At 61.4% G+C, this 56,159-nt stretch carries 50 protein-coding genes and 3 pseudogenes (2 of these 53 running past the window's edge); 29 read left to right on the forward strand and 24 right to left on the reverse strand.

Annotated features, from left to right (window positions below; all coding sequences use genetic code 11):
• From SS05631_RS25855 to SS05631_RS25865, 3 genes are all read right to left on the reverse strand, one after another.
• On the reverse strand, nucleotides 1-274 hold the 5' portion of the coding sequence (locus SS05631_RS25855; RefSeq protein WP_244412110.1) for a hypothetical protein. The gene continues 137 nt to the left of window position 1, outside the view; 274 of the gene's 411 nt are visible here — the first part of the coding sequence; its start codon is at nucleotides 272-274; its stop codon lies beyond the left edge, outside the window.
• 217 nt (nucleotides 275-491) lie between these two features.
• Entirely contained in the window at nucleotides 492-1,886 is a 1,395-nt protein-coding gene (locus SS05631_RS25860) for an ATP-binding protein (RefSeq protein WP_037415843.1), read from the reverse strand.
• A complete protein-coding gene (locus SS05631_RS25865; RefSeq protein WP_050988190.1) occupies nucleotides 1,886-2,623 on the reverse strand; it encodes a response regulator transcription factor in 738 nt (245 codons plus the stop codon). The genes SS05631_RS25860 and SS05631_RS25865 overlap by 1 nt, the downstream gene beginning before the upstream one ends.
• A gap of 495 nt (nucleotides 2,624-3,118) precedes the next feature.
• Here SS05631_RS25865 and SS05631_RS25870 point away from each other — a divergent pair, with 495 nt between their 5' ends.
• On the forward strand, nucleotides 3,119-3,982 hold the full coding sequence (locus tag SS05631_RS25870; RefSeq protein ID WP_037415996.1) for a MipA/OmpV family protein: 864 nt from the start codon (nucleotides 3,119-3,121) through the stop codon (nucleotides 3,980-3,982).
• Here the strand turns inward: SS05631_RS25870 and SS05631_RS31705 are convergent.
• Together SS05631_RS31705 and SS05631_RS25880 are read right to left on the reverse strand one after the other, a co-directional pair.
• Nucleotides 3,979-4,275 (reverse strand): hypothetical protein, encoded by a 297-nt coding sequence (locus SS05631_RS31705; protein WP_037415841.1) that lies wholly within the window; start codon nucleotides 4,273-4,275, stop codon nucleotides 3,979-3,981. The two genes, SS05631_RS25870 and SS05631_RS31705, sit on opposite strands and share 4 nt — an antisense overlap.
• A 70-nt stretch (nucleotides 4,276-4,345) precedes the next feature.
• Entirely contained in the window at nucleotides 4,346-5,653 is a 1,308-nt protein-coding gene (locus SS05631_RS25880) for a patatin-like phospholipase family protein (protein ID WP_234828220.1), read from the reverse strand.
• Nucleotides 5,654-5,917: 264 nt separating this feature from the next.
• Here SS05631_RS25880 and SS05631_RS25885 point away from each other — a divergent pair, with 264 nt between their 5' ends.
• The 9 genes from SS05631_RS25885 to SS05631_RS31470 all read left to right on the forward strand — a co-directional run bounded on the left by SS05631_RS25885 (nucleotide 5,918) and on the right by SS05631_RS31470 (nucleotide 19,179).
• On the forward strand, nucleotides 5,918-7,363 hold the full coding sequence (locus tag SS05631_RS25885) for an efflux transporter outer membrane subunit (RefSeq protein WP_037415838.1): 1,446 nt from the start codon (nucleotides 5,918-5,920) through the stop codon (nucleotides 7,361-7,363).
• Nucleotides 7,363-8,463, forward strand: a complete 1,101-nt coding sequence (locus SS05631_RS25890) for an efflux RND transporter periplasmic adaptor subunit (RefSeq protein WP_037415835.1) — start codon at nucleotides 7,363-7,365, stop codon at nucleotides 8,461-8,463. The genes SS05631_RS25885 and SS05631_RS25890 overlap by 1 nt, the downstream gene beginning before the upstream one ends.
• Nucleotides 8,460-11,579 (forward strand): efflux RND transporter permease subunit, encoded by a 3,120-nt coding sequence (locus tag SS05631_RS25895; protein ID WP_083853910.1) that lies wholly within the window; start codon nucleotides 8,460-8,462, stop codon nucleotides 11,577-11,579. The genes SS05631_RS25890 and SS05631_RS25895 overlap by 4 nt, the downstream gene beginning before the upstream one ends.
• Entirely contained in the window at nucleotides 11,576-12,205 is a 630-nt protein-coding gene (locus tag SS05631_RS25900) for an isoprenylcysteine carboxylmethyltransferase family protein (protein WP_037415830.1), read from the forward strand. The genes SS05631_RS25895 and SS05631_RS25900 overlap by 4 nt, the downstream gene beginning before the upstream one ends.
• A gap of 447 nt (nucleotides 12,206-12,652) precedes the next feature.
• The gene (locus SS05631_RS25905; RefSeq protein ID WP_050988189.1) at nucleotides 12,653-13,795 is read left to right on the forward strand and encodes an efflux RND transporter periplasmic adaptor subunit; all 1,143 of its coding nucleotides are present in this window, start codon (nucleotides 12,653-12,655) and stop codon (nucleotides 13,793-13,795) included.
• Entirely contained in the window at nucleotides 13,792-15,360 is a 1,569-nt protein-coding gene (locus tag SS05631_RS25910; RefSeq protein ID WP_050988188.1) for an FAD-dependent oxidoreductase, read from the forward strand. The genes SS05631_RS25905 and SS05631_RS25910 overlap by 4 nt, the downstream gene beginning before the upstream one ends.
• 29 nt (nucleotides 15,361-15,389) lie before the next feature.
• Nucleotides 15,390-18,500 carry an efflux RND transporter permease subunit gene (locus SS05631_RS25915; RefSeq protein ID WP_037415827.1) on the forward strand — a complete coding sequence of 1,037 codons (3,111 nt, stop codon included), beginning with the start codon at nucleotides 15,390-15,392 and terminating at the stop codon, nucleotides 18,498-18,500.
• 28 nt (nucleotides 18,501-18,528) lie between these two features.
• Complete coding sequence (locus SS05631_RS25920) at nucleotides 18,529-18,927, forward strand: hypothetical protein (RefSeq protein ID WP_037415824.1); 399 nt, start codon at nucleotides 18,529-18,531, stop codon at nucleotides 18,925-18,927.
• Between the two features lie 66 nt (nucleotides 18,928-18,993).
• On the forward strand, nucleotides 18,994-19,179 hold the full coding sequence (locus SS05631_RS31470; protein WP_050988187.1) for a hypothetical protein: 186 nt from the start codon (nucleotides 18,994-18,996) through the stop codon (nucleotides 19,177-19,179).
• A 192-nt stretch (nucleotides 19,180-19,371) separates the two neighbouring features.
• Here the strand turns inward: SS05631_RS31470 and SS05631_RS25930 are convergent, their stop codons facing one another.
• The gene (locus SS05631_RS25930) at nucleotides 19,372-20,871 is read right to left on the reverse strand and encodes a winged helix-turn-helix domain-containing protein (RefSeq protein WP_037415821.1); all 1,500 of its coding nucleotides are present in this window, start codon (nucleotides 20,869-20,871) and stop codon (nucleotides 19,372-19,374) included.
• Between the two features lie 163 nt (nucleotides 20,872-21,034).
• Between SS05631_RS25930 and SS05631_RS32105 the strand changes: the two are divergent.
• Nucleotides 21,035-21,154, forward strand: a pseudogene (locus SS05631_RS32105) (tyrosine recombinase xerD); the annotation flags it as partial.
• A 747-nt stretch (nucleotides 21,155-21,901) separates the two neighbouring features.
• On the opposite strand, the gene SS05631_RS25945 reads toward SS05631_RS32105, so the two are convergent.
• On the reverse strand, nucleotides 21,902-23,437 hold the full coding sequence (locus tag SS05631_RS25945; protein WP_037415979.1) for a winged helix-turn-helix domain-containing protein: 1,536 nt from the start codon (nucleotides 23,435-23,437) through the stop codon (nucleotides 21,902-21,904).
• A 320-nt stretch (nucleotides 23,438-23,757) separates the two neighbouring features.
• Here SS05631_RS25945 and SS05631_RS25950 point away from each other — a divergent pair, with 320 nt between their 5' ends.
• Nucleotides 23,758-24,249 carry a GNAT family N-acetyltransferase gene (locus SS05631_RS25950; RefSeq protein ID WP_037415814.1) on the forward strand — a complete coding sequence of 164 codons (492 nt, stop codon included), beginning with the start codon at nucleotides 23,758-23,760 and terminating at the stop codon, nucleotides 24,247-24,249.
• A 313-nt stretch (nucleotides 24,250-24,562) separates the two neighbouring features.
• On the opposite strand, the gene aac(6') is transcribed toward SS05631_RS25950, so the two are convergent.
• The 3 genes and pseudogenes from aac(6') to SS05631_RS32110 all read right to left on the reverse strand — a co-directional run bounded on the left by aac(6') (nucleotide 24,563) and on the right by SS05631_RS32110 (nucleotide 26,328).
• Nucleotides 24,563-25,015, reverse strand: a complete 453-nt coding sequence (gene aac(6'), locus SS05631_RS25955) for an aminoglycoside 6'-N-acetyltransferase (protein ID WP_037415811.1) — start codon at nucleotides 25,013-25,015, stop codon at nucleotides 24,563-24,565.
• 110 nt (nucleotides 25,016-25,125) lie between these two features.
• Nucleotides 25,126-25,800: pseudogene (locus tag SS05631_RS25960) on the reverse strand (ATP-dependent DNA ligase); the annotation flags it as partial.
• Nucleotides 25,801-25,980: 180 nt separating this feature from the next.
• Nucleotides 25,981-26,328 (reverse strand): hypothetical protein, encoded by a 348-nt coding sequence (locus tag SS05631_RS32110; RefSeq protein ID WP_244412108.1) that lies wholly within the window; start codon nucleotides 26,326-26,328, stop codon nucleotides 25,981-25,983.
• Between the two features lie 412 nt (nucleotides 26,329-26,740).
• On the opposite strand from SS05631_RS32110, the pseudogene SS05631_RS32115 reads away from it, so the two are divergent.
• The 6 genes and pseudogenes from SS05631_RS32115 to SS05631_RS26000 all read left to right on the forward strand — a co-directional run.
• A pseudogene (locus tag SS05631_RS32115) lies at nucleotides 26,741-26,984 on the forward strand (hypothetical protein); the annotation flags it as partial.
• A gap of 322 nt (nucleotides 26,985-27,306) precedes the next feature.
• Nucleotides 27,307-27,873 carry a hypothetical protein gene (locus SS05631_RS32685; protein ID WP_037421107.1) on the forward strand — a complete coding sequence of 189 codons (567 nt, stop codon included), beginning with the start codon at nucleotides 27,307-27,309 and terminating at the stop codon, nucleotides 27,871-27,873.
• 62 nt (nucleotides 27,874-27,935) lie between these two features.
• Complete coding sequence (locus SS05631_RS31480) at nucleotides 27,936-28,304, forward strand: hypothetical protein (protein WP_083854124.1); 369 nt, start codon at nucleotides 27,936-27,938, stop codon at nucleotides 28,302-28,304.
• Nucleotides 28,305-28,315: 11 nt separating this feature from the next.
• Nucleotides 28,316-28,762, forward strand: coding sequence for a hypothetical protein (locus SS05631_RS25990; protein ID WP_037421111.1), 447 nt, complete (start codon nucleotides 28,316-28,318; stop codon nucleotides 28,760-28,762).
• A 922-nt stretch (nucleotides 28,763-29,684) separates the two neighbouring features.
• Nucleotides 29,685-29,849: a hypothetical protein gene (locus SS05631_RS32120; RefSeq protein WP_244412201.1), complete on the forward strand. Its 165-nt coding sequence runs from the start codon at nucleotides 29,685-29,687 to the stop codon at nucleotides 29,847-29,849.
• A 570-nt stretch (nucleotides 29,850-30,419) separates the two neighbouring features.
• Nucleotides 30,420-31,472, forward strand: a complete 1,053-nt coding sequence (locus tag SS05631_RS26000) for a GH25 family lysozyme (protein ID WP_037421114.1) — start codon at nucleotides 30,420-30,422, stop codon at nucleotides 31,470-31,472.
• A 22-nt stretch (nucleotides 31,473-31,494) separates the two neighbouring features.
• On the opposite strand, the gene SS05631_RS26005 is transcribed toward SS05631_RS26000, so the two are convergent.
• The 3 genes from SS05631_RS26005 to SS05631_RS26015 form a co-directional block, all read right to left on the reverse strand.
• Nucleotides 31,495-32,391 (reverse strand): SMP-30/gluconolactonase/LRE family protein, encoded by an 897-nt coding sequence (locus SS05631_RS26005; protein WP_037421117.1) that lies wholly within the window; start codon nucleotides 32,389-32,391, stop codon nucleotides 31,495-31,497.
• 337 nt (nucleotides 32,392-32,728) lie between these two features.
• Nucleotides 32,729-33,760 carry an L-idonate 5-dehydrogenase gene (locus SS05631_RS26010; protein ID WP_037421120.1) on the reverse strand — a complete coding sequence of 344 codons (1,032 nt, stop codon included), beginning with the start codon at nucleotides 33,758-33,760 and terminating at the stop codon, nucleotides 32,729-32,731.
• Between the two features lie 10 nt (nucleotides 33,761-33,770).
• Nucleotides 33,771-34,718 (reverse strand): 2-hydroxyacid dehydrogenase, encoded by a 948-nt coding sequence (locus SS05631_RS26015; RefSeq protein ID WP_037421123.1) that lies wholly within the window; start codon nucleotides 34,716-34,718, stop codon nucleotides 33,771-33,773.
• 87 nt (nucleotides 34,719-34,805) lie between these two features.
• On the opposite strand from SS05631_RS26015, the gene SS05631_RS26020 reads away from it, so the two are divergent.
• From SS05631_RS26020 to SS05631_RS26035, 4 genes are read left to right on the forward strand one after another with little or no spacing between them, the layout of a single operon-like run.
• On the forward strand, nucleotides 34,806-35,561 hold the full coding sequence (locus tag SS05631_RS26020) for an SDR family oxidoreductase (RefSeq protein ID WP_037421126.1): 756 nt from the start codon (nucleotides 34,806-34,808) through the stop codon (nucleotides 35,559-35,561).
• Complete coding sequence (locus SS05631_RS26025; protein ID WP_083854126.1) at nucleotides 35,530-36,066, forward strand: gluconokinase; 537 nt, start codon at nucleotides 35,530-35,532, stop codon at nucleotides 36,064-36,066. The genes SS05631_RS26020 and SS05631_RS26025 overlap by 32 nt, the downstream gene beginning before the upstream one ends.
• On the forward strand, nucleotides 36,063-36,950 hold the full coding sequence (locus SS05631_RS26030) for an NAD(P)-dependent oxidoreductase (protein ID WP_037421132.1): 888 nt from the start codon (nucleotides 36,063-36,065) through the stop codon (nucleotides 36,948-36,950). Before SS05631_RS26025 ends, SS05631_RS26030 begins: the two co-directional genes overlap by 4 nt.
• Complete coding sequence (locus tag SS05631_RS26035; protein WP_037421134.1) at nucleotides 36,947-37,279, forward strand: hypothetical protein; 333 nt, start codon at nucleotides 36,947-36,949, stop codon at nucleotides 37,277-37,279. The genes SS05631_RS26030 and SS05631_RS26035 overlap by 4 nt, the downstream gene beginning before the upstream one ends.
• Before the next feature lie 152 nt (nucleotides 37,280-37,431).
• Here the strand turns inward: SS05631_RS26035 and SS05631_RS26040 are convergent, their stop codons facing one another.
• Both SS05631_RS26040 and SS05631_RS26045 read right to left on the reverse strand, forming a co-directional pair.
• Nucleotides 37,432-38,433 (reverse strand): NADP-dependent oxidoreductase, encoded by a 1,002-nt coding sequence (locus SS05631_RS26040; protein ID WP_037421137.1) that lies wholly within the window; start codon nucleotides 38,431-38,433, stop codon nucleotides 37,432-37,434.
• A 52-nt stretch (nucleotides 38,434-38,485) separates the two neighbouring features.
• Nucleotides 38,486-39,298, reverse strand: coding sequence for an oxidoreductase (locus SS05631_RS26045; RefSeq protein ID WP_037421140.1), 813 nt, complete (start codon nucleotides 39,296-39,298; stop codon nucleotides 38,486-38,488).
• Between the two features lie 89 nt (nucleotides 39,299-39,387).
• Between SS05631_RS26045 and SS05631_RS26050 the strand changes: the two genes are divergently transcribed.
• Entirely contained in the window at nucleotides 39,388-39,819 is a 432-nt protein-coding gene (locus tag SS05631_RS26050) for a helix-turn-helix domain-containing protein (RefSeq protein WP_095678099.1), read from the forward strand.
• 233 nt (nucleotides 39,820-40,052) lie between these two features.
• The gene (locus SS05631_RS26055; protein WP_037421187.1) at nucleotides 40,053-41,069 is read left to right on the forward strand and encodes a LacI family DNA-binding transcriptional regulator; all 1,017 of its coding nucleotides are present in this window, start codon (nucleotides 40,053-40,055) and stop codon (nucleotides 41,067-41,069) included.
• 119 nt (nucleotides 41,070-41,188) lie between these two features.
• On the opposite strand, the gene SS05631_RS26060 is transcribed toward SS05631_RS26055, so the two are convergent.
• Nucleotides 41,189-41,833, reverse strand: a complete 645-nt coding sequence (locus SS05631_RS26060) for a helix-turn-helix domain-containing protein (RefSeq protein ID WP_037421146.1) — start codon at nucleotides 41,831-41,833, stop codon at nucleotides 41,189-41,191.
• Between the two features lie 141 nt (nucleotides 41,834-41,974).
• Nucleotides 41,975-42,253 carry a hypothetical protein gene (locus SS05631_RS26065; RefSeq protein ID WP_050988282.1) on the reverse strand — a complete coding sequence of 93 codons (279 nt, stop codon included), beginning with the start codon at nucleotides 42,251-42,253 and terminating at the stop codon, nucleotides 41,975-41,977.
• Nucleotides 42,254-42,400: 147 nt separating this feature from the next.
• Here SS05631_RS26065 and SS05631_RS26070 point away from each other — a divergent pair, with 147 nt between their 5' ends.
• Nucleotides 42,401-44,158: an integral membrane protein gene (locus SS05631_RS26070; RefSeq protein WP_037421149.1), complete on the forward strand. Its 1,758-nt coding sequence runs from the start codon at nucleotides 42,401-42,403 to the stop codon at nucleotides 44,156-44,158.
• Here SS05631_RS26070 and SS05631_RS26075 read toward each other — a convergent pair.
• The gene (locus SS05631_RS26075) at nucleotides 44,141-45,286 is read right to left on the reverse strand and encodes an AI-2E family transporter (protein WP_037421152.1); all 1,146 of its coding nucleotides are present in this window, start codon (nucleotides 45,284-45,286) and stop codon (nucleotides 44,141-44,143) included. The genes SS05631_RS26070 and SS05631_RS26075 overlap by 18 nt on opposite strands.
• Before the next feature lie 336 nt (nucleotides 45,287-45,622).
• Here SS05631_RS26075 and SS05631_RS26080 point away from each other — a divergent pair, with 336 nt between their 5' ends.
• The 4 genes from SS05631_RS26080 to ppk2 all read left to right on the forward strand — a co-directional run bounded on the left by SS05631_RS26080 (nucleotide 45,623) and on the right by ppk2 (nucleotide 49,996).
• Nucleotides 45,623-46,120, forward strand: a complete 498-nt coding sequence (locus SS05631_RS26080; RefSeq protein WP_037421155.1) for a hypothetical protein — start codon at nucleotides 45,623-45,625, stop codon at nucleotides 46,118-46,120.
• Nucleotides 46,121-46,123: 3 nt separating this feature from the next.
• The gene (locus tag SS05631_RS26085) at nucleotides 46,124-47,353 is read left to right on the forward strand and encodes an HlyD family secretion protein (protein ID WP_037421158.1); all 1,230 of its coding nucleotides are present in this window, start codon (nucleotides 46,124-46,126) and stop codon (nucleotides 47,351-47,353) included.
• Nucleotides 47,354-47,369: 16 nt separating this feature from the next.
• Complete coding sequence (locus tag SS05631_RS26090) at nucleotides 47,370-49,070, forward strand: SulP family inorganic anion transporter (RefSeq protein ID WP_037421161.1); 1,701 nt, start codon at nucleotides 47,370-47,372, stop codon at nucleotides 49,068-49,070.
• 71 nt (nucleotides 49,071-49,141) lie between these two features.
• Entirely contained in the window at nucleotides 49,142-49,996 is an 855-nt protein-coding gene (gene ppk2 / locus SS05631_RS26095) for a polyphosphate kinase 2 (protein WP_037421164.1), read from the forward strand.
• Between the two features lie 96 nt (nucleotides 49,997-50,092).
• Here the strand turns inward: ppk2 and SS05631_RS26100 are convergent, their stop codons facing one another.
• The 6 genes from SS05631_RS26100 to arcD form a co-directional block, all read right to left on the reverse strand.
• Nucleotides 50,093-50,563 carry a hypothetical protein gene (locus SS05631_RS26100; protein WP_037421167.1) on the reverse strand — a complete coding sequence of 157 codons (471 nt, stop codon included), beginning with the start codon at nucleotides 50,561-50,563 and terminating at the stop codon, nucleotides 50,093-50,095.
• Between the two features lie 128 nt (nucleotides 50,564-50,691).
• Nucleotides 50,692-52,167 (reverse strand): Na+/H+ antiporter NhaC family protein, encoded by a 1,476-nt coding sequence (locus tag SS05631_RS26105; protein WP_037421170.1) that lies wholly within the window; start codon nucleotides 52,165-52,167, stop codon nucleotides 50,692-50,694.
• A gap of 2 nt (nucleotides 52,168-52,169) precedes the next feature.
• Nucleotides 52,170-53,132, reverse strand: coding sequence for a carbamate kinase (arcC, locus tag SS05631_RS26110; protein WP_037421173.1), 963 nt, complete (start codon nucleotides 53,130-53,132; stop codon nucleotides 52,170-52,172).
• Between the two features lie 2 nt (nucleotides 53,133-53,134).
• Nucleotides 53,135-54,139 (reverse strand): ornithine carbamoyltransferase, encoded by a 1,005-nt coding sequence (locus SS05631_RS26115; protein WP_037421176.1) that lies wholly within the window; start codon nucleotides 54,137-54,139, stop codon nucleotides 53,135-53,137.
• A 37-nt stretch (nucleotides 54,140-54,176) separates the two neighbouring features.
• Nucleotides 54,177-55,406, reverse strand: a complete 1,230-nt coding sequence (gene arcA / locus SS05631_RS26120; protein WP_037421179.1) for an arginine deiminase — start codon at nucleotides 55,404-55,406, stop codon at nucleotides 54,177-54,179.
• 48 nt (nucleotides 55,407-55,454) lie between these two features.
• Nucleotides 55,455-56,159 carry the end of an arginine-ornithine antiporter gene (gene arcD / locus SS05631_RS26125; RefSeq protein WP_050988283.1) on the reverse strand. 768 nt of this gene lie beyond the right edge of the window, so the window shows 705 of its 1,473 coding nt (coding positions 769-1,473); its start codon lies beyond the right edge, outside the window; its stop codon occupies nucleotides 55,455-55,457.

Raw genomic sequence — 56,159 nt, forward strand, 5'->3', positions numbered from 1 at the left:
TTGTCAATGGCCCGTCGCCGGAAGGCGCTGCGTGGAAGAAAACCTCAAGATTGACTACAGGTATCGGACGCATGCTGCGCAGAAGATCAATCTCCGGTCGCGTCGTTACGGCCAAGGAGCAATTATCAGAACGGAGTGCTTCAAAGACTTCCGGCACCGTCGACACTGCGATCGACTCATGCCCACGCTCCGCCAGTTTCGTGGCGATCATATTGGCCGCCGCCTTGGGCAGAAACACAAGGATTTTGTTGGGACGAATGGCTTCCAAAGACATGGCGAGTTCCTCATACGGAGACGAAGAATCTAGCCTTTGCCTGTGCAAGAGTGTGTTTGGTTTTGTGTGATTTTGTTGCGGGCCTCGCCCACTCGTCCCAAAGGACGGGACCTGGCGACTTAGCGGGCTCGATGATTTGCCACCCCGAACCGCTCCGGAAGCACCCGGTCGCTCTCGCGCGCCTCGTTGACGCGATCGGGTATAGGGGCTTGTGGAATCACACAGCGCAGCCAACGTGGCCAGTCGTTCGCTTAGGCGCGGCGCCGCTCGCCGCATGCCCTTCGGTAGGAAAATCCATCTGTGCCGCGAGACCTTGCGGCGCTCTGTTCAGGAGTTCGATCGTGCCGCCATGTGCCCGCACGATGTCGTCGACGATCGAGAGCCCAAGACCGAACCCACCGCGGTCGGTCGATGTTCGCGCCGTATCGGCCTTGAAGAAAGGTTCGAGCACCCGGGTACGCAAACTGACGGGAAGGCCCGGGCCGTCATCGATGACGCATATTCTCAGGCTCCCATTTCCAAGGATCGAAAGCTCCACCGATATTTCGTGAGCGAACTTGGTGCTGTTTTCGACGAGGTTGGTGATCGCACGTGCCAGTGATCTCGGCTTGCAGCGATAGGCAAAGCGCTCCGGTCCCACATATCTCACATTGAAGCCGACGTCGGAGAAATCGGAACAAACAGTCGTCAACAGACTGGGCAGGTCGGCATTGACCGGTTTCTCGGCCGCCATCTCCTTGCTGAGATAGCTGAGCGTATCGTTGATCATGTCGCTGAGAGCTGAGATATCGTTCAGCAACGCTGCTTTCAGCTCCGGCTGCGTCGAGCGCTCCGCCCGCAGCCGCAGTCGCGTCAGTGGTGTACGGAGGTCGTGGCTTATTGCGCGCAGCATGCGCGTGCGGTCATCGATCATGCTGCGAACGCGGCTGCGCATGTCATTCAATGATTTCGCTAGGGTTCGGATTTCGGCCACTCCGCCTTCGTTGAAAGGCCTGTCGGGCCCGTCATCGGGCTTCAAGGTTTCTGCGGCCTGCGCAAATTCAAGAAGGGGAGCCGCGATCACCCGTGCCGCATAGAGCGACAGAAGAACCACGGGCAGGACAAGACCCATCAGTTGCAGGACGATGCTGACTTGCTGATCGCTGATCCATGCATCCGGAGGCGGTGGCGCAGGGAGGAACGCCAGAGCCCGGTCATCACCGACCCCGACGACCAGCACATCGTGTAGTTTTCCAGCGGAAGTCTTCGCCCGGAAAGCCGTTGCGAAGCTGGCTGGCAGATTGTTCTTCACAAGATGGCGGACATCCTCAAAGGAGATGTCCGTATCTGCCTGCTTCAAAAGCTCCGCTGCCGAGACCTGTTCGACCCGAAGCCCTGTCCCGGACGTGGCGTCTAGAATCGCCGCTCGTTGCTCTGCGGACGTGGACGCTCGAACCTGATCGACGACCGTCTCGATCTTCAAGGCCGTCGTTCTGGCATACGAAACACTCTCCAGATCGTCACGCAAGAGCAATTCGGAAATTACACCCAGCATGACGAGGCAGATGACGGGGCCGACAGCCAGGGCCGCAATCTGTCGGCGGATCGACCCAGCTTGAAAGCGTGCAAACATCAGTACGCCTCGACTTTGGGCGTGAACACGTAGCCGCCGAGCCGGACCGTCTTGATCAGGGTCGGCTCCCGAACATTGAATTCGATTTTCTGGCGAACTCGGCTGATGTGAACATCTATACTGCGTTCGACCGGACCTGCAGCACCGGCATGGGTCAGTCGGAGAAGCTGCTCACGCGTCATGACGCGACCGGGATTCTGGCAGAATGCGAGGAGAATATCGAACTCGGCCGTCGTCATCGAAACGTGCACGCCCTCCGGATTCACGAGTTGCCGCAGGATCGGATCGATCTGCCAACCGGCGAACTGCATGGCTGTCTGCTGCGGGGGGGAGATCGCTCCGTATGAGGCGCGCCGCAACAGCCCTTTTATTCGCGCCATCAATTCCCGCGGATGAAACGGCTTGGTAATGTAGTCGTCAGCTCCAAGCTCGATGCCTACAATGCGATTAATTTCATCGCCAAGTGCTGTGAGCATCACGATCGGAATGGTCGACGAGGCCCGCAGCCGCCGGCATATGCTGAACCCGTCTTCTCCCGGCAGCATGCCATCGAGCACAACCAGATCGAAGGACTGCTTCTTCAGGATTGCATCCATGTTAGCGGCTGAGCCAACCGCAGCAGCTTCGAAACCATTCTCCGTCAACATTTCGATGACCATCGCAGCGATCTCGTCGTCGTCCTCGACAAGAAGAATGCGAGGCACTGTCTCTGGCGCGATGAGATGTTGAGCTGTCATGTGGTTGCTCTTCAAGGGTGTGATCGAAAGCTGGGTTGAGGCACGATGTTTCATTGTCGCCAAAACACACCCAAAGTCACGGGTGAAGATATTTTGATATGTTAAGCTAAAGCTGGACCGTAGCGAGGCGCCACCACTCCGTCGGCCGCGCGACGATCATCGATACCGAAATCACCGGCTGGCCACACCATGACGAGTATTGGACCGAGCTTGTCTGAACGGATGGCTGGCCTTCAATTGTTCGGGTGCAGACAACTGGTCTGCACACTCACGCGGAAGCTGTGCGGACTGTTGCGAATGAGTGTCGTTCTGCACTCATTATCTGCGTTTCGCTCTGTTAGGCAGGACCCGCGGGGCCAGCGGCATCGCCACGCCAACATTTCTTAACATCAGAAAACCCAAGTTAACGACGTCGTCCGGGATAGTGCGGCCGCGAGAGGTATGACGCATTCCGCGTTGAACACTCTCTCGATCAGCCCCCAGGAGCGAGTTCGAATGTCATTGACCAAGTCCTTTTTAATCCGGCCGCGTGTCGCCATAGCTGCGGGTTTCGCGGTGTTTGCTTGCCCCCTGTTGCAGGCACGCGCTGCCGACCTTTACGAGAGCGGGGCGGCCGCCATTCCACCGTCAGGGAGCTTCGACAACGGACGCTTCGGTGGGATACGCCAGAAGCTTTCGGACTGGGACGTTATGGTCGGCGCCGGAGCCATCTATGCGCCAAAATTCGAAGGATCCGACGAGTTTGAACTCGTCCCCATTCCTATGATCTCCGCAACCTTCGGTGATCGCGTCACCGTCGATCCTGGCGGGGTGGCCGTCGACGTGTTCAAGTCCAACGGTTTCAAGTTCACGGTGAAGGGCGGCTACGACATGGGAGGGGGGCGCGATGAAGACGATTCCCCTCACCTTAAGGGCCTCGGTGACATCGACGCCGGCGCTGTCGTTGGAACGCAGATCTCGTATGAACTGGGGCCCATGGAACTTTATGCGTCTGTCGACAAAACGATTGGCGGCAGCAACGGTCTGCTCGGTGAAGTCGGAGCGAATGTCTCCCATCACCATGATCGCTTTATCCTTTCCGCGGGCGCTTCCGCGACATTCGCCGACGACAACCATATGGAGAGCTACTTTGGGGTAACGGCTGCCCAGTCCGCACGGTCAGGCTTGCGGCAATACGATGCAGGCGCGGGTCTCAAGCGCGTCGACCTCGAAGCCTCCGTGACCTACATGGCGACGGAAAACTGGCTGATCCGAGGCCAAGCAGGTGTCGGCTTCCTGACCGGCGACGCGAAGGACAGCCCGATCGTTCAGGACGATGTGCAGCCGTCAGCGATGTTGGTCGTCGGTTACAAGTTCTAGGAGACCAGCAGACAACAGCAATTCCGCTGGTCTCCCTGCATCGGGATCGGCGGAATTTCTGTGGCCGGCACAGCGCGACCCGGATCGTCGCGTTCGGCGACCAGCGTGCCTGGCGTCCCTGCCTTCGGCCTCCACAGAAAGACCGCTAGCCGTGCGGCAGTCTCCGGACGAGCACCGGAACCACGAACGAGGCTGCGAGCCGCAGTCGACAGACCGGCGACCGTGGCGTTGGCCGGCACGATGCGGGTGATGGTCGCGTGAACAACGAGATCGATATTCTCTTTCCTTTCCATAACACGGTTGAATACTTATCAGGGCAATGCGGGGAAGCGCCCCCTGCTAAGTGAGGGAAGACGGGTGCGGCTATCGCCACTGCGCCATCTGTGTGGCTGCCGGCGTGTCGGTGAACGAGGGCCTGTCTTTCCACAGGCTGTCGCTTGCCATTCTTGCGTACCCCAAGTTGTAGACCGAGCGCATGTAATTCGTATTGAATGGGTCGGTCATGTCGTAGGAAACCTGCGCATCGATCGAAGCCATCCGAAACCGAATGCCGGTCTTTTGGGCATAGGCGTAGGTAGCCAGCAGCGCGCTGCGTGTCTGTGCCTTGATGAGGAGTGAACTCGCCCTCGCCATGACGATCAACGTATTGTTTGTGGTCATGGCGAATTCCGGCATGAGGGCGTTGTTGACGAGAATGTACATGTTGAACTTAGGCCCTTTGGGCCATTCGTCCTCTTCTGCATTGGCAATCCACCCCTCCGGGATGGTCAGGATCTGGGAGGCTGCGCCTCCGTCGGAGTGCATCTCCTCAAACATTCGCCCACCGGCTTGGGCCTTGATGAGCACAGCGGGATAGAGGCCCGGGATGCTGGCCGATGCGATGATGATGTCCCGGAAGAGTTGCAACGCGTCGGGCCGGTTGCTGTCGGCGATGGCACCCATGTTCCAGATCACCGCTCTTTGGGAATCGAGGTTCGAGGTCAAAACGAGCAAGCGCCGTCCTTTGCGATGCTCCACGGCGATTCTCGCCAGTGTGTCGTGCGTCAGATACCGTTCGACCATTTTCCGAAGCGGTTCCTGGTTGAGGAGACTTGCGCCCAGCAGCCCCCTGGGCAGAAATCTCACGTCGACCAACTCCTGGGCGACGCCGCTTGTATAAAGATCGACCAGCGCCTTGTCGTAGGCCGGCCCGAGAAAGGCATAAGGTGCAATCAACGCACCCGTGCTGACGCCGCTGACCATGTCGAATTCGGGCCGTTGTCCCTTGTCCGACCAGGCCTTCAGCGCTCCGACACTGAACGCGCCCCCGGCCCCTCCGCCCGACAATACGAGGTAGTTGATTTCCTTGTGTCTCAGGATAGGAAGCCAAGCACGTCCCTGGGGCAAACTTCCACGCGAATCCGCGTAAATGCGGATATCGCCAAACCCCTCGACACTGGCTGCCGATGCGGCTTTTGGCCCGTAAGGAATACGGCCCGGCGCCATACAACCAGCAAGAAACGCCAACAGGAGGATAGCCAGCAGTCGAGGCATATCTGTAGCCTCTACCTGCAATTCCGACGAGACATCAAAGCGTCCGCCAGCCGTCCACCAGCCGCCGTGAATGCCGCTTCCGCTTCGAAGCCTGTTCGCCCGACTTGGTGACCGCAGTAGCAAACCTTCATAGTTCACAGCCAGATTTCTTCGAGATATCTCTGGCGGAACTAATCGATTCTGTCGTTGGCTTGGGTTTCCTCTTGTTAAGAGTTGTTAAGCCGCATCCGCAGGAGCAACGGCGGATAATACGATTGCACGAGTAACTATGGAGCCCGGAGTGCCTTTCTGCCCGGTACCGCCCGACATCAAACTTAATCTATCTTAATCGATCTTCGACCCCGCCTCACATTCGATCCGCTACATCCCGTGCAGGAAAGTAAGGGATTGTGAGTGCAGTAAATGAAGGCGGCCCATCGTAGAATCGTCGACATCGGCAGCATTGCGGCCTGCCTAGTCGTCTCAGGCTGCACGGTCGTAGCCGATCTCAGGAAACCCGACGTTGAGATCGCAAATGTCTGGCATGCGACTTTCCCGCATGGCGGCCGGACCAGTGATCTTGTGTCCTGGTGGTCGACCTTCAGCGATCCGTCGCTGACAACGCTCGTCGCAATGGCACAAGCCAAAAGCCCCGGCCTGGAAGCCGCAGCAGCTGAGATCGAGAGCGCCCGTGCCACGCTGGCGTCCGCACAATCGAACCTCTTTCCGGGGCTCAGCGGCTCGGCTTCGCTCGCGCGCTCGGGCGCTGGCGGCAACGGTGCCAGCGAAGCTGCGGCCTCCACGATGACGAGCGGCAGCCTCGACGCCGCCTGGGAGCTCGACCTGTTCGGCAAAGTGCGGCAGAAAAGCGAGGCAGCACGGTTGAGGGTTGACGAAAGGATCGCCGATTGGCACGGCGCGCGCGTATCGCTCGCCGCCGAGGTGGCGGACTATTATGTGCAATACCGTGCCTGTCGGCAGCTAGAGCGTACCTATACTGCCGAAGTAGCCTCGCAGCGCGAGACGATCCGGGCAACCGAGACGGCGGCGGCCTCTGGCTTCACGTCGAGCAGCGACCTTGCACTGGCCCGGGCGAGCGCTGCGGCCTCAGCCTCGACACTCACTGCGCAGCGCGCCGAGTGCGAACTTCTCATCAAGTTACTCACCCGCCTTACCAGCGGCGACGAGCCTCGTGTGCGCAATCTTCTGGCGAAAGGCTGGTCGGACATTCCGACGCCGAAGACCTTCAGCGTCGCGGCCGTGCCAGCCGATGCCCTGCGGCAACGCCCTGACATCAACGCGCTGGAACTCGAGGTCGCCGCTTCACTCGCCGAGGTCGGAGCGGCCAAAGCAGATCTCTATCCGAGCCTTAGCCTCGGCGGCTCCGTGACGATCGGCAGTTCTTCGCTGACGGGAACTTCGGCGCCCTGGTCCTTCGGCCCGGCCCTTTCAATCCCGCTCTTCAACGGCGGTTCGCGCCGCGCGGCGGTGGCAAGCGCGGTAGCCGCCTACGATCTGGCAGTGGCCGCCTACAAATCAGGCGTGCTGGATGCAGTCGCCGAAGTCGAAGCCGCGCTCGTGCGGATCAACAGCACGCGACGGCGCATCGGCGACGCGACGGTCGCGGCGCGCAACTACCGCGCCTATTTCAACGCCGTGGATTCAAACTGGAAAGCGGGCGGCGCGAGCCTTCTCGACCGTGAGACCGCCCGGCGGTCGGCGCAGTCGGCAGAACTCTCGCTCATCGAGATCCGCCGCGACTCGGTACGCTACTGGATCGCACTCTACAAAGCACTCGGCGGCGGCTGGAATACGAGCGCCGCGGCCTCCGGAACTCTCCAGAAAAAATCAAAAGGAAATCAGCTCTGATGCGAGCGAAACCCCTTGTTGTTGCCCTTTTCCTCGGTGTGAAGCTCGTTTCGGCCGCGGCGCCTGTGCTCGCGCAAAAGACCGAGGCAGCAGCGCTTACCGTCGCCGTAGCAAAGCCTGCAGAACGCCAGTGGCCTGAGACGATACCGGCCAGCGGCTGGCTGAAACCATGGCACGAGGCGGTCATCGCTGCGGAGATCGATGGCCTGCGTGTGACCGATGTCCTTGTCGATGTCGGATCGGTCGTCTCTCGAGGTCAGCCCCTCGGCCGACTTGCCGACGAATCGGTGCGCGCTGAACTGCATTACCAGGAGGCGGCGCTGGCAAGCGCCAGGGCCGACCTCGCCAAGGCGAGGGCGAATGCCGGCCGGGCACGCAAGGTGGAGGGAAGCGGCGCGCTTTCGGATGAGAAGATCAACGAATACCTGATCGCCGAGCAGACGGCGATCGCCGGTGTCGAATCCGCCGAAGCCTCGCTGGAAAGCCAAAAGATCAAGCTTGCCAAGACAACCATCCTGGCCGCGGACGATGGGCTGATCACATCCCGCTCGGCCCAGCTTGGCGCGGTCGTCTCCTCCGGCACGGAACTGTTCCGCATGATCCGCCAACAGCGCGTCGAATGGCAGCCGGAAGTGTCTGCACGCTATTTGCCGCGCATCAAGGAAGGCCTGGCCGCTACGTTCGTCGGTCCCGGTGACCGACGCGTCAAAGGGACAGTTCGGCTCGTCGGCCCGACCGTCAGCACCGATACCGGACGGGCACTCCTCTATGTGGCGCTGCCGCAGGAGGCGCGCCCTCCCATCGGCCTTTACGTCACCGGTCAGATCGAACTTGACACCACGGCGGCGCTAACCGTGCCCGAGACGGCGCTGATCCTGCGTGACGGCATCTCTTACGTCTTCACCGTGGACGCAGATAAGCGCGCTTCCCGCGTTCGTGTGGAAACCGGCCGCCGCAATGGTAGCGAAGTGGAGATCCTCTCGGGCCTCGACCGCTCGGCCGAGGTCGTGATGGCGGGCGGCGCTTTCCTTTCAGACAAGGCCTTCGTCCGCGTGGTCGGTGACGCGCTCGTTCAGCTCGAAGAGGGAGAAGCCCGATGAACTTTTCCGCCTCGTCGATCCGCAATCCGGTTCCCGCCATCCTGCTGTTCATCCTGCTGACCGTCGGCGGCCTGCTCGCCTTTGACCGGCTCGCGGTGCAGAATTTTCCCGACATGGACCTGCCGACCGTTCAGGTCAGCGCCTCGCTTGACGGTGCCGCGCCGGCCCAGCTCGAAACGGAAGTCGCGCGCAAGATCGAAGACAGGCTCGCCTCACTGAGCCTCCTCGACCACATCACGACGAAGGTCTCGGACGGGAGCGTCACCATCAATGTCTCGTTTCAGCTCGGAAAGAGCAGCGAGGAAGCATTGAGCGAGGTGCGCGATGCCGTCGACAGCGCGAGCGGCGACCTGCCTTCCGAGATGCAGGCACCGGGCGTGACCAAGGCGACGGTGCAGGGCTCCGCTCTCCTCACCTATGCTGTGCGCTCCACGCGCCTCAACGAGACGGAACTCTCCTGGTTCGTCGACAACGACATGACGAAAGCCCTGCTTTCCGTACCCGGCGTCGGCGAGGTCAGCCGGATCGGCGGCATCGACCGTGAAGTGCACATCGACCTCGACCCCCAGATGATGAGCGCGCTCCGCCTCAGCGCGGCGACAGTTTCCACACAGCTCAAGTCCGTGCAGTCGGACACATCGGGCGGCCGGGCCGAGATCGGCGGCGGCAAGCAGGGGATACGCACGCTCGGCGCGGTTTCCTCGATCGAGGAACTGAAGGCGCTCGCGATCCCGCTTCCGAGCGGCGTGTTGGTGCGGCTGGACGAGATCGGCGCAGTGACGGACAGTTTTGCCGACCGGTCGTCGATAGCCTATCTCGATGGCGAACCCGTGATCGCTGTCGAGGTCAAACGATCGAACGGCTTTTCGGACACGGGGGCTGCGGCCGCCATCGACGCGGCCATGCAGGATTTTGCTGCCTCCAATCCCGATGTCGAGATCGTCAAGGCTTACAGCACGGTCGGGCCGATTGTCGAAAATTATGCTGGCTCGATGCACATGCTCTACGAGGGCGCGATTCTCGCGGTCGTGGTGGTCTGGCTCTTCCTGCGCGACTGGCGGGCGACTTTTCTCTCGGCGGTGGCGCTGCCGCTATCGGTCATTCCGACCTTCCTTGTAATGTATCTGGCGGATTTCAGCCTCAATACGGTCACGCTGCTCGCGCTCTCGCTCGTGGTCGGCATCCTCATCGACGATGCCATCGTCGAGATCGAGAACATCGCGCGCCATCTGCAAATGGGAAAGCCGCCGAAGGAGGCTGCGCTCGAAGCTGCCGATGAAATCGGCCTTGCCGTCATCGCCACGACCTTGACGCTCGTCGCGGTCTTCCTGCCGACCGCCTTCATGAGCGGCATTCCAGGCCTGATCTTCCGCCAGTTCGGCGTGACGGCAGCCGTGGCGGTTCTCGCCTCACTGGTCGTCGCGCGCCTGCTCACGCCGATGATGGCCGCATACATCATGAAGGCGCACCCCGTCGAGGCAAAGGATGGCCGGATCATGCGTGCCTACATGACCGTCGTCAAAACCTGCCTGCATCATCGCAAGCTGACCATTCTCGGCGTTTGCTTGTTCCTCGGGCTCTCCCTCTCGATGATTCCCATGCTCAGCACCGGTTTCCTGCCTCCGTCGGACGACGCGCAGACGCAAGTCACCCTGACACTGCAACCCGGCAGTACGATCCAACAAACGGACGCGACCACACGGCGAGCGGCGGATATCGTTTCCGATCTGCCGGACGTCACACGCGTGTTCTCCGCGGTCGGTAGCGCCTCGTCAGGCGACCTTATCGCTTCCTCGGCGACAATCGACACGGCGACCGCCGCACTCGTCGTCGACCTAAAGAAGATCGGCCAACGCAGCCGCAAGCAGGCCGAGATCGAAAACGACATTCGGCAGGCGCTTGCCGTTGTTCCAGGCGCCAGGATCGAGGTGGGCACGGGCGGCAATGGCACGACGCTGGACATCACGCTCGCGAGCGACGATTCCAATGCACTCGACCGGGCGGCCACAACGCTCGAAGAGCAACTGCGTACCCTCCAGGGCATCGGCGCGGTGTCCTCCAGTGCCTCCCTCCAGGCCCCGGAAATCCAGATCGTCCCGGATCTCGACAGCGCCGCCGCCCTCGGCGTCACGGCAGAAGCGATTTCAGAGGCGGTCCGCGTGGCAACGAACGGAGATTATTCTTCCGCGCTCGCCAAGCTCAACTTGCCACAGCGCCAGCTTCCGATCCGCGTCCGATTCGATCCCAGAAACCGGACGGCACTCGACGACATCGCCAATCTGCATGTTGCCGGCGTCAGGGGCAGCGTCGATCTCGGCTCGGTCGCCGACATCCGCGTCGGCGGGAGCCCGTCGCAGATCAGCCGCATCGACCGCTTGCGAAACGTCACGCTGTCGGTCGAACTCAACGGCCGCATCCTCGGTGAGGTCTTTCGCGAGGCGCAGGCATTGCCCGCCCTGCAGAACCTTCCGGACGGTGTCAAGCTTGTCGAACAGGGGGAACTGCAGCGAAGCTCCGAACTGTTCGACAACTTCGCCGTCGCGATGGGAATCGGCGTGTTCTGCATCTATGCGGTGCTGGTGTTACTCTTCCATGACTTCTTGCAGCCGTTGACGATCCTGACAGCCCTTCCGCTGTCGCTGGGGGGTGCCTTGCTGCCTCTGGTGCTGACCGGCACGAGCTTTTCGATGCCGGTGGTGATCGGCCTACTCATGCTGATGGGCGTCGTGACGAAGAATTCGATCCTGCTCGTCGAATACGCGATTATGGGGCGGCGCGGCGGCATGTCTCGGTTCGACGCCCTCGTCGATGCCTGCCATAAGCGAGCCCGCCCAATCGTGATGACGACGATCGCCATGAGCGGCGGCATGTTTCCGGTGGCCGTGAGCCTTAGCGGGGGCGATGCGAGTTTCCGTCAACCGATGGCGATCGTCGTCATCGGCGGCCTCATGACCTCCACGGTACTCAGCCTCATCGTCATCCCCATCATCTTCACCCTCGTCGACGACTTCCTGCTGCTTCTCAAGCGGATCTTCCAAGGAAGACTAGAGGAAGGACCGTTTACCTGCTCAATTCCTCTCAAAAAATTCAAATCTTACACGGAAGTAGATCAATGACCCACTCTGCAACACGGCCGGAACGGCCATTCAGACAGAAGGTGAGAATTCTGCTGCTCTGGGCGCTCGCGACGGCCTTCGTGATCCTCAATCTCATCAGTCGCCCCGTTCGCCCAGGCTATAGCCTGCTCGAAAGTATTCTTGAGCAGGCCGGTACCTTGTTAGTCATCGTTGGGGTGATCGGCCGGATCTGGTCGATCCTCTACGTGGGCGGAAGAAAGAATGCCGAGCTCGTGACCCAAGGCCCTTACTCGATCACCCGCAACCCCCTTTACTTCTTTTCTCTGATGGCGATCTTCGGAGTTGGTCTGGTGTTCGGTTCAATTATGGTAACGGCATTTTTTACCATTCTGGCGTATTTCATTTTCTTGTATACCGCGAACCGAGAGGCGGCATATCTGTCGCGCGTCTTTGGTAAGGAATTCGACGACTACGCCCGTGGCACGCCGCTGTTTTGGCCGGACTTTTCAGGTTTCCAATGGGGCCCGGAACGGAGCTTTTCGCCCAGAGCGCTACGAGTGACCGTGCGCGACGCACTCTTCATTGTGGCGCTCGTGCCGGTTTCCGAGTTCTTCGAGTACCTCCACAGCCAAGGCTATTTGTTGGCCGCGGTCACCTTACCCTAATCAGCCGTCGGACGCCCAAAGCCTCCCCGTGTCACGTGCAGGGCGGCTTCAAGGCAGAACTTGGCGCATCATGCCCATTCAGCTCCCGTCGTCCGACTTCCGCTGTCCACCCGACTGCGACGTGACCCTGAACCGGACCGATCGACCCGTTGCGGTCGATCAACTATCTTTTGGCAATCGTCCGTTCTGCACCTTGTGGCGGACCTAAATGCGTTCAACTGCCGAAACCGCTGCCTCCACTGCCAGCGCGCTTATTGGCATTCCCGTCCCTCCTGATGCCATTCATGAAGACATCAGATTTTTTTCAGATTCCGATCGGGATTTCGGTCCTACCCTCCGGCGATAACTGATGACGCGAGGTGCGCAGAGCGCCTCAGTTTTCCAGATCGTTTGGGGTGTACCGCCGGACAGCAATGACCGGCGACAGCCTCTCTTGGGGGTTCGAATATGCCGAATAGCCGCATCAAAAGCCGCCGTTCATTGGTCCTCTCTACCCTTGCGCTTTGCCTTGCCTCGGCCGGTTTCGTTGGTTGGTCCAACGCAAACAGCAGCGACGGCAACGTCGTCACGACGGGCAATTCGGACGGGCGCGAGGTCCGGATCGTCAGGACGCTGACGGTAGAGCCCAGGGCGATGCCCGTCCGCAACAGCGCCGTCGGGGAAATCCGTCCGCAGCGCGAGAGCGATTTTGCTTTCCGGCTCTCCGGCAAGCTCGTGTCGCGAACTGTCGAAGTCGGGGCGAAAGTCAGGAAGGGCGATGTGCTCGCACGGCTCGATGATCAGGAATATCGCAATCGCCTGAGAAGCGCCAAAGCCGATCAGCAGGCGGCCGAGGCCGCCGTCGTCGAGGCGCGGGCGAGCGAGGTTCGCATCAGAAGATTGCTGGAGCACGGATATACGACGCGCGCCAATCACGATGCTGCCTTAAAGAACTTGCGTTCGACCGTCGCCAAGCTCGAGGCGATGACTGCCGCCTTCGACATGGCCAAGGATCAGCTCGCCTATACCGAACTCCGGGCCGATTTCGACGGCATCATCACCGCCGTGGGCGCTGAGGAAGGCCAGGTCGTCAATGTCGGGCAGATGGTCGCGCGTATTGCCAATCCGACCAACAAGGACGCCGTTTTCTCGATCGCCGAGGCGATGTTCGCGGCCCACCCGGCCGAGAGGGCAGGCGCTCGGATCACAATCTCGCTCCTCAGTGATCCTTCCGTTGCCGTCCTCGGTTTCGTGCGCGAGGTCGCGCCGATGGCGGATGCGGCGACGCGCACCTATCAGGTCAAAGTGGCGCTGCAAAATGCGCCCGAGGCAATGCGCTTCGGCGCCAGCGTGGCCGGCCGGGTGGAGCGGCCCGGCGATCCGGTTGTCACCATTCCCGGAAGTGCCCTGTTCGATCTGCGTGGCGAGCCCGCGGTTTGGGTTGTGGGCGCAGACGACACGGTCGCGCTGAAGCCGATAGTCGTTGCCCATTACGAGCCCGACCGTGTCGTTGTGAGCGACGGTCTGACCAAGGGAGACATTGTCGTTACGGCCGGCGTTAACCGGCTGCGGGACCGGCAGAAAGTCCGCATCGAAGGAGACGGCAAATGAACGCTCTCGATACTGAAGTCCTGATCGTCGGCGCCGGGCCGACGGGCCTGACCCTTGCCCTCTGGCTCGCTCGCCTGGGCGTCGACATCCGCGTCATCGACAAGTCGGCCGGGCCCGGCGAAACGTCGCGCGCCCTTGCCGTGCAGGCTCGGACGCTCGAATTCCACCGGCAGATCGGCGTCGTCGATGACGTGCTCGAGGCCGGCATCCGCCTCGAGCAATTGACCGCCCGCACGCCGCGGAAAGTAAGCGCCATCATCCCCTTGAGCAGGTTCGGCGAAGGCGTCAGCCGCTATTCCTATGCCTTCGCGCTGCCGCAGGACATCCATGAGCGCGTGCTTATGGCTCACCTCGAGGAGGCCGGTGTCCACATCGAACGGCAGACCGAACTTGTGGCGATCGAGGAAAAGAATGACGGCGTGACCGTCACGACTATTCGCGAGGGCGTCGAGAGGACCTTCAAGACCCGCTACATCTGCGGCTGCGACGGCGCGCGCAGCACCGTTCGCCATGCCCTCGGAATCGGCTTTCCCGGCGGCACCTACGACCAGTCCTTCTATGTCGCCGATGTCGCCGGCGAAGGAGAAGTGACGCGGAACGGCATGGACGTCTGCCTTGGCAGCTACGGCTTCGCCCTGGTCATGCCGGTGCGGCAGACTGGCAGCATCAGGTTGATCGGCGTGGTTCCGGAGGCGCATCAAAGAGACCCTGTCATCACCTTTGAAGCCATTCGTCCGGAAATCGAGTGCCACACCGGCATTGCAATCAAGGCGCTCAACTGGTTCTCGACCTATCGCGTGCACCATCGCGTCGCGGAGCGGTTCCGCGTCGGCCGTGCCTTTCTGCTCGGAGATGCTGGACATATCCATAGCCCTGCCGGCGGCCAAGGGATGAACACCGGCATTGGCGACGCCGTCAACCTCGCCTGGAAACTCGCAGCCGTGCTGCAAGGTCGCGCCGCCGCTTCACTGCTCGACACCTACGAGACCGAGCGCCTCGCCTTCGCCCGCGTGCTGATCAAGAGCACAGACCAGGCCTTCAAGCTCGTATCGGGTCGCTCCTGGCTCCTCGGGCTGTGGCGGCGCTACGCAATGGCAAAGGTGATCTCGGCGATCACCCGCACGAAGATCGGCTCCCGCGCCTTCTTCGCGCTCATCTCTCAGACCGGCATCACCTATCGAAACAGCGCCCTCAGCTCCGGCCGCTCCGGTGCTGTCCAGGGCGGCGACCGGCTGCCATGGGTGCCATTTGGACAAGGCGATAACCATGCATGTCTCACCACCCTCGACTGGCAGGTCCATGTCTATGGTGAGGTCGAGCCGGCGTTCGGCGCAGCGATTTCGCTCGCCGGCATCCCGCTTCACCGTTTCGACTGGAGCACCGCGGCATGCCGGGTCGGAATAGTCAGGAACACGGCCTATCTCGTGCGGCCGGACGGCCATATCGCGATCGTCGCGAAGCAGGACGCAACTGCCTTCGAGCGCTTCATCGAGACCTATGCAATCAAACCGAGGCACGTCGAACCGTCGACGATCGAGCGCTTGTGCTCGCTCGCTGCGATCTAGCGCCGGTGGTTTGTCGTGGGAGGAATATCATGACGAGTTGCAACCTTTCCGACTGGGCACTGCGCCACAAAAGCATCGTCGTCTACATGATGGTGGTGGCCGCGCTTGCCGGTCTCTGGGCCTATTCGACCCTGGGGCGGGAAGAAGACCCGGCCTTTACCATCAAGACGATGGTGGTGAAGACGCTGTGGCCGGGTGCCACCGCCGTCGACACCGTCAACCAAATCACCGACCGCATTGAGAAGAAGCTGGAGGAACTCCCGAACCTCGACTACGTGAAGAGCTACACCAAGCCTGGCGAATCCGTCGTCTTCGTCAACCTCAAGGACACGGTACCGGCGGCCGAGGTGCAGCCTCTCTGGTACCAAGTCCGCAAGAAGATGGACGACATAAAGTCCACGTTGCCCTCCGGCGCGATGGGTCCCAACTACAATGACGAGTTCGGCGACACTTATTCACTAATTTATGCACTGACCGCGGACGGCTTGTCGCATCGTGAGCAGAAAGACCTGGCGCTCAGCCTCAGGGCCGATTTCCTGCAGGTTCCGGACGTCGCCAAGGTCGATCTGATCGGCCAGCAGGACGAGAAGATCTATCTGGAGTTCTCGACGGAGAAGGTGGCGGCGCTCGGACTCGATGTAGGCACTATCTCGCAGGCTCTGCAGGCGCAGAATGCACTTCAGCCTAGCGGAACCGTCGACGCCGGACCCGAACGCATCGCTATCCGCGTCTCCGGCGAGTTCACCTCCGAAGAAAGCCTGAAGGCGATCAATCTCTATACCGACGGCAAGTACTTCCGTCTCGGAGACCTCGCTGAAGTCAAGCGCACCTATTCCGACCCGCCGCAGCCGCTATTCCGCTTCAACGGACAGCCGGCGATCGGCATCGCCATCTCGATGACATCAGGTGGCGACGCGCTCGCGCTCGGCGAACACCTGAAGGAAAAGGTCGAGGAATTGAGGCGCGACCTGCCGATCGGTGTCGAACTTTCGCTGACCGCCGACCAGTCGCGCATCGTCGAGGAATCTGTCGGCGAGTTCACCAGGAGCCTCGCCGAGGCGGTGGCGATCGTGCTTGCGGTTTCCTTCCTCGCCCTTGGCTGGCGACCGGGCATCGTCGTGGCGGTGGCCATTCCCCTGGTGTTGGCGATCACCTTCGTGCTGATGGGTTACTTTGGTATTTCGCTGCAGCGCATTTCGCTCGGCGCCCTGATCATCGCATTGGGTCTTCTCGTCGACGACGCGATGATCGCTGTCGAGATGATGATCTCCAAGATGGAGGAGGGGTACGATCGGGTCTCCGCTGCCACTTACGCCTATTCATCCACGGCATTTCCGATGCTGACAGGCACTCTGGTGACGATTGCCGGCTTCGTTCCGGTGGGTTTCGCCAAGAGCGGCGCCGGCGAGTACTGCTTCTCGCTCTTCGCCGTGGTGGGCATCGCGCTGATCGTCTCATGGGTTGTCGCCGTGCTCTTTACGCCGCTTACCGGCGTCGCCATCCTGCCGGAGCGCATCGCGACACATGGCGCGCACGAAAGCTCACGCATGCTCCGCTGGTTCCGTCGCGTGCTGGAGCAGTCCATGCGGGCGAAGTGGACCGTGCTCGGTGCCACTGCCGGCCTCTTCGGACTTGCAGTGGTGGCGATGAACTTCGTGCCGCAGGAATTCTTCCCAAAGTCCGACAGGCCCGAAGTCATGGTCGACCTTACCCTGCCCCGCACCGCCTCCGTCGATGCGACGCGCCAGGTTGTCGGCCGTGTGGAAGAGATCCTGAAAAAGGATCCAGACATCGAGCATTGGACGTTCTATGTCGGTCAGGGCGCGGTGCGGTTCTATCTGCCTCTCGACGCCCAACTTGCGAACGACTTCTTCGCCCAGGCCGTAGTCGTGACTAAGGGGCCCGGAGTCCGCCCGGGCGTGATCGCTCGGCTGGAGGCGGCGCTTTCGAAAGATTTCGACGACGTCATGTCTCGCGTGACGCCGCTCGAAATGGGCCCGCCCGTCGGCTGGCCGCTGAAGTTCCGCGTATCCGGGCCCGACATGGACGCGACGCGCAGCTACGCGCACGAGTTTGCCCAGGTGATCGGCGCCAACCCGCATGTTCGCAACATCAACTACGACTGGAACGAGCCGGCCAAGGTGATCAAGGTCAGGGTCGACCAGGATCGCGCGCGGGCTCTCGGCATCAGCTCGCAGCAGCTCTCGGAAGCGATCAACACGGTGCTGAGCGGATCAACGATCACGCAAATGCGCGACAGCGCCCACCTGATCGATATTGTCGCGCGAGCCGTGCCGGAGGAACGGGCGAAGCTCGACACGCTCCGCAACCTGACCGTCACCGCCTCCGGTGGGCGGCGCATCCCGCTCGCCCATGTGGCCACCCTCGCCTATGCGACGGAGCCGCCACTGATCTGGCGCCGCGGCCGCGTGCCCACGGTCACGGTCCAGGCCGACGTCACGCCCGGCAGTGACCCGACTGCCATCGTCAAGGCACTCGACTCCGATATCAAGGCCTTCGAAGGGCGGTTGCCGCACGGCTACCACATTGCGCTCGGCGGCGTCATGGAGGACAGCGCCAGGGCGCAGACCAGCATCTACGTGGTCTTCCCGATGATGCTGCTGCTGATGACTACGGTGCTGATAGTTCAGCTCAAGAGCTTCCAGCGCCTCATCCTCGTGTTCATGACGGCACCACTCGCCCTCATCGGCGTTGCCGCGGCGCTGCTTCTCTCCGGGGCTCCGATGGGGTTCGTCGCGATCCTTGGCGTAATGAGCTTGGTCGGCATGGTGATCCGCAACTCCGTGATCCTGATCGCCCAGATCGACCAGCACGTCGCCGACGGTGAGGAGCCTTGGTCGGCGGTGATCAGCGCCACGGAACACCGCCTGCGGCCCATCCTGCTGACTGCCGCCGCGGCGATTCTCGGCATGATCCCAATTGCGCCGACGGTGTTCTGGGGTCCGATGGCCTACGCGGTCATGGGCGGCTTGGTGGTGGCGACGCTGCTCACGCTGGTCTTCCTGCCGACGCTTTATGTCGCTTGGTTCCGGATCAAGGCGCCAGAGCCAAGCTCGCAAAAATTGCATGAACTGGCCATCAAGCCGCCGGCCCAGCCCATGCCGATCTCGGCCTATTGAGTGAAACGCACTTCGAAGGAACATCAACATGCTTGCCTACAGAAATTTTCTCCTGCGCTTTGACGCAGCCTTCCTGCTCATTGCTTCGACCGGCGGCATGACGGTCGACATTGCGGGCTCCTTTCTTGCAAGAGGGCCGGAAGCGCTGCTCCTGAACGGGGTGCCCGGTGCCGCAATAGGTTTCATCGAAGCCCATGGTCTTGCCTTCATACTCGGGGTGATGCTGTGGCGAGCGGGGAGCAGTTTGCACGTCGTCGGGGCAGCGGTGCACCTGCTGCTCGGCACCGCCAATCTCCTGTTCTGGCAGTTTTTCATTCTGACCGGAACGCTTGCAGCAGGCTACATGACTGCCGGCCTGCACGGCTTCTTCGTCCTCGCCCATCTCGTCGCGTTCAATGCCGTTCGCTGGGAGGTGGCCGCTCGCTGATCCGCGCTCAACCCTGCGAATTCATTTTCCGGAAGCAACCCGACCAACCCGGATAAGGAACCTTCAATGACTGGAGCAAAATTTCACGCCTCCCGCGCGTTTGGGATCGCGATCGCCCTTACGGTCGCGTTGACCGATCTGATGGGGCTCTCGCCCGCCTTTTCCTTCGTCGGCAGCGCCCAGGCCCGCATTGGGCGCCCCTTGACGCCGGTAAGCGTTGCCGGCGTCACCCGCGCACCACGCGCCGCGTGATCCGCCGCACGGCCGTCACCGTTGCGGCACTCCCCACCGGCTGCGCCCTCACATATGTCAACGGCACCCCTGTCTGGCGGTGCGGCAGCGCCTATTATCAACCCTACCGGAGAGGTTATGTGGTGGTCGTGATCGATTGATTTGGCTCACGCGGCGGTGGCGCTCGACGGACCTACCGGGACGATGCTGGCTTCAGGTGCTGCCGAGAGCCAGCAGAACCCCGTCTGTCAGATGCTCGGCATCGCCGCGATGCTCGAAGGGTATGCCGCTCCTGGTGTAGTCGAGCGGGGAGAAAGAAGGGTCGCGTTCCCTGGCGCTGGCAAGCTGACGCCTTGCGTCCTCGATCCGGCCGAGCTGGGCATAGCAGGCGGCCAGCCGCGTCGATATCCACGGCGCCGGCCGCGTCGCCATTTCGAGCGCCTCCGCTGCCGCCCGATACTCGCCGATCAGATAGAGCGCGAGCGAGCGGTCGTACTGGCACCAGTGCGGCTGCAGCGGATCGATGCGGATCGCCCGGTCGAGCCAACCAAGCGCGTCGACGTGACGTCCTCGCATTGTCAGCACATAGCCCATCTGCTCGATCGAGTCGGCGTCGTACGGATTGAGCGTCAAGCCGATCCTGAGGTGGCGCTCCGCCGCCTCGTGTTCCCGCATGTAGAGTCTCACCAGGGATTGCACGCGTCGGCAGGGGGACTGATCCGGCGCGAGCGCCACGGCGCGCTCGACGAGATCATGCGCCTCTGCCAGCACTACCGGGCTGGCGCGCCCGAACTCGGCGATGACGATCCGCGACAGCGCCAGGTAGGCAAGGCCGAGGCCGTAATTCGGGTCCTTTTCCAAGGCTGCGAGGAAAAGGGTTTCCGCCCCCTGGAAATCGCTCTGAGCCGGATCGCGTAGCAAGGCAAAGCCACGAAGCACCAGTTCATAGGCGGCAAGGCTCGTGACGGGCTTCCGAATGGCCTGCTGCAGCCCGGCATTGTCGACGCGCGCCACCAAGCGGCCGACGATCGCTTCGACGATATCGCTTTCGGCAATAAAGAGGCCGGTCCCTTCGGTCACGTAGCGTTCGCCCCAGAGCTGGGTTCCGTTGGACGCATCGGCGAGACTGACAGCGGCGGCGATGCGGTCGCCATGTCGATTGACCGAGCCCTCGACCACATAATCAGCGCCAATGCGCGCGCGGATCTGCTGCCATTCCGGAGCGACGTAGGAAGCAAAGGAAAAACTCGAATTGCGCGCCAGCACCGTGAAGGTACCGAAGCGTGCGAGACCGTATATGATGTCCTCCGCAAAACCATCGACGAGCGCGTCGTCCGTCGGATTTCCGCTGTCATTTCGAAAGCGTAGTACGGCGACGATCGGCTGGCGTGACAGGTCCGGCATCTCCTCCGTGCCGACCGCGAGCATGTAGCCGCGTTTCGACACTGTCCGGATCATGCTTTCCCCGAGCGTCTTGCGGATTTCCCTGATCGACTGGGTCAGCGAATCCTCCGTAACATAGATCCCCGGCCAGGCTGCGTCCATTAGCTCGGATTTCGGAACCACGCGTCCTGAATTTTCCGCAAGATGGGCAAGGATCGTATAGGCTTTGGGCCGCAGGAAGACAGGGTCGGCGCCCCGCCGAAGCGTGCCTTGGGCCAGGTCCAGCGTAAAGCTGCCGAACCGGAAAACTGAGACGGTTGATTCCGGCATGCGGATCCCTCAATTGGAAGACGATACTCCGAAAAGGCAACGGATGTCAGACACAAAGCGCGTTGGTTGACCAGCCACCGCCGACGTCTTCGGTCACCGCGGGAAAATCAATGAAGTCGGTGGCCCTTCGGGAGTGAGTTTCTTTACCGAGATTTGGGCCTGCGCACTGCCGCATCTGTCGACGCGGCAATATAGCAGGGTCGTCGAAAGTTGGGTGTCGAGCATCGGGCTTGATCCGAAGCGCTACGGCACGCACTCGATGAGACGGACGAAGGCGGCGCACATGGCCATCTCTGAGCAGGTCGAGCTGTAGTACTTAATGGCGGCGCTTCGAAGAGAAGCGCCGCCATCTGGCGCCCGTGGTGAGGGTGCAGCAATGAACTGAACGCCGTGCATTTGCGGGTTTTGCGGTCCTGGCTGACGATTGGGGTGTTCTCAATCTCAGACAGGAGGTTGCATGACGGAGGATAGGACCTCCCCGCTACGCGAGCGGATGATCGAAGACATACGCATCCGTGGACTGGGCGACAAAGCCCAGCAAGCCCATAATCGGGCGATCAAGAATGTCGCCGGGTTTCTCAAGCGATCACCAGATCCGGCGACACCCGATGACCTGAGCGCCTACCAACTGCACGGTGGTGCGCAGGAGCATCAGAAGAGCTCGAGAGGTGACCTCTGTCGCCACGATTTTCGGCCAAGCCTGTCACGCGTTCTGGGCCGAGACTTTTAGGGACACGCACGTGAGGAGCCGCCGAGTAGAAGTCGGCTGGGAAGGCTCACGATAGTCCTGGCGATATTCCGAAGCTTCCATCGGCCGTTGGTCGGTTCCACGACGCCTTCATTTAACGGTTCAGCTTGCTCGCGATACTGGTCGCGAGACGGGATATGGATGTTGCCTTGGTCTCGGGAAAGGATCGTCAAAGTGGTAAGCATCTGCTCCGTCCTCTGTGCGGTGTGAGAGCAGGCTCGATCAACAAGGCTCTTTCTGTCCTAAATCTCCCTTCGAAAAATTCCGAAATCTTCTAAATCGTCAGCCTTCCTCGAGGCCCGCCTTCCGCAGCCCTTCGAGCAAGGCAGCCATCCTCGTCGGGTCCTTGGCAGGCTGTCCGGCCTCGATGCGGGCGATTGTAACTGCCGGAGTAATGCGCTTGAGCGCACGCAGATAGCTATGCGCTTCCTCTATGCGGCCGAGATGGGCATTGGCAGCGATCAGCACCCATAGGGTCGGGTCAAAGTTGGGATTGCTTGCGAGTGCGCGAGCAGCCCAGGATTTAGCTTCGGCGTATTCGCCGCGGATCAGGTGCACGTCCGCGATCCCGCAAAGCGAAAAATGGGCGCCCCGATCGCCGGGACTCAAACGGTTGGCCCGATGGAAGTGGGCGAGCGCCTCATCAAGGCTCCCACAATGAAGATGCGCAAGGCCGGCCCTGACCAGGACCATCAGATTGTTTGGGTTGGCTTCTGCCGCAGATTGCAGAACCGCCACAGCCCAGTCGTAGTCCTTTGCTGTCTGGAGCAACGCGACACCGCAATGCGCCATCACCATCGCGTCTCCCGCTGCATGTTCGAGGCCGCGGCGCGCGAGCGCCGCACAATCTCCCACGTCGTCCCTGCCGAGCGGTGCCCAGCCCATCGTGTGACGATGTTCGAGGGCCCAGGCCGCATGCGCGAGCAAAAGGGCATTGTCAGGCTCCGCCTCCAGGCCTTTCATGAGGAGCGCGTACGCCTCGGCGTTGTCGGTTTCGCACTCTGTCGAGATCTTTGCCAGAGCTCGCAGATAGATGTCGTAGGTCGCGATGCTTCCCGACCGAGCCAGACGCGACCGCTCGATCTCTGCCGTCTGGATATGCGGTTCGATCAACGTCGCGACGCTTTCGGTGATCCGGTCCTGGAAATCAAAAAGGTCGCCGACCAGGCCATCGAAACTCTGCGCCCAGAGGTGTATCCCACTGCCGCCGTCGACGAGTTGCGTCGCAATCCTCAATCGATCTCCCGACCGTCTTACGCTGCCTTCGAGCAAATAGCCCACCCCGAGTTCTTTCGCGACCAAGCGCACGTCCGGGAGACTTCCATTGTATCCGAACGAGCAATGTCGGGCGACCACTGCGAAGCTCTTGAAGCGGCTCAACGCCGTAATGAGGTCGTTCACCACGCCGTCTGCGAAGTAACCCTGGTCAGGACTACCCTCGAGATTGGTGAAGGGTAGAACCGCGAGTGTTGGCCTTACCGGCATCACTGCCATGCCTCCTTCGCCCGCGGATGCGATCGCAAAGCGATAGCCAGTGCGCGGTATGGTCGCGATCCATTCCCGGCCATCAGGAGCCGTGCCGAGCACCTTGCGCAAGGCCGCGATCTGAACGGTAAGATTGCTTTCTTCGACGACCGTATTCGGCCAGCATCGCTCTATCAGGTCGGCCTTCGACAGGACCTTTCCTCGGGCCTCCAGCAGCGCCTGAAGGAGCGCAAGGCCGCGGTGACCAACAACGACGGCCTTGCCGTTCCGCTGCAGCAGAGAGCGGCCGGGATCAAGCACGAAGTCACCGAAGGCATACAGCGGCTCCACCATGCCGGGAACCATAGCCTATACACAATGCCATAGGAATGTCGTTGAAGCGACCAATACCTTATGCGGCCGAACGAGCTCGTTCGGCATCACAGACTGTAGGACATCCAAAGGCAACACGTAAAATCGACCCTTACGCCAGGGGACGAGGACGAGCCCTAGGCATCTTCCAGGTGTCGCGTTCAGCGGCCCAGATGCGCCAACAGCGGACGAACCACGAACTGACTAGGGCGCGCCGAAACGATACAATCAGGAAATATGGGTGACATGGTTTGCCTGCCGATATGATGGCGCGCAAGCGAACCGACGGATGAAGGGCCTCCATGTCTCCGCAGATCAAGACCAACGTGCGTGACGACGCCTTTGCGGTGCGGCGCACTGTCTTCATAGAAGAGCAGGGCTATGAGAATGAGTTCGACGGCATCGACGACCACCCTTCCTGCGTGCACGTGACGCTTTATATCCATGGCGAGCTGGCCGGGTGCTCACGCCTGTTTCCCGAGCTAGTTCAGCGCGCACTCGCGCCCGAGAGCCCTCAGTCGCCCCCATGCACGTTCGATGAGGGCGTGACGGCAGGGGAGACGTACCTGCTGGGCCGCGTAGCCGTGATGCCGGCGTTTCGCCGCCGGGGTTTGGCGAGTGTGATCATTGCCGTGAGCGACGAGGCCGCGCGCGAGGCCGGAGCTAAACTGGTGAAGTTGCATGCCCAGGAATACGCGCACGATCTATACGCCAAGCAGGGCTATACGCAGATCAGCGATGTCGATTACGAGGACGAGGGCCAGCCGCACCTTTGGATGGCCAAGCGGCTGTGAATGCGGACGGTTGCGTCAGCAGCAGATGAGAGACTACGTGTTCCCCAGAGGCGAGCGAGCTTTGGAGCCCATAGCTGAAATTAGGAGCTTAGGTGACCTCTCAGTCAACCGTGAGTTTATGATGGCGGTGCAGGGACATGGAGGCAGTCGGCACGTTCCGGTCATCGAACCTGTCGCAAAAGTCCGTCGCGAGATTCCAACTTTTGCAAGGGTATTCTTGCGACAGAATTTTACTGAAAAATCAGCTCCGCGATTTTGTCGCGAAATTTAGGATCTGTGCGGCGAACCATCCTTGTGGAAGGGCAACACCGGCCTAAAGTGGCTTTCGGAAGAACACGACGCGCTCTGTCTCCTCAAATCCTAAAGCGGCATGGAGCGCATGGCTGGCTGAATTCTCAAGCAGCGCGTCAGAGCCAAACTCGACACACCCAAACGGCTTTCCCCAATCGGCAACGGCATTGCAAAGCAATCGTGCGATACCCTTTCGCCTGTCAACGGGCCGAACATAAATTCCTTCGAGGAATAGAACGGGCGAGCTGCTGCATCCATTCACATAATCATGTCGCAAAGTGGCCTCAGCAAGCCCGACAGCTTCATTCTCAGCATTTCGAGCGATGAACGCGACGGCTTCTCCACTTTCTGAAAGAAACGCCCGGCTCAACTCAGCTCGATGATCTTCGAGCGAGTGATGCGGCCACAGCGCAACGCGAAGCTCCGCCCACGACTCGATATCTTTTATGGTCCCAATCTCGATAATCGTTTCCATACTGTGGTTCTCTTTGGTCGCGAAGTTCCCGATTGCAGCGACCCTTGTTTGCCTGACTTTTGCAACGTCGCAGAATAGACGGTTTTGCGACGGCCGCAATGAACGCTGTTGGCGACCAGCACAGGCTCCACAAAGACGGCCCTCTTCTTCTTCTTCAGGTTCACCGCCGGCGAATCCGTCCGGATTGCCTCGAGCAATTCGCGCAGCTTGGCCGACTCCGCGCATGTCCAGCCGGTTGCGCAGCCGCCGACATAGACAAGCCCACCCCTCCTCCTTGCCGCCAGCAGCGGCCGCCCGATCGCGCCAGGTACGGTAGACGGCTCGAACCCAACGATCACGAAGCTGTCGCTGCGCACGCACGTGATCTTCTGCCAGTCGGGCCGACGGCCGGAGTGATAGGGCTTGTCACGGCGGTTGGGGACGATCCCCTCGAGGCCGCGCTCGCGTGCGAGCCGAGGACACGCTGCAGCATGCCGAAGTCGGAGCGGCCGTGCTCGTCGAGCACGACCGCCTCGCCGTCGAGGATGGCGGTCTTCAGCCCAAGAAGCCGCGCCTCGGCTGCGATAGCTGGGAAGCGATCGGTCCAGTCATAGCCGCCCCGCGTCATGATCCGTACCTGGCCGGACTGAACGGCTAGCCTGTACCCGTCCCACTTCACCTCAAAGGTCCAGTCCGGCCCCGGAAGGTGGTCTGTCGACAAGCGTCGCCAGGTATGAATCGACGCGTCCCGGCACGGAGCCGGGCGTAGGTGGGTCAGGCGGTTTCCTCGAGAACGCTCTTACCATTCGTGCATTCACACGCAAACGCCCCCAATCGGATCGCCCCCTCGAAATTTCGTGGAGAAAAGATGAGCCCGATCGTTTACGGGGGACCAGCGAGCTCATCAGTCGAGACGGGAAGTGATTTTTGCTGTGGGTTCATCTTAACAGGCGCGGCAGGCTTGTCGATTAAGCCTTAGATACATACTAGGCTTCGGGACTAAGCCCTTCGTCGCTGTCGAGTAGCGCTTTCAGAAGCTGCCTTCTGTTCTTCATATCCAACTCTCGCATCAAATACAGAACCCTCAAGCCCTCCATCACCGCCGTGTGGCTTTTCGGGTCGACCTGGTGCACTTCGCACCAGTCGGAGACGACCTGCTCAACAAGCTCGACCTCGGTCTCCATCGTCGGTGCAACTGAGCAGGCAAACGCCGAAGCACCGGAGCTGGTGGCAGAAACAGGGAGATTTGCGCAAGCATTCAAATTGAAGTCTTGCGATTGCTGACCGAAAAAGGCGCCGCCGGAAGTCCGTGAGGACAACGCCGCTCGAACCATGCCCCCGCCGATCGGCAGTTTTCCAACTACCTATTTGCGACCACGTCTCGCAGGGCTTCCTCCCTCCTTATGCCCGACTGGAACAGGTCGATCAGCCTTTGCGCGAGTATTTCCGCTTCTTCGCTGTCGGCCCGGAGCTTTCGAAGCTCCAATTCGCAGTCGAAAACTCTCTGCAGCAGACAGAGGTCGTCCGGCCCAAGAGGAGATTCACAAGTTACTTGGCTGGCAGGATACATGACGCGACTCCCTCAACTGAGGCGAAAGCGCAACGTCCCTTCTTCAAGCTTTTAAGCGGCGCTCTTGACCGCTTGCCGCTGATGTCTGGAAGTATACACCACGATTTGTGGCGGTGCTGCCACAAAAGGAAGGACTCCGAACCAGATGTGCATTACCAACATACGGAGAACTGTTAGTGAATCAGGTACTTTTTCGCATCGCTGATTTTCTTTCTCGCCCTCCGGCTTCCATTTCGTGATCGCGGCGATGATTGCCAGCACCGAGCTGGTGCCGTTCGGCCTCACCAACGTCATCACCTATGCGCTGTCGGTCGTGGCAATCGTGATCACGAGCGTCGTCTTGATTCAAGGCTATCGCGACACTTCGCCATCCACGCCAAGCTCGACGAAATCGTCGTATCCATGCGTGAGACCCGAAACCACTCGGCGGCGTGTTCGCTCGTGCCAATACGTCTGGGTCGGCTGGCGGGCCGGGCGAGGTTCCAAGGGCGGCTTCTATCCCACCGGGATGAACGGAAAGATCAAGATCCCGACCGGGGCCGCGAGACCGTCTGCGGGCGATCGCGCCGCTAATACAGCACGCTTCCCCATCACTCCTTCAGACCAAAGACTAATGGGCGACCGGACCTCTGGCGGGGTGCCTGCAGGGTCCGAAGTCCTATGCCGGAACAGGTTGTGATCGTTCGAGTTTGAAGGGCAGGTTGCAGCCTCAAGTCTCTCAACGTGAGGAAAGGAACTCCGAATGCGGTATTTCATAAGGGCAGCCCTCGCAGCGGGCCTTCTTGCAGGCACCACTCTGGGCGCCTACGCACAGTCGAGTAGTACGGTCGGAACGGGCGGCACCAGCGCGGGCGGTGGCACCTCGAGCAGCACCGTCGGAACGGGCGGTAGCTCTGCGGGCGGCAATTGCGACCCGAACACCACCAATTGCCAATCCGGCTCCGCATCAACGCTCGGAACGGGTGGTTCTTCGGCGGGTGGCGGCACATCAAGCAGTTCTGTCGGTACGGCCGGATCCGCGGCAGGTTCAGGTAACGCCGGCTCGGCTTCCACGCTTGGTACTGGCGGTTCCTCGGCAGGTGGCGGGTCCACCAGCAGCTCGGTCGGAACTGGCGGTTCCGCCGCCGGAACGGGCGGTGCGAATTCGACGACGGGTACCGGTGGCTCAACGTCGGGCGAAACGACAGGTAGCGTAACGGGCGACGACAACAGTGCCAGGGATTCCGCCCAGGACAATGAGAGCAACAAGGATTGTCCTCCCGGTCTCGCCAAGAAGGATGGTTCGAAGGGTAAGCGGCCGTCCTGCTAACTTTAAATCTGCTGGCTTGGATAGTTTTCCGAGCCAGCGCCTTTTGTGACAGGAGGAGGCCAATGACCTCCGGTTCATCAGCAATCAACCTACTCGCAGCAATGGGCGTAATGGCCATCATCGCACTAGGTGCCGTGATGGCGGAAGAAATCAAGCTGGACGATGGTTCGACCTGCACGGTTATCGAGCAGAAATCATCAGACGGTGGCGTTTCAACTTCGGTTACTGCCGGATCGGGCAGCGTATCTTCATCCACGACGGTCGGCGGAAGCACGGCAAGTGGTGGATCAGCCAGCAGCGCCGGGTCGTCGGTGACAGCAGGATCGTCCACTGGAGAGAGCTATGCCACTGCAAGCGTTACTCGCCCGGATGGGACGACCGTAACGCGCAGGTCGGACGGGACCTGCGCAATCATCAAGCCGAAGAAGTGAGAGGCGCTGCCATGCTTGGGAGAACTCTGTTTAGAATTTGCGTCGTTGTTGGGGTCACCACAGCAATGCCGGTCCATGCTCAAGAATGCAACACGGCTGCGACCGTAGGATCTGGCGGGAGCGCTGCAGCCGGCGGAACTTCGGCAAGTACGGTCGGCACGGCCGGCACATGCAATACCGATAACGGCACCACCTCATCCATCGGCGTAGGTGGAAGCGCCGCTTCGGCGGACGGAAAGGCGAAAAGCCGGACGACGGTAAAGGAGAACCCAAACCAATTGCAAGGAAAGGCAAAGGCACAAGCCATAGACCAAGGCACATTCAGCAAGTCGCAGACCAAGACCACGGTCAAAGATGACGAATTGCAGAGCAGAACGAAGACCATGTCGCATGTGCCCGGCGAAAAGCCGACAAAGAGCAAGTCAAAAGTCATCATCCCTTTGCCAGAGGAGCAATGACAGCGAACTGATTCGCACTGCTCTTTTGCTATCATCGACCACGGAGCAACTGGAATGAGTTCTGACCAGCGGACCATGTTGTCAATCGCGCTTACTGCGGTGATCGCTATTTTCGCGGCGACTATGATCGGATTATTCTTGGCTTAATTAATCTGCAGGTGACCTGAAGCGACGGTAACCGCCAAGGCGAAGCCCACTCCGCCGCTGCGATGTCTACCACCAGAAGAATTACGGAAAAGCGAGAGCTGCGAGGAACCGCAGCCTCCGCCGTTGGCGCCGAATGGCGATCGTCAGGTTTCGTTTCTGCTGGTCCTCGAGTATTCACACAAGCAAAGCGCCCGCTGATCAGCAGCACGGGCGGCTTCATCGTGCGCCCAGCCGCCCAAGATCGCGATCAGTCCAAGTACAGCCGTCGCCAGTATCGACCGCAATTCTCGCCTCCGCTCTCTGCTTCGTGTCGCGAGCACTCCTCCTGTTGGCGCCGGATGCAAGGCGCTTGTTGACCTGGATCTGCTCCACGTGCACTGCCGCTCTCGCCTGCCTGTCTTCAGTAGGGCGGACGACCAGTCCTTCCGTTGCAGCAGCCCCGACCGAGCAACTGCCACGCAGCATCGCACAACTCCCCCTGCCCTACCTGACCTCAAAGGGACTTTAGTCTGGTGCCGGCAGCATGCTGAGGCGGTCAAAGGTCTGACGCGCCACCAATTCTTTTGCTCTAAGAGAGACCGCCGTTGAGTGGCTACACTCCTAACTCCGTTTCCCGGCGAGCTGAAGCCAGCTTCGTTGAGGCGACGTGCGCAGCGCATCCAATTCACCTTGCAGGGAGAACTGATTGCTCAGCCGTCCACTGGAGAACAGAAAACCAGACCCGATTGATCTTCAAGTTGGCCGAAGAATCCGAGCGCGGCGTCTCTTGACGGGCATGACACAGAGCGCGCTCGCGATGGCCGTTAGCGTGACATATCAACAGATACAGAAATACGAAAACGGTCCGCAGCAAGGTCGGCGCAGGTCGACTTCAGGCAATTGCCCATGCTCTCGATGCCCCGCTGTCATACTTCTTCGAAGTAGCTCTCGCAGAAGATGACAGGAGCACCCCAGATCGCCAGCCGGGTCGAGCGTTGGCCCAGTTTGTCACTAGCCCAATGGGCATTACACTCAACAGGTCCTTTCATCGAATCGGCGACGAGAGGGTGAGGATCGCGTTCCTCAACATGGTTGAACGAGTTGCTGATCGGGACGAGGTGCAAGATTTACCCGAACCCAGTGACCAACACGCACGCGGAGCAGCGAATAAGATCGGGCGATGTTGTCTATCGCAAAGGTGATCGCGATTTTCGCCGTTTGTTGCATGCTACCCTGAACGGCCGCGGGTCACCGTCTCTGCGTTGTCACGATCGTGCCCGCGCCGACTTCCGCATTGTGGCATTCAGCGGTCATTCAGTGCCATCCCAATGAATTTCGGCTCTCCACCCGAAGCGGGAGTGAACGTCATGTATCGAGCGTTGGATGTTCACTGCCGAATATAGAGGCGCGCTTTGAACCGCCCCGTTAAGTTCGGATTCAATCTTTGTTGGTAATTTCCCGTTAGCACTTCCGATCAGTCGCGACGGCACCATGCTCCCGCCGTCGACAATGTTCTGCGTACGGGTCTCCAATGCATTTGTCGGCTGCGCCAGCAATTGTCCTCACCTGCCTTGTTCTTTCGGGCTGCGCTTCCAGTTCCGGTCCGGAAACGGTCTTGTCGCCACGGCCGTCGCGGGAAGTGACGAGTTCGGTCGCTCCGCCTGCCGCGCCTGTGGTTTCGGTGCCCGGCCCGGTTCCGTCCGGCGATGTCGGCCTGGCCGAAGCGGCAAGCGAGCCGCCGGAAGAGCTCGCCTGGGCCGGCCAGGTGCCGCAGCCGGAAGCCTTCACGACGATGGAGAGCGAAGCCGGCATGCCCGTTCCGATGGAGCGGCCAATCGCAATGGTCGTTCCCGACAATCCCGCCATGGAGGAGGCGCCGCGCACCCGGTCGCGCGTCTACAGCCATCGTTTCCGCGACGCCAAGCCGATCAATTTTGGCAAGCGGTCGCCGAGGAAGATGGCCGTGCACGGCGTCGACGTGTCGCGCTGGCAGGGGAATATCGACTGGGAGAAGCTCCGGACTCAAGGCGCGAACTTCGCCTATATCAAGGCGACCGACGGCGGCGACCATCTCGACCCGATGTTCAAGAAAAACTGGCGCCGGGCCGAGCAAGCCGGGATCAAGCGCGGCGCCTACCATTTCTTCTACTGGTGCCGGACGGCCGGCGAACAGGCCGACTGGTTCATCCGCAACGTGCCGCGCGAGGCCAATGCCCTGCCGCCGGTCATCGACGTCGAATACAACGGCGAATCGAGCTGCAAGCGGCGCCTTTCACCCGAGCGGGTGCGGGAGAAGATGCAGGTCTTCATGGACAAGTTGGAGCGGCATTACGGCCAGCGCCCGGTCATCTACACCGCGCCGGATTTCTATCGCGACAATCTGAGGAACGCGTTCCCCAACCATCCCTTCTGGCTGCGCTCTGTCGCCGCCCATCCGTCGAAGGTCTATCCGGGCCGCAAGTGGCTGTTCTGGCAATATTCCGGCTCCGGCCTGTCGCACGGCGTCGACGGCCGCATCGACCTCAATGTCTTCCACGGCAGCGAGGCCGAATGGCACCGCTGGACGGCGGGGAGTTCGACCTGACGGGCGCGGGCAGCGTCCCGTATCAGGGATGCTGCACGCCTTTGCGGTTGAGCGCGATCGTATAGACGCTGGTCGTCGCCGTGATGAACAGCTGATGCTTGGCGCGGCCGCCGAAGCAGATGTTCGAGACCCGTTCCGGCACGAGGATCTTGCCCATCAGATGTCCGTCCGAGGCGATGCAATGCACGCCGTCGCCGGCCGAGGACCAGAGGTTCCCGTCGCTGTCGACGCGAATCCCGTCTGCGGCGCCGGGCGTGATCGCGTGGAACACCTCGCCGCCCGAAAGCGCGCCATCGGCGCCGACGTCGAAGGCGCGGATATGCTGCGGGTCCGAGGAGAACATGCGGCCCGTGTCGGCGACGTAGAGCCGGGTCTCGTCCGGGCTGAAGGCGAGGCCGTTCGGGCAGTTGAAATCCGTCAGGACCGCCTCGATCGAACCGGATGGGCGCACCCGGTAAACCTGGCAAGGCAGTTCCTGCTCGGCGCGGAAGCCCTCGTAGTCGGTCATGATCCCGTAATGCGGATCGGTGAACCAGATCGAACCGTCCGACGTCACCACGACATCATTGGGCGAATTCAACCGCTTGCCCTGGTAGCTGTCGGCAATGACCGTGATCGATCCGTCGAGCTCCGTCCGCGTCACGCGCCGCGTGCCGTGCTCGCAGCTGACGAGCCGCCCCTCGCGGTCGCGCGTATGGCCGTTGGCATAGTTCGAGGGGCTGCGGAACGTCGAGATGCCGACCCCCGGCAAAAAGCGGAGGATGCGGTTATTGGGGATGTCGGAGAAGAGCAGGCAGCCGGCGTCGCCGAACCAGACCGGCCCTTCGACCCAGTCGAAGCCTGTCGCGATCTGCTTGAGAGGGGCATTGCCCATGACAAAGGACTTGAAGCTGGGGTCGACCGCCTCGAAGAACGACATTCCGATTTTCCTCCCGATTTTCGCCTGCGGTTTCCTCGCAGCCGAGTGTTGCATCGATACAGAGTGCTATAGCACTTGGGTCGGCCAGCGTACGGCGCTTCACTTCAATCCTCATTCCTGTGCTTGTCACAGGTGCCAGCCAGCCAAGTCCTTGGCTGAAAGAGTCAGCCGCGCCGCAGACGCGGCGCTGCTGGATCCCTGTGACAAGCACAGGTATGAGGGCGGAGGGAATCAGCCAAGCTCCATTCCCTATGATCGTGTGCCACGACATCTGGCGGCGGCGCATCTTCCGGTTGCCCGCAGATTGCCTCGCCGTCGCGGCGACGGCAAGCGTCCGTCAGGAAAAGGCGATCTGCGCCTTCATCGCCTGGCTGCGGTCGCTCGCCAGTTCGAAGGCGCTGACTGCGTCCGCAAGCGGCACCGTGTGGGTGATCAGCGGCTTGACGTCGATCAGTCCCTTCTGCATCAGCCCGACGCCGGTCGCGAACTCCTCGTGGAAGCGGAAGGAGCCGCGCAGATCGAGCTCCTTGGCGGTGATCGCCATCATCGGCAGGCTCATGTCGCCGCCGAGCCCGAGCTGGATGATGATGCCGCGCGGGCGAAGCGCGGCGATGCCGGCGGCAAGCGCTGGTGCTGCACCGGAGCACTCATAAAGGACATCGAAACGGCCCTTGTCAGCGCCGTAGGGAGCGAGCGCATCCGGCTCGCTCTTCATGTTGATGACCCGATCGGCGCCGGCTTTCTTCGCGAGCGCCAGGGTGAAGTCGGACAGGTCGGTGGCGACGATCTCGGCCGCGCCGGCGCGGCGCGCCGCGAGGATCGCAAGCACCCCGATCGGTCCGCAGCCGGTGACGAGAACCCGCTTGCCGAGCACTTCTCCGACCCGCCGCGTCGCATGCAGCGCCACCGCCAACGGTTCGGCGAGCGCCGCCTCGCCCGGCGTCAGGCCTTCGGCTGGCACGCATTGGATTGCATCGGCGACAAGCACCTCGCGGAAGGCGCCCTGGATATGCGGGAACGGCATGGCGCTGCCGTAGAAGCGCATGTTGAGGCACTGGTTGTGAAGCCCCTCCTGGCAATAGCGGCAGGTCCGGCAGGGCCGCGACGGCGATACAGCGACGAGCTGGCCTGTCTTCAGACCGTCGACGCCAGGTCCCAGCGCTTCCACATAAGCCGAGACCTCGTGGCCGAGGATCATCGGCTCGCGCAGCCGCACGGTGCCGAAACCGCCATGATTGTAATAATGCAGGTCGCTGCCGCAGACGCCGCCGACGGCAAGGCGAAGCTGGACTTCGCCCGCGCCGGGCGCCTCGACGGCCCGCTCCTCGATGCGCAGGTCCTTTGCGCCGCGAACGACGATCGCTTTCATCGGAGGCTCCTTACAATACAGGCGTCAGCAGCGGCTGGCCGGCGAAATGTGCGGCGAGATTGTCGCGCACCAGCTTACCCATGGCCTTCCGCGTCTCGATCGTACCGGAGGCATGGTGCGGCTGAAGCAGGACGTTGTCGAGGGTTAGAAAACGGGGGTTCAGCGCCGGCTCGCCTTCGAAGACATCGAGCGCCGCCGAACCGAGCGTGCGGTTTTCCAGCGCTTCCACAAGCGCCTCCTCGTCGATGTTGGAGGCGCGGGAAATATTGACCAGCATGCCCTCGGGGCCGAGCGCGGCGATTACCTCTCGGCCGACGATATGGCGGGTCGCGGCCGAGGCGGCGAGCGTCACGAACAGGAAGTCCGAGCGGGCGGCAAGCGCCACCGGGTCGGCGACAAATTCCCATTCGGATGCGTAGGACTTCGCCTCGACGTCGGAATAGGCAATGTCCATGTCGAAGCCCTTGAGGCGCTTGGCGACCTCGTAACCGATCCGGCCGAGGCCGAGCACGCCGGCGCGCCGGCCCCAGACGCGACGCTTCAGCGGATAGAGGCCCTGTGTCGCCCAGCTGCCGTCCTTCACCCAGCTTTCCGCGCCGATCATTCCGCGCGACAGGCAGAGCATCATCGCGACGCCGAGATCGGCGACGTCGTTGGTGAGCACGTCAGGCGTGTTGGTGACGCGCACACCGCGCTCGCGGCAGGCGGCAAGGTCGACCGCATCGAAGCCGACGCCATAGACGGATATCACTTCGAGCCCCGGGCAGGCCTCGATCATCGCACGGGTTGCGCCGAGTTCGCCACGGGTGGCGATCGCCTTCACGCTCGGCCCGACCTCGGCCAGGAAGCGCGTCTTGTCGACGGCATCGAAATAGCGGTGCACGGTGAAGGCGTCGTTCAGCGGCACCTCGTCCCACTCCGGATAGGGGCCGACCTGGAGAATATGCGGCTTGTTCAATTCAGAAACTCCGTCCCTTGACATTGAATGTTATCGATAACATAAACAGATGAATTCGAGTTGTCGAGACGAAATGCGGGAGGAAAAATGGCCCTTGAAATGTTCGATCTGAAAGGCCGGCGGGCGCTTGTCACCGGCTCTTCGCAGGGCATCGGCTTTGCGCTCGCCCGCGGCCTCGCCGCTGCGGGGGCAGAAGTCGTCCTCAACGGGCGGGATGAGACAAAGCTCGCCGAAGCCACCGCCTGCATTGCCGGCGCTAAAAAACTCGCCTTCGACGCCACCGACCACGGAGCCGCGCGAAGTGCCGTCGACGGTTTCGAGGCCGAGGTCGGGCCGATCGACGTCCTCGTCAACAACGCCGGCATGCAGCACCGCACGCCGCTCGAGGATTTCCCCGCCGACGCCTTCGAGAAGCTGCTCAGGACCAATATTTCAACAGTTTTCAATGTCGGCCAGGCGGTGGCGCGGCACATGATCAAGCGAGGCGCCGGCAAGATCATCAACATCGCCAGCGTCCAGACTGCCCTTGCCCGCCCGAGCATCGCCCCCTACACCGCCACCAAGGGCGCGGTCGGCAATCTCACCAAGGGCATGGCGACCGACTGGGCGAAATACGGCCTGCAGTGCAATGCGATCGCGCCGGGCTATTTCGATACGCCGCTCAACGCCGCCCTGGTCGCCGATCCGGACTTCTCGGCCTGGCTCGAAAAGCGTACGCCCGCTGGCCGCTGGGGCAAGGTGGAGGAGCTGGTCGGCGCCTGCATCTTCCTCGCCTCGGATGCTTCCTCTTTCGTGAACGGACACGTGCTCTATGTCGACGGCGGCATCACCGCATCTCTCTGATATCCCGCAGCGCATGGTGCTGATGGGAGTCGCCGGCTGTGGCAAGTCCTCGGTCGGCGCCGCACTCGCCACGCGCCTCGGCGCCGTCTATTTCGACGGCGACGACCTGCATCCGGCGGCAAACATCGCCAAGATGAGCCAGGGCATCCCGCTTCAGGACGAGGACCGCTGGCCATGGCTGACCCGTGTCGGCGAGGCGCTTGCCGCCGGAACGGGCCCCACGATCATCGGCTGTTCGGCGCTGAAGCGCGCCTACCGGCAACATATTGAAAATACAGCCGGCGGGCCGGTCACCTTCATCCATCTCGCCGGAACGGTCGAGGTGATCGAGAGGCGGGTGAAGGAGCGGCAGGGCCATTTCATGCCAGCGGCGCTGCTCGCCAGCCAGTTCGCGGCGCTCGAGCCGCCGGGACCGGACGAAAATGCCATCAGCGTCGATATCGACCAGCCGCTCGAGGCGGTCGTCGAGGCGATCGCTGCCCAACTGGGAGGACTGCGAGAATGACGAACAGGGTTGCGTTGATCGGTGCCGGAGCCATGGGCGGCGCCATCGGGACGAGGCTCGTCGAAACCGGCAATCAGTTGACGGTCTTCGACCTCGGCCGGGCCAAAGTCCAGGAACTGGTCGACAAGGGGGCACGAGCGGCGGCGAGCGCGGCGGAAGCGGCGGCGGCATCCGATACGGTCATCCTCAGCCTCAACTCGGCGAAGATCGTCCATATCGCCGTCTTCGGCGAGACCGGCGTCGCCAAGGGCGCCAAAGCCGGAACCCTCATCATCGACATGTCCTCGATCGATCCGGAAGCCACCAAGGCGCTGGCGGCGGAAGCCGCCGAACACGGCTTGCGCTGGGTCGACAGCCCCCTTTCCGGCGGCGCGCCGAAGGCGCTCGTCGGGCAGCTGACGCTGATGGCCGGCGGCAGGGAGGAGGACGTGGCGGACGCCCATCAGGTGCTGAAGCACGTCGCCTCCAACTATACCCATATGGGGCCGTCCGGAGCCGGTCAGACCACCAAGCTGATCAACCAGGTCCTTTGCGGCCTGAATTTCCTCGCCGTCGCCGAGGCGACGCAACTGGCGCTCGACGCGGGCGTCGACGCGGCGAAGATCCCGCAGGCGCTGAAGGGCGGGAGGGCCGATAGCGCCATCCTGCAGGAATACATGCCGCGCTTCGTCGCCAGGGATTACCGGCGCACCGGCCGGATCGACAACATGGTCAAGGATCTGAACGGCGCGCAGGACCTCGCCCGCCGCACCAACACGGCCATGCCGCTCACCGCAACCTGCGCGGAAGTGCACCGGATGCTGACGGCGGCCGGCCTCGGCGGCGAGGACCAGGCTGCGCTGATGGAATATTTCAGGGGACCGAACAAGGAGACTGTCGAATGATCACCCGCTACGCGCTGTTCGAGGGAAAGGTGAAGGAGGGCGAGACCGATGCCTTCCGGGCCGCGGTGCTGGAAAACATCCTGCCGAAGTGGAAGGCCTTCCCGGGTGCGCTCGACGTGCGCGTCACCTTCGCCGAGGCGCGCGACGAAGGGGCGCCGGAGATCCCGATGATCCTGGCGATCAACTATCCGGATCTCGCAACGGTCGAGAAGGCGCTGGCGAGCCCGGCGCGGGCGGCGGCGAGAGCCGCGACCGAAGAGGTGCTGGCGCGCTTCTTCGAAGGCCGCATCCACCACCACGTCACCCAGGCGAACGAATACCGCCTTTGAGCGACCCGCGAGCGGCACCCGCCACGTGCCGCTCCGTGCTGGCCTTCCCAGTTGCAGCCTTGATCTCCGGACACACCAATCAAGGCCAGAAAATGACGACGGCCGCTGCGCATTATGCTTGAGAGGAAGGTGTGTGCGCAGCGGTCCAGACGTCATTTCACAGTGACGACGACCTTCCCCTTCGCACGACCCGTGTCGACATAGTCCAGTGCCTCGTTGGTTCTCTCGAACGGGAAGACCCGGTCCAGCACGGGACGTATGACACCCGCCTCGATCAGGGAAGTGATCTTTCCGAGCTGCCCGCCGTTCGCTGTCATGAAGAGAAACGAATAGCTGATCCTCCGGCGCTTCGATTGTCTCCTGATGCCAAAGCTCAGCAGGCGCATGACCAGTTGAAGCAGCCAGCCAGAGCCGTTCTGCCTCGCGAAATCCGGATCGGGTGGACCGGAAATCGAGATCAGCTTCCCGCCCGGCTTCAGCACGCGGAGGGATTTTTCCAGCGTCTCCTTCTCGAGGCTGTTCAGCACGACGTCGTAGCCCTGCAGCACTCTCTCGAAGTCGTCGTTCTTGTAATCGATCACGACGTCTGCGCCGAGACTTTTCACAAGGGCGATATTTGCTGTGCTCGCGGTGGTGGCGACATATGCTCCGAGATGCTTGGCAAGCTGGATCGCGATCGTCCCCACGCCACCCGAGCCGGCAAGGATCAGGACCTTGTGTCCCTTCTGCACGTTGGCCCGCTCGACCAGCGCCTGCCATGCTGTCAGCGCGACAAGCGGAATGGACGCGGCCTCTTCCATGGTCAAATTGTTCGGCTTCATTGCTACATCGGCCTCGTCGATGGCGATATACTCTGCGAATGTCCCGATGCGATCCTGGGCCGGACGTGCATAGACCGCGTCACCGGCCTTGAATTGCCGGACCTTGGCTCCGACCCGGACTACGATGCCCGCTACATCGTTGCCCAACGCGAGTGGAAGGCGGTAGGGCAGGATGAGCTTGAACTCTCCGTCCCTGATCTTGTTGTCCAGGGGGTTCACGCCGGCGGCATGAATCTCGACCATGACGTCGTTGTCACGCAACTCCGGCTCGGGACCTTCACCGAACCGCAGTGCGCCGCCTTTCGTGTAGCGATCGATGAGGAATGATTTCATCAGTCTAACTTTCGTTTCTTTAGGTGAGCCGGCAGCGCCAGCAGTTGAAAGCTCAATCGCGAAGTCTGTTGAACTTCCGAAGGCTCTTGTCGACGAAGGACTCGGGCAGGAAGCGGCGCATGAAGCGGACCTGTCCTGCCGCTTTTCCGGCGGTGTAGCGTCGTTTGGGCGATGCCGCATTAGCGGCCTTTACGACGGCTCTAGCTACCACCTCGGGTTCATCGCCCTTCGCGACGATCTCGCGCATCAGCCTCTCCGCGCCGGCGCGAGCCTTATCATAGACGGCAAGTGGCCGGTCCGGTCGCGTGATGTTCTCTTCGAAGGACGTGCGGGTCACGCCGGGCTCGACCAGCACGACGCGGATTCCCTGCGTTCGCACTTCGTGGTCGAGAGACTCCGTATAGCCTTCGATGGCGTGCTTAGTCGATGCGTAGAGTGCGTTATAGGGGGCGGGGATCAGGCCGAGTATGGAACTGAGATTGACGATTCGGCCACTGCGCTGCCGCCTCATCAGGGGCAAGACCGCGTTCGTCATGCGCATGGTCCCGAATACATTCACGTCGAATACGGCCTTCGCCTGTGTCGCCGTGGATTCCTCGGCACCGCCAAGTAGCCCAATCCCGGCATTGTTGACGAGAAGATCGATCCGCCCAGCGCGGTTCAGAACCTCGTCGACGACCCGCTCTACGGATGCATCGTCGGTCACGTCGCAAACCAGCATCGTAATGCCGTCGGAGGTACCGGGCATCGGCTTTCGGCTGGTCCCGAAGACATGGTAGCCATCGCGCCGCAGCGCCTGTGCCGTCACCAGCCCGATGCCGGAGGAAGCACCTGTAACCAGGGCGATGCCGCGTTCTGTCTTCATCGGTGTCCGCTTTCATTTTGTCATGGAAGATCGATGCGCGATCAGTTACTATCAAATTCGTATCAAGTCACTACTAAAAAGATATCGACATGAAGAATTTTTCGGACCAACCTTGTCTGATCGCTCGCAGCCTGGCGCTTGTGGGGGGTGCATGGAGCATGCTGATCATGCGCGATGCCCATGCCGGGCTGACCCGCTTCGATGACTTCCGCAAGAGCCTCGGCATCGCACCGACGATGCTAACGGGGCGGCTTTCGGCACTGACCGACGAGGGGCTGTTGGAGAAACGCCGCTATTCCGATCGTCCGCCACGGGACGAATATGTGCTGACGGAAGCCGGCCGCGACTTTTTGCCCGTTCTGTTTGCGATCGGCGCCTGGGGACGCAAGCACCGCGGCGGGGGTGACGTGACTCGTTTCTTCGACGCCGAGACGGGCACGGAGATCGATCCCATTACGATCGACCGCGCGACCGGAGCTCCGGTCGGAACACGTCCCATTCGCATCGCCGCACCCAAATGAGCCGCACCGCAGCAGATGATGCGCCGACCGACAACGCCTATTGAAGGCGCGCTTCCGGCGCAAAGTTGCCCCTGACGCGCCGTTGTCGAGCTGGCGGCTGCCGGCGAATTAATGCCAAATTGATTGATCCTGAACCTAGAGCGTGATGCGGACGGAATGTGGCATGCACGAGAGGCTTGCATTCCGTCGAAAATCCGGGTGTAGTTGGATTGGTAACGATAACATGGATGTCGATGCACAATATCCGCAAGCCCCCGACGATGGCCGACGTGGCCCGGCGAACCGGCGTTTCGCCGATGACCGTTTCGCGCGCCTTCAAGCGTGACAGTTCCGTCAGCCAGGAGACCCGCGAGGCGGTGCTGCGCGCCGCGGAGGAGCTCGGCTATGTGTTCGACAGCACGGCTTCCAATCTGCGTTCGCAGCGCACCGATTTCATCGCGGTGACGATCCCGTCGATCAACAACGCCAACTTCGCCGACACGGTGCGGGCGCTTTCCGACGGGGTCTCGGAAAGAGGCCTGCAGATCCTGCTCGGCTACACCAATTACGACGTCAGTGAGGAAGAGCGGCTGATCGAGCAGCTGCTGCGGCGCAAGCCCGAAGCGATCGTGGTGACCGGCGGAAAGCATACGCCGCGGGCCCGCAAGCTTCTCTCCAATGCCGGCATCCCGGTGATCGAGACCTGGGACCTGCCCGAGGAACCGATCGGCCATGTCGTCGGCTTCTCAAACGCGCTTGCCGTCCGCGAAATGGTCGATCATTTCGTCAGCGTCGGCTATCGGAAGATCGCCTTTATCGGCGGCGACGCCGACCGAGACACGCGTGGCACCGATCGCCGCGCAGGCTTCATCGCTGCCATGAAGGATCACGGGCTCGAGGCGCCGCGCCTGATTGCCGCCGGCCCGCCGCCGATCTCCATGCGCGAAGGCGCGAACGCCATGGGGCAATTGCTCGAGCGCTTTCCGGATACCGAGGCGGTAATCTGCGTCTCCGATCTTTCCGCCTTCGGGGCGCTCACCGAATGCCAGCGTCGCGGCATCGCCGTGCCTGACAAGGTCGCAATCGGCGGATTCGGTGACTACGAGATCGGCGCAATCTCCGTGCCGAGCCTCACCACGATCAACGCCTTTGCCAGCGAGATCGGCGCCAAGACGGCTGAGCTGATCCTGGATGTGCTCGACGGCAAGCTCGACCGGCCGGGCCGGGTGACGATCCGCCCCGACCTGATCCTGCGCCAGACCAGCCGGTAGCGCACAATCCTACAGCGCCGTGCGCCTTATCCGACGCACAAAAGACGCTGTAGCACTTTGGATTGCTGCATGTGTCCTCAAATGGCGTACGATTTAAGGGCACATGCAGTCGTCAGGACCTAAAGGCACAAGCGCTCAAGCATGCCATATTCCACGATCTCGATGCCGCGGGCACCGTGTAATTTAATAATGCCCTTGTTCTTCAATTTTGTAAGCGAACGCGAAACGGTCTCGATCGTCAACCCGAGGTAATCGGCGATGTCGACACGCGGCATGAACAATTCGAATCGATGCGAAGGACCGGAACGCTGCGACATCTCGAGCAAGAAGGCGGCGACCCTTTCGACTGCACTTTGGCGGCCGATGACGAGTTGGTGTTCCTGGGAAGATAGGAAATTCTCCAGCACCGCGGGCAAAAGCCCCTGCCAAACATGCGGATTTTTCTGGAGATTGATGCTCTTTACACCGGTGCTGCCGATCGCTTCGGCGGTGGAACGGTGCCGGCACTCGTTCTGCAGGCCAAACCAGCTCCCCCCGAAATAGAATGCAAGAATCTGTCGCCGGCCGTTCGCAAGTACACGGTACACGCGGACGGCCCCATATTCGACCCGATAGGCTTGGCCGGCAGTCTCCCCGGAAGAGTAAATGCTCTCTCCGTCCAGGAAACTGCTTAGCGGCCGCGATTCCACTTCGCCCTGATCACGAAGCCTTACGGCGACGCCACTTATTTGCCGCCCCGACGGCGCCAATACCGGACTATGCATTGTTCCACTCCCAACAATGTGCCCCTGCGCAGGACGACCTCTGCGAACGGCGAATCTTACTTGTGCTCCGCGAGCGCTGAACCACTGGACACACTGTCCCGGCTTCGGCTCTGACATCGAGGCCAAGGGCCGACCCGGAACTTAGATGAGACCCTTCGCCAGCCAGAGCGCTTGTTCGATCTCTGCCGCCAGGCTCTCTACCAGGCCCTTGAACTCCGCACGGCGTTCCTCACGAACATGGAAAGGAAGCTGATCGGTGTGAGCAAGCGCGCTTTCAGCAGCTGCGAAGTCCTCGCACATTCCCCTGAAGCTCTCGTCACGGATCGACAACTCCCTGATCTGCAGCGAGCGCGCCGGAAATCGGCGCAGTGCCGCTGCCAGGCCGTGTTGGTCGTCGCCTTCCGCCGATCGCCTGATCATTTCGCTCCACCCCTCGAGTCCGAAATGAAATACAACTTTAATTTATCCTCTCAGTATATTGCGCTTTGCCCGGGTAAGGACGTAGAATACAGGAGCTTACAGCGCCGCCGACACAATCATACGTTGTGAGCGACTTGGGGGGCGGACATGGTAATCGCGGGCCACGGTCGCGTCCGGGTCGAACCGAGTACTGCTCTACCCACTGACGCGGAAATTCGTGCACAGCTCGATCGAATTCGGCTCAGCGCCGAGTTCGATGCACCGGATCGCGCTCGAAAATTCCTTGCCTATGTCGTCGAGGAAACGGTTGCAGGCCGTTCCGACCGCATTAAGGCCTATTCGATAGCAACCGAAGTCTTTGGCCGAGACTCCTCCTTCGACGCTCAGACGGACCCGGCCGTCCGCATCGAAGCTGGCCGTATACGGCGCGCGCTCGAACGCTATTATCTGGTCGCAGGCCGCGACGATTCCATCGTTATCAAGATACCGAAGGGCGCCTATGTGCCGACATTCGAAAGGCACGTCGATGCGCATACCGAAACCTCTCTTCGCTCTTCTGCGTTTGCCGGACCGATTTCTTCAATAGAGCCCTCCCGGCAGCCATGGATCCGGGTCGGGATAGCAGCCATCGCCTTTGCCCTCGGCGGTCTTGCGGAATATGCCTTGCTTCAACCCGGCACTACTACAGGAAATGGCTCGAATACGGCCCGTGTCAGGCCGAACATCCCGACATTGGTCGTTCTGCCATTTGAGGATCTCTCCGCGACGCCGCAATCGGCAGTGATCACGCGGGGTCTCGCCGACGAGGTCGTCGACAAGATCGCCCGGTTCAAGGAGATCGTCGTCGTCACTCGTGATAATCCGGATCACCTGCGACAAGCGACCGATGGTCCAGCTTATGCGCTGGAGGGGCGGGTCCGGCTCGATGGCGACAGGCTGCGGCTGGGGATCAGACTCATGAAGCGTTCCGACGCGTCGGTGGTGTGGGCCAACAATTACGACGAAAGCCTCGAGACGCATAAGATCATCGACCTGCAGGAGAAAGCCGCCGCTGCTGTGGCGACCGCAGTGGCACAACCATATGGCGTCGTCTTCCAGGCAAACGCAACGCAGTTCACCCAGTTCGTTCCGGACGACTGGAAAGCCTATGCCTGCACGCTCGCCTATTACGGCTATCGCAGCGATTTGAACCCGCAAACGCATGCCTCGGTTCAAGAATGCCTGGAGCTGGCGACCCGGGAATTCCCCAACTACGCTACGGCCTGGGCGCTTTTGTCGATGACCTACATCGACGAGCTCCGGTTCCGCTATCGTCTCGATCGGACGTCGCCGGTCTCGCTGGAGCGGGCGATCGAGGCAGCGGTGCGCGCCGTGGAACTCGATCCGCAGGACGTGCGCGCCCTGCAGGCGCAGATGCTCACCCTCTACTTCCGGGGCGAATTCGATGCTGCCCTGGCCGTCGGAGCTCGCGCCTTTGCCATCAATCCCAACGACACCGAGCTTGCCGGCGAGTACGGTTTTCGGCTCGCCCTGTCGGGCCAATGGCGGGTCGGCTGCGCGTACCTGTCGCAAACAGTCACGAGAAATCCCGGCCCGGTCGGATATTTCGAGGCAGCCCTGGCAGTCTGCTCCTATATCGAGGGCGATTACGCGGACGCGGAGCGCTGGGCACGCTTGGCCGACCTTCGTGCCAATCCGATTTATCGGGTCATCTTGCTTGCAATTCTTGGGAAACTCGGCAAGACGGACCAGGCACACGAAGAACGAAAATGGCTCGAAGCAAACGTTCCGGGCTTCCTCGACAATATCCGAAAGGAGGTCGCCTTCCGGATTCGTCGCCCGGAGGACCAGCAGCACTTCATCGAAGGCTTGCGCGAGGCCGGCGTGTCAGTTCCGAGTAACTGACGAAAGCCGTGAAGACTCGGGCAGAGGCTTTCCTGCCGCTGAATCCGGATGCATCCACATCATCACCAGGTCGTAGAACACACTGAGAATGATCGGCCCAAGGAAGAGGCCGATCAGCCCGTAAGAGAGCGTGCCACCGAGCACCCCGAGTAGAATGACAAGCGTTGGGGTCGACAGTCCGCGCGCCACCAGGATCGGCTTCATGACGTTGTCGATGATGAGAAGCGGGATCAGCAAGAGTGTGAGCAGGATGGCCCGGCCGAAATCCATCTCCAGCCAAGCCCAGGTCATTACCGGCAGCAAGACCAGTGCGGGCCCGATTTGAACGATACAGAGGATGAGGACGACGAAGGCTATTGCGCCGGGTGCCGGAACATCGAACAGACTCAGCACCAAGGCGCAGAGAAAGGCCTGTAGCAGCGCAACGCCGATGACGCCGCGGGCGACGTTGCGGATCGTCGCCGCCGCCAGGCGCACGAAGCCGATGCCCCTGTCGCCACCCATCCTGCTGGCGAAACCCTCCGCCATTTCGGCAAGACGCTCTCCGGACCGGAAAAGAAGGCCGGCGACAAGCACTGAAATCACGAAGCCGAGCAAGTCCACGCCCAGGCTGGCGATCTTACCGAGAACTTTGCTCCCCGCGTGCAGCAGCGACGGCTCGAACTGTCTCAAAACGGTTTCGAGGTTGCCGGCCGTCATGCTCCAGGCAGCATGGATGCGCTCGCCGACGAGCGGCCAGTTGCGGACACTCTCGGGTGGTACTGGCAGTTGCAACGCACCATCGTCGAGCCTTGCGAGCAGCGCCTGGACTCCTTCCGCAAAGCTGAGGGCAATGGCCGCGAGCGGACCGACGATGATGACCAGACAGACCATCGTGATCAGGCCCGCCGCCAGCCGCGGCCAGTCACCGAGCATGGCCGAAATGGCGGAGTAGGCCGGATACAGTGCCACGCACAGGATCGCCGCCCAGACGAGAATAACCGCGAACGGCGCGATCAACGTTAGGGACCAATAGGCGAACAGCCCGATGATGCCGATCCTGGCGATCTCCGTGATCTTAGCCTCGACGGATGATCGTCCGACCATGTCGTCGCTGACCGGATTCACTCGGGATGGATCGACATCCATTTTCGCTTCTCACGGCTCCAACGCACTCCGGGAGATGCTACGCCGACTAGGGCGCCATGGCAGTAACATACCGTAGCATACGCCATTCGACGTTCCCCATCCGAGTCTCTGCTCTTACAGATAGCAATGAGAAGAGCCGGCTCCGCATCGATGCTGATGGAGAAGGCTGGCCACGGGGGAATATTGACTGCGATCAATGCCCAGCGGGCACATCTCGCGTATCATTATGCTTGAATAATCAAGGCCATCCGTCCCGAGCTTTCTCTATTCGTATTCGAGCGTACCGCTTTCGCGCAGCAACCGAATACATGGCCTTTCTTCAGGAGGAGCGCATAGATGGAAGAATCTTTGCATCCGGCCGCGGCTGACCATTTGCCGCCTTTCATCACCGCGCCGGGGCAGACCGACGTCCTCTTCAACGTGATGGCCGTCTTCGTCCTGCTGATGATCTTCCTTGTCGGCATTCTTTACCTCCGCCTGCACGCGCTTCCGGAGCACATGGCGCATGGTGCCAGCAAAGCGCAGTTGCAGATCGTCGGCGCCTTGGGCCTGATCGCGCTCTTCACCCACAATCATCTCTTCTGGATCGCGGCCCTGCTGCTCGCCATGATCGAGTTCCCGGATTTCTCGTCCCCGGTCAGATCAATGGCCCGTTCGCTGGCGAGGATTGCCCGTCGCGACGGGGAACTGGAAGAGGCGGAGGCAAGCCAACCCTATTCCGAGGCGGCGCCGATCGAACCCCGACCGAACAACCCGCCATCGGAGCCGCCGCAATGGGTGCCGCTCGAAATCAAGCCAGCCACGGCCGACGAAAAGGCGGAGCGGAGGGGCTGAACCATGCTCGAATTCCTGATCTGTTCGCTGCTCACTATCTTTCCGGACTTCCTGTTTCGCCGCTATGTCCAGGGCAAGCGCATCGGCCGGGAGATCAATCTTTACTCGATGTGGTTCGAGCTGCGTTACGGCATTACCGCCTGCGTGATCCTGACCGTCTCGCTGATCACGATGATCTTTTACTTCCATCCTTCGACCACCAACGTCACCGCGGTGTTCCGCACCGTTACGATCCTACCCGAATCCAACGGCCGCGTGGCGGAGGTGTTTGTCGGCACCAACGAGAAGGTGGCGTCCGGCGCGCCGCTCTTCCGCCTCGACAACAAGGAGCAGCAGGCAGCGCTCGAGACCGCACGCCGCCGCGTTGCGGAAATCGACGCCGAGATGACCGTGGCGCAGAGCGAACTTGCCTCGGCCGATGGCCTGATCGCTCAAGCCGAGGGCGCCTATCTCCAGGCGCTAAACGAACTCGAGACGCAGGTCGAACTGAACACGCGCAATCCCAATATTGTTGCTAGGCGGGAAATCGAGCGGCTGCAGGTCGCCGCGGATGGCCGCAAGGGCGGGCTTGCCGCCGCCGTCTCGAACAAGCAGACGCTGGAGACGAAGATCGCCTCGCTTCTGCCGGCGCAGAAGGCGAGCGCGGAAGCGGCACTTGCCCAGGCTCAGGTGGAACTGGACAAGACGACTGTACGTGCCGGCGTAGCCGGCACCGTGCAGCAATTTACGCTCAGGCCCGGCGACATCGTCAATCCGATGATCCGCTCGGCCGGTATCCTCGTGCCGGAGGACCGGCGCATTGGGCTAATCGCCGGCTTCGGTCAGATCGAGGCGCAGGTGATGAAAGCCGGGATGATCGCCGAGGCGACCTGCGTCGGCAAGCCGTTCACCATCATTCCGATGGTGGTCACCGAGGTTCAGGACGTCATCGCCGCCGGACAGTATCGGCCGACGGACCAGCTCGTCGACGTACAGCAGCTGGCGCGCCCCGGCACCCTGACCACCTATCTGGAGCCGCTTTATCGGGGCCAGCTTGCCGGAATTCCGCCGGGCAGCAGCTGCATCGCGAACGCCTACACCAGCAATCACGACGAATTGCATGCGCCGGGGATCAGCACGACGCGCTGGCTGTATTTGCATATCGTTGACGCGGTGGGGCTTGTGCACGCGGCCATCCTCCGCCTGCAGGCGCTGCTCTTGCCCGTCCAGACGCTGGTCCTGACGGGACATTGATGCGGAGGTGACGGGGATGCAACTCACCCTCCCTCGCCTGCCACTCATTGCCAACCTTGCTGGCTATCAGGCGAACTGGCTGTGCAGCGACCTCTCGGCCGGATTGGCGATCGCAGCGGTCGGCCTGCCGAGCGCCATCGCCTATCCGGCCATCGCCGGCCTGCCGCCGGAGACCGGCCTTTACGCAAGCATCACGCCGCTCGTCGCCTACGCCCTCTTCGGCCCGTCGCAGCGCCTGATCGTCGGGCCGGACGCGGCGACCATGACAGTGCTGGCCGCTGTGCTCACCACGGTCTACGCCACGCCCGGCGTGACCGAGGATCGGGTGACTGTCGCCGCGTTGCTGGCGCTTGCCGTTGGCGCCTTGTGCCTGATCGCACGGGTCGTGCGGCTCGGCGTGCTTGCGACGTTCCTGTCGCGCCCGATCCTGATCGGCTTTTTTGCCGGCATCTCGCTTTCGATCCTGATCGGCCAGATCGACCGGGTCACCGGCGTCGATATCGAAGCTGACGGCCTCATCGCTCCGGTCCTCGAACTGCTCGGCAAGGCCGGATCGATCCATTGGCCGTCGCTGCTGCTTGCCGCCGTGTCTTTCGCGCTGCTGCAGGCGGCACGCCTCATGCGATCGCGCATTCCCGGACCGGTGCTGGTTGTCGCGATCGCAGTATTGGCATCGGCCCTGTTCGATTTCGAGGGGCAGGGCATCAAGGTGGTCGGAGACATCCCGCGCGAGCTGCCGTCGCTGACGCTGCCGGCGGTTTCCGGCCTCCCCTTCCAAGCGCTCCTGCTCGGCGCCGGGGCCATCTTTCTGGTGAGCTTCGGCTCAGGCATCATCGCTGCCCGCAGCTTCGGGGCCAAGGGCGGCTACCTGGTCGATCCCAATCGCGAACTCGAGGGCTTCGGTGCGGCGAACATCGCCGCCGGGCTTTTCGGGACCTTTCCCGTCACCGCTTCGGACTCGCGCACCGCAGTGAACTTCAGCGTCGGCGGCCGGTCGCAGATCGCGAGCATCGTCGCGGCGGCAGCATTGCTGGCGGTGCTCCTCTATTTCGGCGATGTCCTGCGCATCCTGCCGATCCCGACGCTCGGTGCAGTGCTGGTGGCAACCGCACTCAGCCTGATCGATATTTCCGCCTTGAAAGAGATCTGGCGCATCAGCCGCATCGAATTCGTCTTCGCGCTGATCGCCTTGTCCGGACCGATCAGCTTCGGCGTTTTGGAGGGCGTGGTGACGGCGATCGCCGCGACGCTGGTCTACGTTTTGCAGAAAACCATGTTCCCGCGCGACGCCCTGCTCGGCCGGCTTGCCGGCCATGACGGCTTCTACAAGCTCCACCGCAACCCGGCGGCGCGACCGGTGCCAGGTTTAACGCTCTTCATGGTCCAGGGCAGCCTGCTGTTCTTCAACACCGATTACGTCCAGGCGCGCCTGCGCGCGGTGATCGATACGCTGCCCGCGGACACAAGCTGGTTCGTCATGGACGCGAGCGCCATCGCCCAGATCGACAGTTCCGCAGCCGCCATGCTCGATGAGCTTTATGACGATCTCGACAGGCGCGGCATAGCACTCGCGATCGCTGAGCTGCATTTCGAAGCGCGCGCGATTATCGAACGTGCCGGCGTGATCGCCAAGATCGGGCCCGGGATGATCTTCGAGGATCTCGATGACGCGCTTGACGCCTTCGAGAAAAGCAGTGCGGAAACGGCCGCGCAGTAGAGCTGTCCTCTACTGCGCCCGCAGGGCAGACCGTGAATTTAAGAGGCTGTGGTCAGCCTGGGAGGAGCAACATGGTCAAGAATGGCAAAAACGGAAAGAAAGGCAAGGAAAAGAACAAGGACAGGAGGCTCGCCGAGGCGCCTGCGGTCGAGACGAGGCCGAGCGGCGACTATGCGAAGGAGCTCGCGAGATTGCAGGAGGAAATCGCCCATTTGCAGGCCTGGGTGAAGAAGACCGGAGCCCGTATCGTCGTCGTCTTCGAAGGACGCGACGCGGCGGGTAAAGGCGGGGTGATCAAACGGATCACCGAACGTGTCAGCCCGCGGGTCTTTCGCGTCGCCGCACTTCCGGCGCCGACCGACCGGGAGAAGACGCAGATCTACATGCAGCGCTATATCCAGCATCTGCCGGCGGCCGGCGAAGTCGTGATCTTCGACCGCTCCTGGTACAACAGGCCCGGCGTCGAGCGCGTCATGGGGTTCTGTTCGGAGGAAAAGGCGCGCCGCTTCCTCGAGCTCGCGCCACGCTTCGAGGCCGCCATGATCGAAAGCGGCATCGTCCTGCTCAAGTACTTTCTCGATGTCAGCGAGGAGGAGCAGGAACGCCGCTTCCGGCAGCGCATCGACGACCCGCTGCGCCAGTGGAAGCTCAGTCCGATGGATGTCGAATCCTATCGCCGTTGGTGGGACTATACGCGCGCCTATGACGAAATGATCCGCATGACCGATACGGACTATGCGCCCTGGTGGATCGTGCCGTCCAACGACAAGAAGCGCGCGCGCATCAACTGCATCTCGCATTTCCTGTCCTCTATTCCATACGATCGGGTGAAATTTGCCGAACCTGAACTCGGCAAGCGCCAGAAGCGGCCCGACGACTACGTCCCGGACAACCATATCCGCCGCACCGTGCCGAACGTGTTCTGAGGCGAGACGGGCACACCGCGTCCCGTCAGCTGGCAGCAAGAGACGGCAGGTGTCTTTGACACCCGCCGTGCGCCAAATGGACTTTGAGGTTGAGGCTCAGACCTTGTCCGGAGCCCAGTTTAGAAACAGCCCGACGTCACCGGGCATGCCGCCAGGAAAGTTGATGATCATCGCCTTCAACTTGTAGCCCTGCGGCTTGCCGAAGGTCTGATAGCGTTCGAAGAATTCCTTCGCCTTGCCCTGCAGAGTTTGCGGCCAGTCGGGATCGGCGCTGTTGATCGCCCGACCGCTGTCGGTGCAGAGTTCGGACGGAAAGCTGTAGACCATCGCCTCGAACTTGCCTGCCTTGACGGCATTGGCGACGAGACGGCGCACCATGGCGATCTCTTCTTCCGTCACGTGTTTCTTCAAGAAGTCGGCAGCGAAGTCAGCGTGTTTCTGCTCCTCAATCGCCTTGAGCTTCCTTTCCCTGTCCATTTCCTCCATTTCCCGTTCGAGCACCTGTTTGCGAAGCTCTTCCGCGGTTGGAGGTCTTCTATCGGCATTGAGATCCTTCTGATCCGTCATCGCTTTGCTCCACTTCAAGTCAAGACCAAGAAAGGCCAGCCTCACGCGAGGCACAAAATGTCCCATGCTTCGCACCAGGCCCACGGTCTTGCCCTCTGGCAGCCATGGAATTTCCGCCCGATGCTTACTCAAACGGGAGCCGGGCTTGTGTGCCCCGTCTCCGGCACCCTCATCCGCACCATTCGCCATCCGAGAAATCCAAATGCGATGGCGACCAAAGGATTCAGAATGTTGAAGAAGCAAAACCCGGCATAGACGGCAGTCGGAACTCCGAGAGCTGCTGCCATATACGCGCCGCAACTGTTCCACGGCACAAGGGGCGATGTCACGGTCGCCGAATCTCCCACCACTCGCGAGAGCATGACAGGTGCCATCCCGCGGTTCGCGAATGACGGCCCGAACAACCTGCCCGGCAATGCGACGGAAATATATTGATCCGACGTGACAACGTTCGAAATTATCGATGTGCCGACGACCGTCGAGATGAGGCCGGCGGCCGATTTGGTCCGCCTCACCAGTGGCTCGATCAGCCGCTTCAGCAAACCGGCATGTTCGACCACCGCGCCAAAAGCAAGGGCCGCGACGATGAGCCAGACCGTGTTCATCATGCTAGACATGCCCCCACGGGTCAGGATGAGGTCGATGGATTTCTCCCCCGTCGCGGAGACGTAGCCGTTGGCTAGCGCTGCCCAAGCACCCTTGAGCAGTGCGAGACCGAAGGGCAGATCCGGCACTGAGGCAAATACTGCGACGCGCTCGGGATCATGCAAAACCGCGAGGACTGCACCCGCAAGAGCGCCGATGAAAATCGCCACGAAAGGTGGCAGGCGGATTAGGGAAAACAGCAGGACCAGCAACAGGGGAAGGAACGACCAGAGCGAGACGCTGAGCTTGCTGTCGATCTTTGCCAAGGCTTGCGTCGCATCGAAATCGGCCGGCTGCCCAAGGAGCCCGAAGATGAGCAGACAAACCGACAGCGTCGGTACCGACGTCCAGAGCGACTCGCGGATGTGACTGTAGATGTCCGATCCCGCCGTAGCGGTCGCCAGATTCACCGTGTCCGACAGTGGCGAGGCCTTGTCGCCGAAATAGGCGCCCGATATGACCGCTCCGGCCGTGATCGCGGGCGACAGGCCCATATTGGCGGCGACACCCATAAGCCCGATGCCGATCGTCCCTGCCACCGTCCAAGAACTGCCGATGCTGAAGGCGACCGCAGCGCATACAAGCGCGGTGGTCGCGTAGAAATACGTCGGGCTCAGCAGCTTCAGCCCGTAATAGATCATCGCGATGATCGTGCCGCTCATCGCCCAGGTGCCGATCAGTGCCCCGACGGCGAGAAGGATGAGGATCGCCGGCAAACCGGCTGCGATGCCGTCGACAACCGCTTGGCGAATGCCTGCCCAGGGCAGGCCGTTCTTGTAGGCGACGCACGCCGCGATGATACCGCAGAAAAGCAAGGCGATCTGGTTCGGACCGGAGGATGCGTCGCCGCCAAAAAGGGAGAAGGAAAGCGATAGAAGGATCACCAGCGCGATACAGGGTATGAGTGCGTCGACCAGCGAAGGCGGCCTTGCAGTGTCGTCGCGGACGATGTCGTTCATGGTCAGCCCCTGACTGGCGCTGGGTCGCGCTCGTGCCAGGTCATATCCGGAAAATTCGGGTTGATTATCGTGCCCCGTTTGCCATTCAGGATTGCAGCAATGTCCTGCAGTGCCCCGATCGCGGCGGTCTTTCCGGTCTGCCTGGCGAACTCGCAGGCGGCTTCGACCTTCGGCCCCATCGAACCGGCCGGAAACGAATAGGCGCCGAGCTTGTCCGGATTGGCCTTGAAGATTGCCTTCTGATTCTCCGTTCCCCAATCGGTGAACACGGCGTCGGCGTCGGTCGCCATGATGAGCAGGTCCGCCGAAAGCTCCCGGGCAAGCAGCGCGGAGCAGAGATCCTTGTCGATAACCGCTTCGACGCCGGCGAGCGTCCGCTCCTTGTCCGGTACGTACATGGTTGGAATGCCGCCGCCGCCGGCGCAGGTCACGATGGTCCCCTTTTCGAGAAGCCAGCGGATCGGCCGGATCTCGAAAATCCGCTTGGGAACGGGAGACGGGACGACGCGACGCCATTTGTTGCCGTCCTGCTTGAAGATCCATCCCTTTTCCTGATGAACCGCCGCCGCCTCGTCAGCCTCATACACTGGCCCGACGAACTTGGTGGGGTTTTGGAAAGCCGGATCGTTGCCGTCCACCTCCACCATCGTGAGCAAAGTTGCGAACGGCACTTCAAACGGAAGCAGGTTGCCAAGCTCCTGCTCGAGCATATAGCCGATCATACCCTCCGTCTCCGCGCCAAGGACGTCGAGCGGATAGGCTTCGTCCGCCTTGTAGGCGGCGCCCTGAAGTGCAAGCAGTCCGACCTGAGGGCCGTTGCCATGCGTGATCACGAGCTGATGCTCGCCAGCGATCGGCGCTATTGCCTCGGCCGCCATCTTGATGTTGCGCCTTTGCACCTCCGCGGTCATCGGCTCTCCGCGTTTGAGGAGGGCATTGCCCCCCAATGCGATGACGACACGCATCTTCAGTCCCCCAAGGTTGCGACCAGCAGCGCCTTGATCGTGTGCATGCGATTTTCCGCCTGCTCGAAAGCGATGTTCGCCTCGGACTCGAAAACGTCGTTGGTGACTTCGAGGCCATTTTCCATTCCGTATTCGCTGGCGATCTGCTTTCCGAGGGTCGTCTCGGTGTCATGGAAGGCGGGAAGGCAATGCATGAACTTGACCTGCGGATTGCCGCTCGCCTGCATCAATCCTGCATTGACCTGGTATGGCGTAAGGAGCTGGATTCGCTCCTTCCAGACCTCCTTCGGTTCCCCCATCGATACCCAGACATCGGTATGGATGAAATCGACGCCCTCCACGGCCGCCTGCGGATCGTCGGTGATCGCCAGGCGCGCTCCCGAGCGATCCTTCAGCCTATTCGCGATGGTCTGAAATTCTTCAGACGGCCAGAGCGACTTCGGCCCGCAGATCCGCACGTCCATGCCCAGCAGGCAACCGACGATCAACAGCGAATGTCCCATGTTGGACCGCGTGTCACCGACATAGGCGTATTTGATGTCGCTGATTGGTTTGTCGCTTTGCTCACGCATCGTCATGACGTCGGCGATCATCTGAGTGGGATGATACTCATCGGTTAGGCCGTTATAGACGGGCACGCCGGCATATTTGGCCAAGGTCTCAACGCCGTGCTGGGAAGCACCGCGATATTCAATTGCATCGTACATGCGTCCCAGTACGCGGGCCGTGTCCTTGAAGGACTCCTTGTGTCCAATCTGCGAGCCAGCCGGATCGAGATAGGTCACGTGCGCCCCCTGATCCGAGCAGGCCACTTCGAAGGCGCAGCGCGTCCGCGTCGAAGTCTTCTCGAAGATCAGGCAGATTTCCTTGCCCTTTAGATGCTCCTGTTCCGTGCGCGCGTATTTTGCGCGTTTCAGATCGCGCGCGAGATCAAGCAGGTAACGAAACTCGCGAGGTGTATAGTCCTGCACCGTGAGAAGCGAGCGATTGCGGAGATTGAAACTCATGATGCTGCTCCATTTGCCAATCAGGATGGGGAATTCTTCAGTGAGCCGGCTCTCTCCAGATCGGGCATGTCATGCAGTGGCCGCCGCCTCGGCCCCGACCCAATTCAGCGCCGCGGATCGTGATGACCTCGATGCCGGCCTTCCTGAGAAGCGTATTCGTGTGCGTATTGCGGTCGTAGGCAACGACCACCCCGGGCTCGAGCGCAACAACATTGTTGCCATCGTCCCATTGCTCTCGCTCCGCCTCATAGGCGTTGCCGCCGGTGGCGACGGTTCTTAGCTTCCGCAGGCCCAGAGCTTCGCTGACAACTTCGAGCATCCGACGCTCCTCGGCGCGCACCTCGAAATTGCCGTCGTCATCGACGGGGTGCATGCTGTAGCAGCGGATCTGGTCCACCACTTCGGCGAAAAGCGTCACGACGTCACGGTCGCAGAAACTGAACACCGTATCGAGATGCATCGCGGCCCGGCTCTTCGGCATCAGGCAGCCGATGACCTGGGTCGCTGCCTTGTTCCTGAACAAGGTCTTCGCCATTTGCCCGACGGCCTGATAGGTCGTCCGCTCCCCCATCCCGACGAGCACGGTGCCGTTGCCGATCGGCATGACGTCGCCGCCCTCCATCGTCGCATTGGCAAATTGCTCGTCCGAGTCGCCCCACCAGATGTGGAAGTCGCCTCCCTTGAAGGTCGGATGGAACTTGTAGATCGCGCGCTGCACCAGTGTTTCGGCACGGCGCGCCGGCCAGAACATCGGATTGCATGTCACACCGTTATAGATCCAGCAGGATGGATCACGCTGAAAAAGCGTGTTCGGAATGGGGGGGATGACGAATTCCAGCCCCCCGAAGGCGCCAACCATCAGCTTCTTGCCTCTGCCCTCGGGGAGGTCCTCAATGGCAATTCCACCGATGAGGTAAGCGGCGAGCTGTTTCGAATCCATCTCGTCGAGCCAAGGGCGCATGGCTTCGGCAATCTGAGAGCCCAACACGTTCGGCGTGATTCGGCGATCGAGGACGAATGTGCGGGCATCCGCATCCGCAAGCGTTTCTGCCAGCAGATCATGGAGTTCGAGTACTTCGATCCCTCTTTCCTGCATCTTCAGGACAAAGTCGAAGTGATCCTTTTGAGCCTCGTGGACCCAGATGACATCATCGAACAACAGGTCGTGGCAATTGGCCGGGGTCAGTCGTTGATGCGCCAAGGATGGCCTGCACACCATCACAGTTCTGAGCTTACCGACTTCCGAATGAACACCAAAGTTGCGCATTCGCGTTTCCTCCTTGAACCGGAGTCTTTGCAACTTGACCCACCATGCTCAGAGCGGGCTTATCTTTCCGATCCACAGCAGATAGGCAGCAAGGATCGCGAGCAGGACGACCAGTCCCGCGAGCCAGATTTCGAAACCGGCGAAGGCCCGTTCACCTCGCTCCTGCCTAGCCCTCGCATAGACAAGGAGGCCGGGGGCGAACAGGATCGAGCACATCAACAGATAGCTGAGCCCGGCAGCATAGACCAACCAGATGCCATAGAGCGTTGCCAGGGCACCTATGGCGATATCCTTGCTTCGGCCGGACGCCGCCTGTTGGTAAGTCTCTCCGCTCAATGCGAGCTTAAGCGCGTAGGCTCCGGAAAATACATAGGGCGGCAGTATGGCGACCGACGCGATGAAATAGAAGAACTGGTAGGCGCTCTTGGAAAAGAAGCTCAGAACGAGGAAAAGCTGAATCAGGATATTGGTCGCCCAAAGTGAGTTTACCGGCGAGCCGTTTTCATTGTCAGCGGCGAACCATCTCGGGAATGTTCCATCGCGGCCGCAGGTGTACGGAATTTCCGAGCAAAGCAACGTCCATGACAAGAATGCGCCGCCGACGGAGACGATCAACCCTGCATTGATCAGGGCTGCTCCCCATTGTCCGACGAGCGGCTGCAGCACCCCGGCCATTGACGGCACCTTGAGGCCGGCGAGTTCAGGCTGGCTCAATATGCCCGTCGAAAGCAAGGACACGAGGACGTAGATTCC

Origin of the sequence: Sinorhizobium sp. CCBAU 05631 (genome assembly GCF_002288505.1) — a bacterium.
In the GTDB taxonomy this organism is placed as follows: domain Bacteria; phylum Pseudomonadota; class Alphaproteobacteria; order Rhizobiales; family Rhizobiaceae; genus Sinorhizobium; species Sinorhizobium fredii_C.

What these genes read in the sequence shown, in the direction of transcription:
- SS05631_RS25860 (WP_037415843.1), bottom strand. Translation starts at nt 1,886, where the DNA reads ATGTTTGCACGCTTTCAAGCTGGGTCGATCCGCCGACAGATTGCGGCC.
- SS05631_RS25865 (WP_050988190.1), bottom strand. Translation starts at nt 2,623, where the DNA reads ATGACAGCTCAACATCTCATCGCGCCAGAGACAGTGCCTCGCATTCTT.
- SS05631_RS25870 (WP_037415996.1), top strand. Translation starts at nt 3,119, where the DNA reads ATGTCATTGACCAAGTCCTTTTTAATCCGGCCGCGTGTCGCCATAGCT.
- SS05631_RS31705 (WP_037415841.1), bottom strand. Translation starts at nt 4,275, where the DNA reads ATGGAAAGGAAAGAGAATATCGATCTCGTTGTTCACGCGACCATCACC.
- SS05631_RS25885 (WP_037415838.1), top strand. Translation starts at nt 5,918, where the DNA reads ATGAAGGCGGCCCATCGTAGAATCGTCGACATCGGCAGCATTGCGGCC.
- SS05631_RS25890 (WP_037415835.1), top strand. Translation starts at nt 7,363, where the DNA reads ATGCGAGCGAAACCCCTTGTTGTTGCCCTTTTCCTCGGTGTGAAGCTC.
- SS05631_RS25895 (WP_083853910.1), top strand. Translation starts at nt 8,460, where the DNA reads ATGAACTTTTCCGCCTCGTCGATCCGCAATCCGGTTCCCGCCATCCTG.
- SS05631_RS25900 (WP_037415830.1), top strand. Translation starts at nt 11,576, where the DNA reads ATGACCCACTCTGCAACACGGCCGGAACGGCCATTCAGACAGAAGGTG.
- SS05631_RS25905 (WP_050988189.1), top strand. Translation starts at nt 12,653, where the DNA reads ATGCCGAATAGCCGCATCAAAAGCCGCCGTTCATTGGTCCTCTCTACC.
- SS05631_RS25910 (WP_050988188.1), top strand. Translation starts at nt 13,792, where the DNA reads ATGAACGCTCTCGATACTGAAGTCCTGATCGTCGGCGCCGGGCCGACG.
- SS05631_RS25915 (WP_037415827.1), top strand. Translation starts at nt 15,390, where the DNA reads ATGACGAGTTGCAACCTTTCCGACTGGGCACTGCGCCACAAAAGCATC.
- SS05631_RS25920 (WP_037415824.1), top strand. Translation starts at nt 18,529, where the DNA reads ATGCTTGCCTACAGAAATTTTCTCCTGCGCTTTGACGCAGCCTTCCTG.
- SS05631_RS31470 (WP_050988187.1), top strand. Translation starts at nt 18,994, where the DNA reads ATGACTGGAGCAAAATTTCACGCCTCCCGCGCGTTTGGGATCGCGATC.
- SS05631_RS25930 (WP_037415821.1), bottom strand. Translation starts at nt 20,871, where the DNA reads ATGCCGGAATCAACCGTCTCAGTTTTCCGGTTCGGCAGCTTTACGCTG.
- SS05631_RS25945 (WP_037415979.1), bottom strand. Translation starts at nt 23,437, where the DNA reads ATGGTGGAGCCGCTGTATGCCTTCGGTGACTTCGTGCTTGATCCCGGC.
- SS05631_RS25950 (WP_037415814.1), top strand. Translation starts at nt 23,758, where the DNA reads ATGTCTCCGCAGATCAAGACCAACGTGCGTGACGACGCCTTTGCGGTG.
- SS05631_RS32110 (WP_244412108.1), bottom strand. Translation starts at nt 26,328, where the DNA reads ATGGTTCGAGCGGCGTTGTCCTCACGGACTTCCGGCGGCGCCTTTTTC.
- SS05631_RS32685 (WP_037421107.1), top strand. Translation starts at nt 27,307, where the DNA reads ATGCGGTATTTCATAAGGGCAGCCCTCGCAGCGGGCCTTCTTGCAGGC.
- SS05631_RS31480 (WP_083854124.1), top strand. Translation starts at nt 27,936, where the DNA reads ATGACCTCCGGTTCATCAGCAATCAACCTACTCGCAGCAATGGGCGTA.
- SS05631_RS25990 (WP_037421111.1), top strand. Translation starts at nt 28,316, where the DNA reads ATGCTTGGGAGAACTCTGTTTAGAATTTGCGTCGTTGTTGGGGTCACC.
- SS05631_RS32120 (WP_244412201.1), top strand. Translation starts at nt 29,685, where the DNA reads ATGACACAGAGCGCGCTCGCGATGGCCGTTAGCGTGACATATCAACAG.
- SS05631_RS26000 (WP_037421114.1), top strand. Translation starts at nt 30,420, where the DNA reads ATGCATTTGTCGGCTGCGCCAGCAATTGTCCTCACCTGCCTTGTTCTT.
- SS05631_RS26005 (WP_037421117.1), bottom strand. Translation starts at nt 32,391, where the DNA reads ATGTCGTTCTTCGAGGCGGTCGACCCCAGCTTCAAGTCCTTTGTCATG.
- SS05631_RS26010 (WP_037421120.1), bottom strand. Translation starts at nt 33,760, where the DNA reads ATGAAAGCGATCGTCGTTCGCGGCGCAAAGGACCTGCGCATCGAGGAG.
- SS05631_RS26020 (WP_037421126.1), top strand. Translation starts at nt 34,806, where the DNA reads ATGGCCCTTGAAATGTTCGATCTGAAAGGCCGGCGGGCGCTTGTCACC.
- SS05631_RS26025 (WP_083854126.1), top strand. Translation starts at nt 35,530, where the DNA reads ATGTCGACGGCGGCATCACCGCATCTCTCTGATATCCCGCAGCGCATG.
- SS05631_RS26030 (WP_037421132.1), top strand. Translation starts at nt 36,063, where the DNA reads ATGACGAACAGGGTTGCGTTGATCGGTGCCGGAGCCATGGGCGGCGCC.
- SS05631_RS26035 (WP_037421134.1), top strand. Translation starts at nt 36,947, where the DNA reads ATGATCACCCGCTACGCGCTGTTCGAGGGAAAGGTGAAGGAGGGCGAG.
- SS05631_RS26040 (WP_037421137.1), bottom strand. Translation starts at nt 38,433, where the DNA reads ATGAAATCATTCCTCATCGATCGCTACACGAAAGGCGGCGCACTGCGG.
- SS05631_RS26045 (WP_037421140.1), bottom strand. Translation starts at nt 39,298, where the DNA reads ATGAAGACAGAACGCGGCATCGCCCTGGTTACAGGTGCTTCCTCCGGC.
- SS05631_RS26050 (WP_095678099.1), top strand. Translation starts at nt 39,388, where the DNA reads ATGAAGAATTTTTCGGACCAACCTTGTCTGATCGCTCGCAGCCTGGCG.
- SS05631_RS26055 (WP_037421187.1), top strand. Translation starts at nt 40,053, where the DNA reads ATGCACAATATCCGCAAGCCCCCGACGATGGCCGACGTGGCCCGGCGA.
- SS05631_RS26060 (WP_037421146.1), bottom strand. Translation starts at nt 41,833, where the DNA reads ATGCATAGTCCGGTATTGGCGCCGTCGGGGCGGCAAATAAGTGGCGTC.
- SS05631_RS26065 (WP_050988282.1), bottom strand. Translation starts at nt 42,253, where the DNA reads ATGATCAGGCGATCGGCGGAAGGCGACGACCAACACGGCCTGGCAGCG.
- SS05631_RS26070 (WP_037421149.1), top strand. Translation starts at nt 42,401, where the DNA reads ATGGTAATCGCGGGCCACGGTCGCGTCCGGGTCGAACCGAGTACTGCT.
- SS05631_RS26075 (WP_037421152.1), bottom strand. Translation starts at nt 45,286, where the DNA reads ATGGATGTCGATCCATCCCGAGTGAATCCGGTCAGCGACGACATGGTC.
- SS05631_RS26080 (WP_037421155.1), top strand. Translation starts at nt 45,623, where the DNA reads ATGGAAGAATCTTTGCATCCGGCCGCGGCTGACCATTTGCCGCCTTTC.
- SS05631_RS26085 (WP_037421158.1), top strand. Translation starts at nt 46,124, where the DNA reads ATGCTCGAATTCCTGATCTGTTCGCTGCTCACTATCTTTCCGGACTTC.
- SS05631_RS26090 (WP_037421161.1), top strand. Translation starts at nt 47,370, where the DNA reads ATGCAACTCACCCTCCCTCGCCTGCCACTCATTGCCAACCTTGCTGGC.
- ppk2 (WP_037421164.1), top strand. Translation starts at nt 49,142, where the DNA reads ATGGTCAAGAATGGCAAAAACGGAAAGAAAGGCAAGGAAAAGAACAAG.
- SS05631_RS26100 (WP_037421167.1), bottom strand. Translation starts at nt 50,563, where the DNA reads ATGACGGATCAGAAGGATCTCAATGCCGATAGAAGACCTCCAACCGCG.
- SS05631_RS26105 (WP_037421170.1), bottom strand. Translation starts at nt 52,167, where the DNA reads ATGAACGACATCGTCCGCGACGACACTGCAAGGCCGCCTTCGCTGGTC.
- arcC (WP_037421173.1), bottom strand. Translation starts at nt 53,132, where the DNA reads ATGCGTGTCGTCATCGCATTGGGGGGCAATGCCCTCCTCAAACGCGGA.
- SS05631_RS26115 (WP_037421176.1), bottom strand. Translation starts at nt 54,139, where the DNA reads ATGAGTTTCAATCTCCGCAATCGCTCGCTTCTCACGGTGCAGGACTAT.
- arcA (WP_037421179.1), bottom strand. Translation starts at nt 55,406, where the DNA reads ATGCGCAACTTTGGTGTTCATTCGGAAGTCGGTAAGCTCAGAACTGTG.